Origin of the sequence: Streptomyces sp. AA1529 (assembly GCF_000280905.1) — a bacterium.
Lineage (GTDB): Bacteria > Actinomycetota > Actinomycetes > Streptomycetales > Streptomycetaceae > Streptomyces.
Window position 1 is genome coordinate 1 of the sequence record NZ_ALAP01000052.1, and the last position, 57,671, is coordinate 57,671.

Annotated in this window: 47 protein-coding genes (1 of these 47 running past the window's edge); 19 read left to right on the forward strand and 28 right to left on the reverse strand. The window is 72.8% G+C overall.

Features of this window, described 5'->3' with window-relative positions:
• Positions 1 to 202: 202 nt before the first annotated feature.
• Entirely contained in the window at positions 203 to 1,210 is a 1,008-nt protein-coding gene (locus A949_RS0115195) for a stage II sporulation protein M (protein ID WP_019356872.1), read from the reverse strand.
• A 155-nt stretch (positions 1,211 to 1,365) separates the two neighbouring features.
• On the opposite strand from A949_RS0115195, the gene A949_RS33535 reads away from it, so the two are divergent.
• A complete protein-coding gene (locus A949_RS33535; RefSeq protein ID WP_019356873.1) occupies positions 1,366 to 2,313 on the forward strand; it encodes an RDD family protein in 948 nt (315 codons plus the stop codon).
• Positions 2,314 to 2,397: 84 nt separating this feature from the next.
• Here the strand turns inward: A949_RS33535 and A949_RS0115205 are convergent, their stop codons facing one another.
• A complete protein-coding gene (locus A949_RS0115205) occupies positions 2,398 to 3,018 on the reverse strand; it encodes a hypothetical protein (RefSeq protein WP_019356874.1) in 621 nt (206 codons plus the stop codon).
• A 137-nt stretch (positions 3,019 to 3,155) separates the two neighbouring features.
• Positions 3,156 to 4,616: an adenosylhomocysteinase gene (gene ahcY / locus A949_RS0115210; protein ID WP_019356875.1), complete on the reverse strand. Its 1,461-nt coding sequence runs from the start codon at positions 4,614 to 4,616 to the stop codon at positions 3,156 to 3,158.
• 393 nt (positions 4,617 to 5,009) lie between these two features.
• Between ahcY and A949_RS0115215 the strand changes: the two genes are divergently transcribed.
• Positions 5,010 to 7,220 (forward strand): fructose-specific PTS transporter subunit EIIC, encoded by a 2,211-nt coding sequence (locus A949_RS0115215; protein WP_026004666.1) that lies wholly within the window; start codon positions 5,010 to 5,012, stop codon positions 7,218 to 7,220.
• 155 nt (positions 7,221 to 7,375) lie between these two features.
• On the opposite strand, the gene A949_RS0115220 is transcribed toward A949_RS0115215, so the two are convergent.
• The 6 genes from A949_RS0115220 to A949_RS0115245 all read right to left on the reverse strand — a co-directional run bounded on the left by A949_RS0115220 (position 7,376) and on the right by A949_RS0115245 (position 13,223).
• Entirely contained in the window at positions 7,376 to 8,353 is a 978-nt protein-coding gene (locus A949_RS0115220) for a cation diffusion facilitator family transporter (RefSeq protein WP_019356877.1), read from the reverse strand.
• Positions 8,354 to 8,392: 39 nt separating this feature from the next.
• Positions 8,393 to 9,577, reverse strand: a complete 1,185-nt coding sequence (gene manA, locus A949_RS0115225) for a mannose-6-phosphate isomerase, class I (RefSeq protein ID WP_019356878.1) — start codon at positions 9,575 to 9,577, stop codon at positions 8,393 to 8,395.
• A gap of 77 nt (positions 9,578 to 9,654) precedes the next feature.
• Complete coding sequence (locus A949_RS0115230) at positions 9,655 to 10,860, reverse strand: SIS domain-containing protein (RefSeq protein WP_019356879.1); 1,206 nt, start codon at positions 10,858 to 10,860, stop codon at positions 9,655 to 9,657.
• A gap of 145 nt (positions 10,861 to 11,005) precedes the next feature.
• Complete coding sequence (locus A949_RS36550; protein ID WP_019356880.1) at positions 11,006 to 11,179, reverse strand: Trm112 family protein; 174 nt, start codon at positions 11,177 to 11,179, stop codon at positions 11,006 to 11,008.
• A 127-nt stretch (positions 11,180 to 11,306) separates the two neighbouring features.
• Positions 11,307 to 12,692: a phosphomannomutase/phosphoglucomutase gene (locus A949_RS0115240; protein ID WP_026004667.1), complete on the reverse strand. Its 1,386-nt coding sequence runs from the start codon at positions 12,690 to 12,692 to the stop codon at positions 11,307 to 11,309.
• A gap of 84 nt (positions 12,693 to 12,776) precedes the next feature.
• Positions 12,777 to 13,223 (reverse strand): DUF3499 domain-containing protein, encoded by a 447-nt coding sequence (locus A949_RS0115245; protein WP_078534367.1) that lies wholly within the window; start codon positions 13,221 to 13,223, stop codon positions 12,777 to 12,779.
• Between the two features lie 295 nt (positions 13,224 to 13,518).
• Between A949_RS0115245 and A949_RS0115250 the strand changes: the two genes are divergently transcribed.
• Entirely contained in the window at positions 13,519 to 13,968 is a 450-nt protein-coding gene (locus A949_RS0115250; RefSeq protein WP_037706488.1) for a metallopeptidase family protein, read from the forward strand.
• Between the two features lie 72 nt (positions 13,969 to 14,040).
• Here the strand turns inward: A949_RS0115250 and A949_RS0115255 are convergent, their stop codons facing one another.
• The 3 genes from A949_RS0115255 to A949_RS0115265 all read right to left on the reverse strand — a co-directional run bounded on the left by A949_RS0115255 (position 14,041) and on the right by A949_RS0115265 (position 20,071).
• Positions 14,041 to 15,690: a DUF5719 family protein gene (locus A949_RS0115255; protein ID WP_019356884.1), complete on the reverse strand. Its 1,650-nt coding sequence runs from the start codon at positions 15,688 to 15,690 to the stop codon at positions 14,041 to 14,043.
• A complete protein-coding gene (locus tag A949_RS0115260; protein WP_019356885.1) occupies positions 15,687 to 19,523 on the reverse strand; it encodes a glycosyltransferase in 3,837 nt (1,278 codons plus the stop codon). The genes A949_RS0115255 and A949_RS0115260 overlap by 4 nt, the downstream gene beginning before the upstream one ends.
• 284 nt (positions 19,524 to 19,807) lie before the next feature.
• The gene (locus tag A949_RS0115265; protein WP_004952403.1) at positions 19,808 to 20,071 is read right to left on the reverse strand and encodes a WhiB family transcriptional regulator; all 264 of its coding nucleotides are present in this window, start codon (positions 20,069 to 20,071) and stop codon (positions 19,808 to 19,810) included.
• 813 nt (positions 20,072 to 20,884) lie between these two features.
• Between A949_RS0115265 and A949_RS0115270 the strand changes: the two genes are divergently transcribed.
• The 3 genes from A949_RS0115270 (at position 20,885) to A949_RS0115280 (ending at position 23,970) form a co-directional block, all read left to right on the forward strand.
• Entirely contained in the window at positions 20,885 to 21,430 is a 546-nt protein-coding gene (locus A949_RS0115270; RefSeq protein WP_019356886.1) for a cysteine dioxygenase, read from the forward strand.
• Between the two features lie 78 nt (positions 21,431 to 21,508).
• A complete protein-coding gene (gene cofD / locus A949_RS0115275) occupies positions 21,509 to 22,513 on the forward strand; it encodes a 2-phospho-L-lactate transferase (protein ID WP_019356887.1) in 1,005 nt (334 codons plus the stop codon).
• Positions 22,510 to 23,970, forward strand: a complete 1,461-nt coding sequence (locus tag A949_RS0115280) for a coenzyme F420-0:L-glutamate ligase (protein ID WP_019356888.1) — start codon at positions 22,510 to 22,512, stop codon at positions 23,968 to 23,970. The genes cofD and A949_RS0115280 overlap by 4 nt, the downstream gene beginning before the upstream one ends.
• A 120-nt stretch (positions 23,971 to 24,090) precedes the next feature.
• On the opposite strand, the gene A949_RS0115285 is transcribed toward A949_RS0115280, so the two are convergent.
• The 3 genes from A949_RS0115285 to A949_RS0115295 all read right to left on the reverse strand — a co-directional run bounded on the left by A949_RS0115285 (position 24,091) and on the right by A949_RS0115295 (position 27,919).
• On the reverse strand, positions 24,091 to 25,005 hold the full coding sequence (locus A949_RS0115285; protein ID WP_019356889.1) for a DNA-3-methyladenine glycosylase family protein: 915 nt from the start codon (positions 25,003 to 25,005) through the stop codon (positions 24,091 to 24,093).
• Between the two features lie 146 nt (positions 25,006 to 25,151).
• Positions 25,152 to 26,234 carry a sugar phosphate nucleotidyltransferase gene (locus tag A949_RS0115290; protein ID WP_019356890.1) on the reverse strand — a complete coding sequence of 361 codons (1,083 nt, stop codon included), beginning with the start codon at positions 26,232 to 26,234 and terminating at the stop codon, positions 25,152 to 25,154.
• A 194-nt stretch (positions 26,235 to 26,428) separates the two neighbouring features.
• Positions 26,429 to 27,919, reverse strand: coding sequence for a peptidoglycan recognition protein family protein (locus tag A949_RS0115295; RefSeq protein WP_026004670.1), 1,491 nt, complete (start codon positions 27,917 to 27,919; stop codon positions 26,429 to 26,431).
• A gap of 78 nt (positions 27,920 to 27,997) precedes the next feature.
• On the opposite strand from A949_RS0115295, the gene A949_RS0115300 reads away from it, so the two are divergent.
• The 4 genes from A949_RS0115300 (at position 27,998) to A949_RS0115315 (ending at position 33,844) form a co-directional block, all read left to right on the forward strand.
• Positions 27,998 to 28,753: a TIGR03089 family protein gene (locus A949_RS0115300; RefSeq protein ID WP_019356893.1), complete on the forward strand. Its 756-nt coding sequence runs from the start codon at positions 27,998 to 28,000 to the stop codon at positions 28,751 to 28,753.
• 158 nt (positions 28,754 to 28,911) lie between these two features.
• Positions 28,912 to 30,069 (forward strand): LCP family protein, encoded by a 1,158-nt coding sequence (locus A949_RS0115305; protein WP_019356894.1) that lies wholly within the window; start codon positions 28,912 to 28,914, stop codon positions 30,067 to 30,069.
• 195 nt (positions 30,070 to 30,264) lie between these two features.
• Positions 30,265 to 32,013, forward strand: a complete 1,749-nt coding sequence (locus A949_RS0115310) for an LCP family protein (protein ID WP_019356895.1) — start codon at positions 30,265 to 30,267, stop codon at positions 32,011 to 32,013.
• Between the two features lie 70 nt (positions 32,014 to 32,083).
• Positions 32,084 to 33,844, forward strand: a complete 1,761-nt coding sequence (locus A949_RS0115315; protein WP_019356896.1) for an LCP family protein — start codon at positions 32,084 to 32,086, stop codon at positions 33,842 to 33,844.
• Positions 33,845 to 34,021: 177 nt separating this feature from the next.
• Here the strand turns inward: A949_RS0115315 and A949_RS0115320 are convergent, their stop codons facing one another.
• Positions 34,022 to 35,065, reverse strand: coding sequence for a glycosyltransferase family 2 protein (locus A949_RS0115320; RefSeq protein ID WP_037706504.1), 1,044 nt, complete (start codon positions 35,063 to 35,065; stop codon positions 34,022 to 34,024).
• A gap of 187 nt (positions 35,066 to 35,252) precedes the next feature.
• Here A949_RS0115320 and A949_RS0115325 point away from each other — a divergent pair, with 187 nt between their 5' ends.
• Positions 35,253 to 36,836, forward strand: a complete 1,584-nt coding sequence (locus A949_RS0115325) for an LCP family protein (protein ID WP_106428824.1) — start codon at positions 35,253 to 35,255, stop codon at positions 36,834 to 36,836.
• 40 nt (positions 36,837 to 36,876) lie between these two features.
• Here the strand turns inward: A949_RS0115325 and A949_RS0115330 are convergent, their stop codons facing one another.
• On the reverse strand, positions 36,877 to 37,413 hold the full coding sequence (locus A949_RS0115330; RefSeq protein WP_019356899.1) for an acyl-CoA thioesterase: 537 nt from the start codon (positions 37,411 to 37,413) through the stop codon (positions 36,877 to 36,879).
• Positions 37,414 to 37,542: 129 nt separating this feature from the next.
• Here A949_RS0115330 and A949_RS0115335 point away from each other — a divergent pair, with 129 nt between their 5' ends.
• Positions 37,543 to 38,808 carry an LCP family protein gene (locus tag A949_RS0115335; protein ID WP_037706493.1) on the forward strand — a complete coding sequence of 422 codons (1,266 nt, stop codon included), beginning with the start codon at positions 37,543 to 37,545 and terminating at the stop codon, positions 38,806 to 38,808.
• A gap of 144 nt (positions 38,809 to 38,952) precedes the next feature.
• Here A949_RS0115335 and A949_RS0115340 read toward each other — a convergent pair whose 3' ends face one another.
• Entirely contained in the window at positions 38,953 to 39,336 is a 384-nt protein-coding gene (locus A949_RS0115340; RefSeq protein ID WP_019356901.1) for a VOC family protein, read from the reverse strand.
• 134 nt (positions 39,337 to 39,470) lie between these two features.
• On the opposite strand from A949_RS0115340, the gene A949_RS0115345 reads away from it, so the two are divergent.
• A complete protein-coding gene (locus A949_RS0115345; RefSeq protein ID WP_026004674.1) occupies positions 39,471 to 40,034 on the forward strand; it encodes a CGNR zinc finger domain-containing protein in 564 nt (187 codons plus the stop codon).
• A 232-nt stretch (positions 40,035 to 40,266) separates the two neighbouring features.
• Here A949_RS0115345 and A949_RS0115350 read toward each other — a convergent pair whose 3' ends face one another.
• Entirely contained in the window at positions 40,267 to 41,610 is a 1,344-nt protein-coding gene (locus A949_RS0115350) for a UDP-glucose dehydrogenase family protein (RefSeq protein WP_019356903.1), read from the reverse strand.
• A 216-nt stretch (positions 41,611 to 41,826) separates the two neighbouring features.
• Between A949_RS0115350 and A949_RS0115355 the strand changes: the two genes are divergently transcribed.
• On the forward strand, positions 41,827 to 42,993 hold the full coding sequence (locus tag A949_RS0115355) for an acyl-CoA dehydrogenase family protein (RefSeq protein WP_019356904.1): 1,167 nt from the start codon (positions 41,827 to 41,829) through the stop codon (positions 42,991 to 42,993).
• Between the two features lie 112 nt (positions 42,994 to 43,105).
• Here A949_RS0115355 and A949_RS0115360 read toward each other — a convergent pair whose 3' ends face one another.
• From A949_RS0115360 to A949_RS0115370, 3 genes are all read right to left on the reverse strand, one after another.
• A complete protein-coding gene (locus tag A949_RS0115360) occupies positions 43,106 to 44,320 on the reverse strand; it encodes a dipeptidase (RefSeq protein WP_019356905.1) in 1,215 nt (404 codons plus the stop codon).
• Positions 44,317 to 44,865, reverse strand: coding sequence for a 5-(carboxyamino)imidazole ribonucleotide mutase (purE, locus tag A949_RS0115365; protein ID WP_026004675.1), 549 nt, complete (start codon positions 44,863 to 44,865; stop codon positions 44,317 to 44,319). The genes A949_RS0115360 and purE overlap by 4 nt, the downstream gene beginning before the upstream one ends.
• 72 nt (positions 44,866 to 44,937) lie before the next feature.
• Positions 44,938 to 46,101: a 5-(carboxyamino)imidazole ribonucleotide synthase gene (locus tag A949_RS0115370; protein ID WP_078565446.1), complete on the reverse strand. Its 1,164-nt coding sequence runs from the start codon at positions 46,099 to 46,101 to the stop codon at positions 44,938 to 44,940.
• A gap of 127 nt (positions 46,102 to 46,228) precedes the next feature.
• Here A949_RS0115370 and A949_RS0115375 point away from each other — a divergent pair, with 127 nt between their 5' ends.
• Positions 46,229 to 46,705, forward strand: coding sequence for a protease inhibitor I42 family protein (locus tag A949_RS0115375; protein WP_019356908.1), 477 nt, complete (start codon positions 46,229 to 46,231; stop codon positions 46,703 to 46,705).
• A 155-nt stretch (positions 46,706 to 46,860) separates the two neighbouring features.
• Complete coding sequence (locus A949_RS33540) at positions 46,861 to 47,511, forward strand: GtrA family protein (protein WP_051019503.1); 651 nt, start codon at positions 46,861 to 46,863, stop codon at positions 47,509 to 47,511.
• Here the strand turns inward: A949_RS33540 and A949_RS0115385 are convergent.
• Together A949_RS0115385 and A949_RS0115390 are read right to left on the reverse strand one after the other, a co-directional pair.
• A complete protein-coding gene (locus tag A949_RS0115385) occupies positions 47,431 to 48,717 on the reverse strand; it encodes an ATP-binding protein (RefSeq protein WP_019356910.1) in 1,287 nt (428 codons plus the stop codon). The two genes, A949_RS33540 and A949_RS0115385, sit on opposite strands and share 81 nt — an antisense overlap.
• Before the next feature lie 107 nt (positions 48,718 to 48,824).
• Positions 48,825 to 49,505, reverse strand: coding sequence for a response regulator transcription factor (locus A949_RS0115390; protein ID WP_019356911.1), 681 nt, complete (start codon positions 49,503 to 49,505; stop codon positions 48,825 to 48,827).
• Positions 49,506 to 49,827: 322 nt separating this feature from the next.
• Here A949_RS0115390 and A949_RS0115395 point away from each other — a divergent pair, with 322 nt between their 5' ends.
• Positions 49,828 to 51,354, forward strand: a complete 1,527-nt coding sequence (locus A949_RS0115395) for a peptide MFS transporter (protein ID WP_019356912.1) — start codon at positions 49,828 to 49,830, stop codon at positions 51,352 to 51,354.
• A 206-nt stretch (positions 51,355 to 51,560) separates the two neighbouring features.
• Here A949_RS0115395 and A949_RS33545 read toward each other — a convergent pair whose 3' ends face one another.
• Positions 51,561 to 52,247 carry an ATP-binding protein gene (locus A949_RS33545; protein ID WP_026004677.1) on the reverse strand — a complete coding sequence of 229 codons (687 nt, stop codon included), beginning with the start codon at positions 52,245 to 52,247 and terminating at the stop codon, positions 51,561 to 51,563.
• A gap of 179 nt (positions 52,248 to 52,426) precedes the next feature.
• Positions 52,427 to 52,825, reverse strand: coding sequence for an STAS domain-containing protein (locus tag A949_RS0115405; protein ID WP_019356914.1), 399 nt, complete (start codon positions 52,823 to 52,825; stop codon positions 52,427 to 52,429).
• Positions 52,826 to 53,086: 261 nt separating this feature from the next.
• On the opposite strand from A949_RS0115405, the gene A949_RS0115410 reads away from it, so the two are divergent.
• Positions 53,087 to 54,082 (forward strand): RNA polymerase sigma factor SigF, encoded by a 996-nt coding sequence (locus A949_RS0115410; RefSeq protein WP_019356915.1) that lies wholly within the window; start codon positions 53,087 to 53,089, stop codon positions 54,080 to 54,082.
• A 215-nt stretch (positions 54,083 to 54,297) separates the two neighbouring features.
• On the opposite strand, the gene A949_RS33550 is transcribed toward A949_RS0115410, so the two are convergent.
• Together A949_RS33550 and A949_RS0115420 are read right to left on the reverse strand one after the other, a co-directional pair.
• Positions 54,298 to 54,834, reverse strand: a complete 537-nt coding sequence (locus A949_RS33550) for a MarR family transcriptional regulator (protein ID WP_019356916.1) — start codon at positions 54,832 to 54,834, stop codon at positions 54,298 to 54,300.
• On the reverse strand, positions 54,831 to 56,294 hold the full coding sequence (locus A949_RS0115420; protein WP_078565449.1) for a DHA2 family efflux MFS transporter permease subunit: 1,464 nt from the start codon (positions 56,292 to 56,294) through the stop codon (positions 54,831 to 54,833). Before A949_RS0115420 ends, A949_RS33550 begins: the two co-directional genes overlap by 4 nt.
• A 493-nt stretch (positions 56,295 to 56,787) precedes the next feature.
• On the opposite strand from A949_RS0115420, the gene A949_RS0115425 reads away from it, so the two are divergent.
• Positions 56,788 to 57,671, forward strand: partial view of a serine hydrolase domain-containing protein gene (locus A949_RS0115425; protein ID WP_051019508.1) — the 5' portion only. Its footprint extends 325 nt past the window's final position; 884 of the gene's 1,209 nt are visible here — the first part of the coding sequence; it begins with the start codon at positions 56,788 to 56,790; the stop codon falls past the right edge of the window.

A 57,671-nucleotide genomic window follows, 5' to 3' on the forward strand; every position in this document is an offset into this window, starting at 1 on the left:
GAATCTGCTAGGAGTTCGGAGTGCTTCTCGCACGAGAATTCCGTTGCCGGATTTCGTGAGTCGAAGCGGAGAAGAATCTAACTGCTGCTGCCGAGCTTGTCCAACTCTAGGCAACTGTTCGAATCTACTGCCCGCAGGCCACCGCGTCAACGGTTTTCCGGGGCGGAGAGGACAGTAGCAGGTTCCCGGCTGTCCACGCACATCATGCGGCGGTGGGTGCCTCGGCCGAGCGGTCCGACACGGCGATGTCACCGGTTTCGCCCATCCCGGCCGCACGGCGTCCCAGCACGTACACGTAGCCGAGGAAGGCCAGTTCCACCAGGACTCCGATCAGGATGCGCGCCCAGGTGGGCAGGCCGGAAGGGGTCACGAAGGCTTCCACGGCTCCGGAGACCAGGAGGACGGCCGCCAGTCCGAGGGCCATGCCGAGTGCCGAACGTCCTTCCTCTGCCAGTGCTGTCCGCCGGCTCCGTGGTCCCGGATCGATGACGGTCCAGCCCAGCCGCAGCCCCGTGCCCGCCGCGACGAAGACGGCTGTCAGTTCGAGGAGGCCGTGCGGCAGCAGCAGGCCGAGAAAGGTGTCGAGGCGGCCGGCGGAGCCCATGAGTCCGATGCCGACACCGAGGTTGAGGACGTTCTGGAAGAGCACCCAGAGCACGGGGACGCCGAGGAGGGCGCCGAAGGCCAGGCAGAGGGCTGCGGCCTGGGCGTTGTTCGTCCATACCTGGGCCGCGAAGGAGGTGGCGGGGTGGCTGGAGTAGTACGCCTCGTACCGGCCGCCGGAGCGCGTCATCTCGCGGAGTTCCTCCGGTGCTCCGATGGTGGCGCGGACCTCGGGGTGGGTGCCCACCCACCCCGCGATGAGCGCCGTCAGCACGATGGACAGCAGGGCGGTCGGGACCCACCAGGTGCGCGAGCGGTAGACGGCTGCGGGGAAGCCGGCGGTGAAGAAGCGCACCGCATCCCGCCAGGAGGCGGTGTGCGCTCCGGTGACCGCGCTGCGCGCGCGGGCGACGAGCTGGGTGAGGCGTTCGGTGAGGTCCGGATCCGGCGCACTCGACCGCACCTGGGAGAGGTGGGTGGCGGCGCGCTGGTAGAGCCGGACGAGTTCGTCGGCCTCCGCGCCGGAGAGCCGGCGGTGGCGGCGCAGCAGTGCGTCCAGGCGGTCCCACTCCGCGCGGTGCGCCGAGACGAAGACGTCCAGGTCCATGGAGCGAGTTTCCCAGATCGTCCTACTGGAAGACTGGGGCTGCGGCGCCGGATGGTTGCCGCAGGTGCCGAGTGGTGCCGCGGCGGGAGCGTCCCATCAGGTGCGCGGGCGGCTGTGCTGCCCTCGTGCCGCGGCCGACGAACCGGGGGTGTGCGATGAGTGAGCTGGTGACCGGGGAGGCCGTCGTGCTCGGGCTGCGTCCGGCGCGGCTGCCGAGCAGGGCGCTGGCCGTCTGCGTGGACCTGGTCATCGTCTGGGTCATGTACCTCGCGCTGACGCTCGCCCTGCTGGTGTCGGTGGACTCCCTGGACCCAGCGGCGCTGGCGGCCGTGCAGGTGGGGCTGTTCGTGGTGGTGCTCGTCGGGCTGCCGATCGCGGTCGAGACGCTCACCGGGGGACGTTCGGTCGGCAAGATCGCAGCGGGGCTGCGGGTCGTGCGGGACGACGGCGGTCCGATCCGGTTCCGGCACGCGCTGGTGCGCGGGGCGGTCGGTGTCGTCGAGATGCAGCTGCTGTTCGGTGTGGTGGCCTGCACGGCCTCGCTGGTGTCCGAGCGGGGCCGCCGGCTGGGGGACGTGTTCGCCGGGACTCTGGTGGTACGGGAACGCGGTCCCCGGCCGGGGCGCACGGCGCTGCCGCCTCCGCCCCGGTGGTGCGCCGCGGAGTTCGCCGAGCTCGATCTCTCGCGCGTCCCGGACGCGCTCTGGCTCGCGATCCGGCAGTTCCTGCTGCGTGCCGGGCAACTGGATCCCGCTGTGCGGCACTCGATGGCGGAACGGCTGGCGGACGATGTCATCGAGCGGACCGGAGTGCCGGTACCGCACGGGATGCCCGCGATCAGCTATCTGGCCGGAGTGGCTGCGGAGCGGCGGGAGCGGGAGGCGCGGCGGTCTTCCGGCTCCCCCGGGATCCCGTCTCCCCCGTCGTCCGGGATGCCGCCCTCCCGGTCATCGGAGTCCCAGCCGTCGCCACAGCCGCAGCCGTCGTCGTCCACGGCGGCTCCGCCTACTTCCCGGCCCGCCTCGGAGCGGGAGAGCTCGGCCCGGGGCAGCGGCGAGGACGGGCCGCCCACTCCGCGCACGGGCTTCGTGCCGCCCTCCTAGTCCGTTCCCGGTCCGGCAGGTGCCGGGAGCACGGGCGTCGGGATCCCGGAGCGCGGGAGGGCTCGGGACCGGACTCCGACGCTGCTACCCCTGGCCGAAGACCGACGGGGGTGTCTCCAGGTCCTCCAACTCGATGCCCGGGGCCGCCAGAACGACGTCGCCGGCGAGGTGCACCGCGTTCTGCTCCCCCGTCTGCAGGTCGTTGACCTGGTAGTTGTGCACGACGAGCGGGCCGTTGTCGGTGTCGTGTGCTTCGCTGCCGGACAGCGCCCAGGACTGGTCCAGGGTGCGAGGAGCCAGGACGGGGGGTGTGAACGCGACGAGGCGGACGCGGGTCGCCCGGTCACCGGGAGCCGGGCGCAGCAGCCGCGCGGTCGCGATGAGGAAGGCGGGGGAAGCACCGGTGAAGGAGTGCGCGGCGGCGTTGCCCTCTTGGGCCTGCTCGCCCACGGGGTCGGAACGCACCCAGGTGACGCCGTCGAGTGCCGCTCCGCGGATCCGCCAGTTCGCGGCGCGGAGTTCGAGCCGGATCGGGCGGCCGAGATCGTCGAGCGTGAGGTCGACGGAGCCGGTGTGCTCACCCGCGGGGTCGGTGAGCTGTGAGACGTAGCGCCAGCCGGAGGGGCCGGTGGCGCAGTGGAAGTGCTCTTCTCCGAGGAAGGTGTGGTCGTGCGGATCGTGCAGCGAATAGCGGCCGCGGGGCATGGGCGGTGTCCGGGGTCGGTGCGGTGACGGGCAGGCCCCCCGCGGGGCGGGGGGCCTGGTTCCGGTCCCGATCCGGGCCGGATGCGGGAGCGCACGGTCGCGTACGCCTCCCGCACCGGCCCGACCGGTTGCGGTGCTCAGTAGCGGTAGTGGTCCGGCTTGTAGGGGCCCTCGACCGGAACGCCGATGTAGGACGCCTGCTCCGGGCGGAGCGTGGTCAGCTTGGCACCCAGGGCCTCGAGGTGGAGGCGGGCGACCTTCTCGTCGAGGTGCTTGGGCAGGACGTAGACGTCGGTCGGGTAGGACTCGGGCTTGGTGAAGAGTTCGATCTGGGCGATCGTCTGGTCCGCGAAGCTGTTGGACATCACGAACGAGGGGTGGCCGGTGGCGTTGCCCAGGTTCAGCAGGCGGCCCTCGGAGAGGATGATGAGGGTCTTGCCGTCCTTGAAGGTCCAGGTGTGGACCTGCGGCTTGACCTCGTCCTTGACGACGCCGTCGATGGCGGCGAGGCCCGCCATGTCGATCTCGTTGTCGAAGTGGCCGATGTTGCCGACGATGGCCTGGTGCTTCATCTTGGCCATGTCCGAGGCCATGATGATGTCCTTGTTGCCGGTGGTGGTGATGAAGATGTCGGCGGTCTCGACCACGTCGTCCAGGGTCACCACCTGGTAGCCGTCCATCGCCGCCTGCAGGGCGCAGATCGGGTCGATCTCGGTGATCAGGACCCGGGCGCCCTGGCCGCGCAGGGACTCGGCGCAGCCCTTGCCGACGTCGCCGTAGCCGCACACGACGGTCGTCTTGCCGCCGATGAGGACGTCGGTGGCGCGGTTGATGCCGTCGACCAGCGAGTGGCGGCAGCCGTACTTGTTGTCGAACTTCGACTTGGTGACGGCGTCGTTGACGTTGATCGCCGGGAAGAGCAGCGTGCCCGCCTGGTGCATCTCGTACAGGCGGTGGACGCCGGTGGTGGTCTCCTCGGTGACGCCGCGGATCTCCGAGGCGAGCTGGGTCCACTTCTGCGGGTTCTCGCCGAGGGTGCGGTTGAGCACCGAGAGGACGACGCGGTGCTCGTCGTTCTCGGCGGTGTCGACCGAGGGTGCGGAGCCGGCCTTCTCGTACTCGACGCCCTGGTGCACCAGGAGGGTGGCGTCACCACCGTCGTCGAGGATCATGTTCGGGCCGCCGGTGCTGGCGTTCGGCCAGGTGAGGGCCTGCTCAGTGCACCACCAGTACTCCTCCAGGGTCTCGCCCTTCCAGGCGAAGACCGGGATGCCCTTCGGGTTCTCCGGGGTGCCGTCGGGGCCGACGGCGACCGCCGCGGCGGCGTGGTCCTGGGTGGAGAAGATGTTGCAGGAGGCCCAGCGGACCTCGGCCCCCAGGGCGACCAGCGTTTCGATGAGCACCGCCGTCTGAACGGTCATGTGCAGGGAGCCGGTGACACGGGCGCCCGCGAGCGGCTGGTCGGCGGCGTACTCCTTGCGGATCGCCATCAGGCCGGGCATCTCGTGCTCGGCGAGCTTGATCTCCTTGCGGCCGAAGGCCGCCAGCGAGAGGTCCGCGACCTTGAAGTCCTGGCCGGTCGTGGAGGTCGTCGTCATTGCGAGCTGCTCCTCGGTGTCGAGAAATAAGGCTGGTCCGTGCTGCGGCGCCGGGGCGGTGCGGTACCGGTCGCGCGGAGGCGCGCATCGTGACCGGGCACACTCGTCCCCTGCTCGCAGCTCAGTCCGTCGAAGGCCCTCTCTCCCTCGGTGGCCCGGGGTCCGGGCCTCCCGACCGCCATCAGCAGCGACGTCTGGCTCTACGAATCTACACCGCCCGTCCAGGGGACAAGACGGGCGCCGCTGACAGCAAGGGCGCCTCGGGGTTTGTTTTCGGCCGCTTGCTTTTTTGCCCGTGCGGCTGGTTCGGTGCACCCTGCGGCCGCTGTGGCTGCGCTTGCGATGGCGCGAGAACGCATCCCTCCACCCCCTGGCCGAGCTAGGAGTTCCCACGTGACCAGTCCTGCCGACCCCCGAGACGGAGCGGCTCCCCCGGCCGGCCCGGGGCTGAAACTGCTCGCTGTGACGGCGTGTCCGACCGGTATCGCCCATACGTACATGGCGGCGGAAAAACTGACCCAGGCCGCGCAAGCCCGTGGTATCGCCATGAAGGTGGAGACCCAGGGGTCCATCGGTGCTGAGAACGTGCTGTCTGACAACGATGTCAGCGCTGCGGACGGCGTAATCGTCGCCGCCGACAAGGACGTGGACCTCAGCCGGTTCGGCGGCAAGCGGGTGCTCTGCGTCGGAGTGGCCGAGGGCATCAGCGACCCCGACGGGCTCATCGACCGGGTGCGGGCGGCCCCGGTGCACCCGGGCGGCGCGGACTCCGCTGCGGCCGGCGACGCCCGCGGCGGCGGCCGCACCGGCGACGGGAGCGGCGGCTCCGCGACGGCCACCGGACCCGCCGGGGCCAAGGGCCGGGAGCGCAGCGCCGGCTACAAGGCGCTGATGAACGGCGTCTCGTACATGATCCCGTTCGTGGTCGTCGGCGGACTGCTGATCGCGGTCTCGCTCGCGCTGGGCGGGCATCCGCAGGCCGACGGCGGTCTGGTGATCCCCGACGGCAGCTTCTGGAAGCACGTGAACGACATCGGCGTGATCGGATTCACGCTGATGGTGCCGATCCTCTCCGGCTACATCGCCTATGCGATCGGCGACCGTCCCGCGCTGGTTCCGGGCATGATCGGCGGCTGGATCGCCAACACCGGCGAGCTGTACGACTCCGAGTCCGGTGCGGGCTTCATCGGCGCGATCGTCACCGGGTTCCTGGCCGGGTATCTGGTGCGCTGGATCAAGCGGATACCGGTCTCGCGGTTCGTACGGCCCATCATGCCGATCATCGTGATCCCGATCGTGGCGACCTCCGCGCTCGGCCTGTTCTTCATCTATGTCATCGGCAGGCCGATCTCCTGGGTCTTCGAGAACCTCACCGACTTCCTGGGCGGTATGACGGGGACCAGCGCCGCGCTGCTGGGCGTGGTGCTCGGGCTGATGATCGCCTTCGACATGGGCGGCCCGGTCAACAAGACCGCCTTCCTGTTCGGGGCCGGACTGGTCTCCAAGAGCCCCGAGGTGATGGGGATGTGCGCGGCGGCCATTCCGGTGCCGCCGCTGGGGCAGGGCCTCGCGACGCTGCTGCGCCGCAGGTTCTACTCCGACCAGGAGCGGGAGACCGGCCTGGCCGCACTGTTCATGGGTTTCTTCGGCATCACGGAAGGCGCCATCCCGTTCGCCGCCGCACGGCCCGCCACGGTGATCCCGGCGAACATGCTCGGCGGCGCCGTCGCGGGCGGCATCGCCGGGCTGGCCTCGATCGGGGACAACGTGCCGCACGGCGGGCCGATCGTGGCGGTGCTGGGCGCGGTCGACGGTGTGGCGATGTTCTTCGTGGCGCTCCTGACCGGTGCCGCGGTCACGGCGGCGGCCACGGTCGGCCTGGTGACGCTCGGAGCACGGCGTTCCGGGCAGGACGCTCCCGGCACGGACTCCGCGGAGCAGGCGGTGCCCGCGCCGCCCGCGGTGGCCGCGGTGGCCGCGGTGGCCGCGGACGGCCGCACCGGGGACGGCCCGGAGGACACCGCCCGGCGCATGCCGGCCGCCGGCCCCACGCCGGCCGCCCCGGGCACGGCGGCGGACCCCGCACCGGACTCGGCCGCGCACTCGGCCCGGGCGGCGCAGCAGCCCCCGGCCGCCGCGGAGTCGTCCGGGGCGCTGTCCGGATATCTGTCCGCGGAGACCGTGAGCGAGCGGCTCGCGGCCGACGGCAAGGAAGCCGGTATCCGGGAGATGGCCGAGCTGTTGGGACGCAGCGGCAAGGTCACCGACAGCGAGGCGCTCGTACGGGCCGCGCTCGCCCGCGAGGAGCAGGGCACGACGGGGCTCGGCGAGGAGATCGCCGTCCCGCACGCCAAGACGGACGCGGTCAGCGCTCCGGTCGTGGGGTTCGCACGATCCGCCGAGGGCATCGAGTGGGGCTCGCTGGACGGGACCAGGGCGCGGCTGGTGTTCATGATCGCGGTACCGGAGGCGGCGGCGGGGGACGAGCATCTGCGCATCCTGGCGCTGCTGTCGCGGAAGTTGATGGATCCCGCGTTCCGCACCAGGTTGCTGGAGGCTCCGGACAAGGGAGCGGTGCTGGCCGCGCTCGCCGAGATCGGCTGAGGCCGGCGCACCGTCCGGCGCCGGGACAGCACACCGCCGCGGCAGTGCCGACGCCGCGAAGAAGAGGGCCCGCCCGCGCTTCCACGGGGCGGGCCCTCGCACCGCACGCGGCGGCCGGGCGGGCCCGGCACAGCCCAGCCCGGCGGACGGCCCGGTCAGGCGCCGGGGCCGCGGCCGGACGTGTCGGCCGGTTCCGCCGCCGGCTCCGGCCCGGGGTCCTGCTCCGCACGGTGGACGTCCGGCTCCAGGTAGATGACCCGGGCGATCGGGACGGCTTCGCGGACGCGGTGCTCGGCGGCGTCGATGGCACGGGCGACCTGTGCGGCCGTGTCGTCGTGCCGGACGGCGACCTTGGCCGCCACCAGCAGTTCCTCCGGGCCCAGGTGCAGGGTGCGCATGTGGATGACGTGGGTGACCGTCTCGTCGTCGACGAGCGCGGCGCGGATCCGGTCCCGTTCGGCCGGGGCGGCGGACTCGCCCAGCAGCAGCGACTTGGTCTCCGCCGCGAGCACCAGCGCGATGACGACGAGCAGCGCACCGATGCACATGGTGCCCACGCCGTCCCAGACACCGTCGCCGGTGAGCAGGGCGAGGCCGACGCCGCCGAGGGCGAGGACGAGGCCGACGAGCGCGCCGAAGTCCTCCAGCAGCACGACCGGCAGTTCGGGTGCCTTGGCGCGGCGTACGAACTGGGTCCAGCTCTGCTTGCCGCGGATCTGGTTGGACTCCCGGATGGCGGTCCGGAAGGAGAAGCCCTCGGCCACCACGGCGAAGACGAGCACGCCGACCGGCCAGTACCAGTGCTCGATCCCGTGCGGGTGGACGATCTTCTCGTAGCCCTCGTAGAGCGCGAAGACGCCGCCGACGGTGAACAGGACGATGGAGACCAGGAAGCCGTAGATGTAGCGCTCGCGGCCGTAGCCGAAGGGGTGCTCCTCGTTGGCTTCCTTCTTGGCCTTCTTCCCGCCCAGCAGCAGGAGGGCCTGGTTCCCGGAGTCGGCCACCGAGTGGACGCCCTCGGCCAGCATGGAGGCCGAGCCGCTGAAGGCGGCCGCGACGAACTTGGCGACGGCGATGGCCAGGTTGGCGCCCAGCGCGGCGACGATCGCCTTTGTTCCGCCTGATGCACTCACGAGTGAGAGGTCCCTTCCTGCTGCTGTGCGACCGTCCGATCAGACGGCAGCGGTGGCGCGGAAGAGCGTACCGTCACCCGAGATCCGTACCGGCTCGTCGGCCGGAACGTAGGCGGACTGCCCGGGCGCCAGGACGAGTTCCGCACTGCCGTCGGCCCCGCCGTGCAGGACGACGGCGCCCGCGGTGCACAGCAGGATCTGCGCGGCGGACGGGTCCAGCGGGTGCGCCGGGGCGCCGGGGAGGAGGACGAAGCGGGAGAGCCGGAACTCCCCGACGGGCGTCTCGTAGACCTCCTCGCCGCTCACCTCGTCGGCCTCGGGCCGCAGCACGCCCGGCTCGGTGTGCTCGAAGCGCACGATGCGCAGCAGTTCGGGTACGTCCACGTGCTTGGGCGTCAGCCCGCAGCGCAGCACGTTGTCGGAGCTGGCCATGATCTCGACGCCGAGGCCGCCGAGGTAGGCGTGCGGCACTCCGGCGGCGAGGTACAGCGCCTCACCGGGGCGCAGCACGACGTGGTTGAGGAGCATCGCGGCGAGCACTCCGGGGTCGCCCGGGTAGTGGTGCGCGATGTCCGCGTAGACCGCGTACCCGGGGCGCGCGGCGGCTGCTTCGGCGGCAGCGGCGACGGTGGCGGCCATCGCGTCGCGGTCCGCCGTCAGCAGGGCGGAGAGCACTTCGCGCAGCGCCTCGCCGCCGGGGCGGGCGTGCAGGATGTCGACGTAGGGCTTCAGTCCGGGCACGCCGAGTCCGTCCAGCAGCGCGGCGGCCTCCTCGGGGTGCCGGAATCCGCACAGTCCCTCGAACGGGGTGAGGGCGCAGAGGAGTTCGGGCTTGTGGCTGTCGTCCTTGTAGTTGCGCTCCGGCGCGTCCAGCGGGATGCCGCGCGCCTCCTCGTCGGCGTGGCCCCGGGCAGCCTGCGTGCTGTCGGGGTGCACCTGGAGGGAGAGCGGGGCCGCGGCGGCCAGCAGCTTCAGCAGGAAGGGCAGCCGGGGGCCGTAGGCGCGCACCGCCGGGGTGCCCAGTTCGCGCTCCGGGGCGGCGTCGATCACCTCGGTCAGCGGGAGCGGTCCGGCGCCCCGGTCGATGCGCGAGGGTGCGCCGGGGTGCGCCCCCATCCACAGTTCGGCCTGCGGGCGGCCGGTGGGCTCCTGGCCGAGCAGTTCCGGGATGGCGGTGGTGGAGCCCCAGGCGTACGGCCTGACGGAGTTCTCCAGACGGTCCATGAGAGGTGCTGTTCCTGTCCTGCGGGGAGGTGTTCCGTGCGGGGTGCGGTGGGCGCGGGGTCACACCGCGAGCCGTGTCACGCCCGGGTGCCGCGTCCTGCCCAAGGGGAGTCGCTGTCGGCGAGCGTGAGGTGAACGGCGGCGAAATCGGCGGTGGCGATCAGTTCGGCGGCCGCCTCCAGCGGTCCGCTGCCCTCGGCCGGTTCCAGCTCGCTGAGTGCCGCTCCGTGCGCGTAGGCCAGGTCGCGGGCCGGCACGGTCGCGGAGTCGCCGCCGGGCGGTGCCTCACGGAGCAGGACGACGCGGACGCGGGTCGTCTGCTCGTCCTCGACCCGGTCGCGGAAGAAGTCGTCCTGGCCGGAGGCCGGGGCGAAGGGCCCGGTCAGCAGGGCTCCGTGCGCCGTCAGGGCCTCGGGCAGGCCCGCCGTGAGCGCGGGGCGCCCGCAGAGCGCGGCCAGGACCGCGGACCAGTGCCGCGCCGCGGCGCCCGCGACGCCGCCCTCGCTCCACAGCAGCGGTATCGAGCCCGCCAGTTCGACGGCGAGGGTCTTGCCGGGGTTGCTGTAGGTCGGCACGGCGGGACCGCAGCGTTCGGCGACCTCGTCCAGCCGGTCGGCGAGCCCGGCGAGCTCCGCGGGGCCGCTGCGGGTCAGTCCGAGGCGGTCGCACAGCAGCAGCAGCGGGGTGGTCAGGCTCCAGAAGGTGCCGGGTCCGCCGCCGGGCGGAGCGGCGGGGGCTGCGGGGTCCAGCGGGTGCCCGGGGTGGTCCGGCGGGGAGTGGCTCGCGTGCGGGGCCGGGGCCGGGGGCAGGGTGAGGCCGCGGGTCTCGCCGAGCGCGTCGGCCAGCGGGGTGCCGCGCGGGGTGACGGCGACGACGGAGCAGCCGCGCCGGTACGCCTGGTCGAGCAGCGCCGGGAGACCGGGTTCGGTGCCGTCCGGGGTGACGAGCAGCAGCAGGTCCAGCGGCCCGGCCCAGCCGGGCAGCGTCCAGCGCAGTGCGTCGCCGGTGGCCCGGGCGCCGGTGGGGCGCAGACCGGTGACGGGCAGGGAGCCGTTGGTGAGGGCGCCCAGCAGGTCCGTGACGCAGGCGACGGCGGTCCCCGGACCGGCGACCAGGAGCGCGCGGGGGCGGCCCTCGGGGCGGAGCGTGTCCACCCCCGCCTCGGCTGCCTGCCGGATGCCGGTGCGCACGTGCGCACCGGCCTGTGCGGCGCCGCGCAGCAGACCGCGGGCGTCGGCGCGGGCCAGGTCCTCGGGGGCGTCGAGGAGCGTCTCGTCGAGCATCTTCCGTGCCTCCGATCGCTTCCGGTGCTGCGCGTGGCGGCAGCCACCGCGGGTGCGGCGCTCCGTCGGCACGTCGCCGGCTCTGCGCGGCGGCGCGTCCCGGTGGCGGCGCCGCCGTGTCGCCGGGTGCCGCGGCGGGCCCGGGTCAGGCGGGCCGGCGGGCCTCGTCCACCAGGAGCACCGGGATGCCGTCGCGTACGGGGTAGGCCAGGCCGCACTCCGCGTCCCCGGTGCACTGCAGTTCATCGCCCTCCTCACGCAGCGGCGCGTGGCACGCCGGACAGGCGAGGATCTCCAGGAGTCCGGCTTCGAGCGGCATGTCTTCCTCCAGGTGCGGTGTGCGGCTGCGGCTGCGGCTGCGGCTGCGGCTGCGGCTGCGGCTGCGGCTGCGGTGACTGTGCCGTCAGGGTACCGCCGGGTGCGGTCGGCGGTACCGGGGGCGGCCGTCAGACCGTGAGGGTCCGCTCGCCCTCCGCCCGCACGATGGCCAGCACCTCGTCGCGGACCCGCTCGACGGTGGCGGCGTCGCGGGCCTCCACGTTCAGCCGCAGCAGCGGTTCGGTGTTGGAGGGGCGCAGGTTGAACCACCAGTTGACGCCGGTGACGGTGAGGCCGTCCAGCTCGTCCATGGTGACGCTCTCCCGGCCCGCGAAGGCGGCCTTGACGGCTGCCGTGCGGTTGAACTGGTCCTCGACGGTGCTGTTGATCTCGCCGGAGGAGGCGTAGCGGTCGTAGTGGGCGACGAGGCGGGAGAGGGTGCCGTCCTGTCCGCCGAGCGCGGCCAGCACGTGGAGGGCGGCGAGCATGCCGGTGTCGGCGTTCCAGAAGTCGCGGAAGTAGTAGTGGGCCGAGTGCTCGCCGCCGAAGATGGCACCCGTCCTGGCCATCTCCTGCTTGATGAAGGAGTGGCCGACGCGGGTGCGGACCGGCTGCCCGCCGCTCTCTCTGATCACCTCGGGGACCGACCAGGAGGTGATCAGGTTGTGGATGACGGTGGAGCCGGGCGCCTTGGCCAGCTCGCGCGAGGCGACCAGCGCGGTGATCGCGGACGGCGGGACCGGGTCGCCGTTCTCGTCCACCACGAAGCAGCGGTCGGCGTCGCCGTCGAAGGCCAGGCCGAGGTCGGCGCCGACCTCGCGGACCCGGCGCTGCAGGTCGACGATGTTCTTCGGATCGAGCGGGTTGGCCTCGTGGTTGGGGAAGGTGCCGTCCAGCTCGAAGTACAGATCGTGGAGTTCGAGCGGCAGCCCGGACAGCACGAAGGGAACGGTCAGCCCGCCCATCCCGTTGCCCGCGTCGACCACGACCGTGAGCCGGCGGATGTGCGACAGGTCGACCAGGGAGTGCAGGTGCTCGGCGTACTCCGCGAGCATGTCCCGCCGGGTGACGGTGCCTTGGGGCTTGTCGGAGACGGGTGCGCCGCCGCCGTCCGACCACCGCTCCACCAGGGCGCGGATCTCGGCCAGCCCGGTCTCCTCGCCCACCGGTGCCGCGCCCGCCCGGCACATCTTGATGCCGTTGTAGCGGGCGGGGTTGTGGCTGGCGGTGAACATCGCGCCGGGCAGGTCGAGTTTGCCGCTGGCGAAGTACAGCTCGTCGGTCGAACACAGGCCGATCTCGGTGACGTCGGCGCCCTGTCCGGCCGCGCCCCGGCCGAACGCCCGGACGAGGCCGGGTGAGGAGGGCCGCATGTCGTGTCCGACGACGAGCGCCGAAGCGCCGGTGACATGGACGAAGGCGGCGCCGAACAGTTCGGCTGTCGCCTCGTCCCACTGGTCCGGCACCACACCGCGCACGTCGTACGCCTTCACGATCTGAGACAGATCAGCCACGGCCAGCCTCTCCTGGGTCGTCGGTCGTAAACGGTCCCAAATCTACCCGCGGCACGGAAGGGCGCCGTGCGGCAGCGCGGTGCGCTACGGCTCCGGGGGCCGCAGGACCCTCAGATGGCCGCGCCGGGCGACCTCCGTCGCGTCGGCCTCGCCCGCCTCGGGCCCGCCCCGCCGGTCGCGCGGGGCCGGGCCCCGCGGGTCGGGGCGCGGTGTCCGGGCCGCCTCGCGCACGGCGTCGGCCAGGGCTTCCAGATCGTCGCCGCTGGGGCGGGCGGCGGCCGTGTCGACGGCGAGCCGGACCACCTCCCAGCCGCGTGGTGCGGTGAGCCGCTCGGAGTGCTCGGCGCACAGGTCGTAGCAGTGCGGCTCGGCGTAGGTGGCGAGGGGGCCCAGGACGGCGGTTGAGTCCGCGTAGACGTACGTCAGCGTCGCGACGGCGGGACGACCGCAAGCGGTGCGCGAACAGCGACGTACAGGGCTCACAGCGTTGGACCGTACCGCACTCTTGAGCGGGCTGCGACGACTCGCCAGGACGTCACCCTGCCGTGTCGTCCGGGTCATCCGGGTTCTTCGGAAACGTCCGATCCGCTGAACGGCAGACCGAGAGGTCCGTCGCCCCCGCCCCCGGCCGGCCCGCGCAGCCGGCGGGCGCACACACCCCGGGCTGCGCGCCTGGTCATGGTCGGTCCCGGTGCCCGTTCCGCCGGAACGGACGGCCGTCCCGGCGGCGTGGGCGCGATGCCGCCGTCCGCCGAAGCGGGCGCGGCGGCCCGCACCCGCCCGTCGCGCCCCGCACGGGCCCCGCGGCGGGCTACGCTCGGGGGCGATGGACAGCCCCGTACCGCCGCGCCGGGCCGACTCCCGGCCGCGCCGCCGAGACCGCCACGGCCGCGGCATGCGCGGCCCCGTCGCCCCACCCCAAGTGCCGCTCGCCATCAGCCGGGCAGAGGCGTTCGACGATCTGGTGCGCGACTCGGTGACCCGCCTGGAGCGGCACTGGCCGCAACTGGCCGGTGTCGAGTTCGCCGTCCAGGAGGTGCCGCGGTCGGACAACGGGGAGGTGCGCGAGGGCGACGACGCCGTACCGCTCGGCCGGGTCACCGAGGGCGGCGGCGAGCACCCGGACCGTGTGATCGTCTTCCGGCGCCCGGTGGAGATCCGCAGCCGCAGCAGGGACGAGCGGGCCCTTCTGGTGCACGAGGTGGTGGTCGAGCAGGTGGCCGAACTGCTGGGCCTGGAGCCCGAGTCGGTGGACCCCCGCTACGGCCAGGACTAGGCACACCGCCACGGCCGGGACCGGGCACCCCGCCGGGAGCGGACGGTCCGGCCTCCCGTCCGCTCCGTGCGCTCACTCGTCGTCGTTGAGCACCGACAGGTCCTGGGCCGACTCCGGTACGGCGACCGTGCTCCGGTCGTCGGGGAGCGTCTGCACGGTGAACCCGGGGACGCCGGACTGCTCGTGCTCCAACGTGCGGGAGGCGTAGACCGGGCCGCCCGAGAGGCGCTCCACCGTCACCGCGTAGCCGCCCTTGCCGTCCGCGGGACGGGGCGGGGTGAACGCCTTGGTGGTGTGCCCCTTGAGCGTGACGGTGGTGCTCTTGGGGCTGCCGCCGCCGCTGCCCGGCGACGCGGTCACCCGCACCTTCGCGCCGCCCTCCGGGGCGGCCAGCGCCAGGGTGGTTCCGCTCGCGGTGTTGCCCGCGGCGGTGGCCCGCTTCTGCACGGGTGCCGTCGCCGGGATGAACGCCGTCTCCTGCTTGCTCCCCTTGCCGCGCAGCACCCGCGCCGCCGCCACCACGTCCGGGGCGTCGTCGCCGTCCTCGGCCGGGGAGAGCACCAGCGAGCCGGCCTCGCCCTTGATCAAGCCCTTGAGGTCGACGGTGGTGACCATGCCCGCCTTCACGTGCAGGGACTCGTGCCCGGCCGGGCTGATCCGCCCGGACTTGCCCGCGAGCTGCACCTTCAGGTCCGCGTCCGCGCCACCGGGGGCGAGCACCGAGAGCCGGACCGCCGTCGCGTCCTCGGGAATGCCCGGCAGCACCTGGCCGGGCCCCGGGTCGGCGGAGGGCGCCAGCCAGTCACCGCCCAGCTTGCGGTCCGAGGACTGGATCAGGGCCCCCACCCGGCCGGAGCGCGCGATCACATGCAGCGTCACGTTGGTGACCGGTTCGGGGGTCAGGGTGGACAGCAGCACGGGAACGGTGGCGTGCGGCGGGACGGTGATCCCCTTGCCGCTGCCCTGCCCGGCCTTCTCCTTGCCCTCCTTGCCGTACAGCTCCAGGTCGACGACCGCGGGGGTGCTGTCCGGGTTGGTGAGGTGGACGTAGTCCTGCCGGCCCTCGGCCGTGCCCGCGCCCGGGAACCAGAACGAGGTGTCCGGCACCGAGCAGGACGTGCCCTGCAGGCCGCGCCCCGCTCCGGCGGCGACGGTCGTCGTCTGCTGCACCGTCCAGCCCGGCGCGAAGGGGCCGTCGGCGGTGCCGGTCAGCGCGGGGGCCTCGGAGTCGTCCGTCTCCGCCGCGACGGGGGTGCCGGGGCTGCTGAGGGAGAGGAACGGCTTGCCGTTCCCCTTCCCGGCGGCGTCCTCGCCTGACGCACCGCCCTCGGAGCCCCCGCCGTCCTCGGAGTCGCCGTCCTTGGCGTCGTCCTTGTTCTTGTCCTGGTTCTTGTCCTTGCCGGACTCCTCGGAGTCGGACTCGCCGTTCTCCTCGCCGTCCGCGGGGTCCTGGGGGTCGGCGCGCTCGGCCGCGTACAGGGCCGCGCTGCCCTTCTTGCCGGGACCGCCCTTGGGCGTGAACGCCTCGTAGGCGGTCTCCGCGACATCGGACGTGCTCGGGGACGGGCAGACCAGCGTCGAGCGCTCGACCGGCTTGCGGGCCGCCGTCCCGACGCTCTCGGCGCTGCTCGCCGCCTCCTCGGGAGCGGTGAGCGCGGCGACGCCGGTCACCGCGGCGAGCGCGACGGCGACCGCTCCGACGCTGAGGACTGTGCGGTTCACTGCTGCTCGCTCCCGTCGCCGTTGCCGTACCTGTTGTCGTAGCCGTGCGTGCCCGCCCCGTCGTGGCCCTGCGGCTGGTCGTACGGCGCGGCGTACTGCTGGGCCGCGTACTGCTGGGCCTGCCATTCCTCGTAGGACTGCTGCTGGTAGGCGTCGTAGCCGGGCTGGGCGCCGTAGTACTGCTGCTCCTGGTGCCCCTGGCCGTAGGGCTGCTGCGGGACCTGGCCGTAGGGGGCCGCACCGTAGGCGTCGTAGGCGCCGTAGGCGTCATAGGGGGACTGCTCGTAGGGAGCGGCCTGACCGTAGCCCGGGTCCGCGTACGGGGACTGCTGCGGCACATAGGGCTGCTGCTGTCCGTAGGGGTCGTACTCCGGCTGCGCGGGCACCGGTTGCTGACCGTAGGGGTCGTACTCCGGCTGCTCCGGCATCGGCTGCTGCTGCAGATCCTGCGGCGGCGCCGGTTCGGGCGGCACCGGGGGCTGCTCCTGCGCGGACTGCGCGGGGGGCGCCTGCGCGGCCTCCGCCGCGGCGCGGAGCCGACGGGCCCTGCGGCCCTCTCCCGCCGCCGACGGATCGGGCGCCGCCGGCTCGGTCTCGGGCAGGTCGTCGTCCACGTCCCGGCGTCGACCCGGCAGCGCCAGGACGACGACGACCAGCAGGAGGAAGCCCTGTGTCCACACCCACGCGGTGTGCGGGAGGGGCGTCCGGTAGTCCAGCTCCAGCTTGCCGCCCTCGGTCGGCAGTTCGAAGCCCTGCGCCCAGCCGTCCACCGTGACGCTCCTGAGCGGGCTGCCGTCGAGGGTGGCCTCCCAGCCGTCGGCGGCGCGGTCCGCGAGCCGCAGCACCCGCCCGGAGGGGCCGGACGGCAGCGTCGCGTGCGAGGCCACCGGACCGGCCGGAACGGCCACCGGTGCCGTCACCGCGCCGCTCGCGCCCTTCTCCGGGTCGCCCGGGACGATCGAGACACGCGACACCTGGCGGTCGACCCGCCACAGCGCGCTGCCGTCCTCCTGGCTGAGCCGGGTCAGTCCGGGCGTGGCGTCCAGGGTGCGGCTCACCCGGCGCGAGGCGCCGTCGCGCAGCAGCACGTACCGGACCGCGTAGCCGCCCAGTTGGCTGGTCTGGTCGGCGCCGGACCCGGCCACGAGGTTGGAGACCACGCCGTCCAGGCGTCCGTCGTCGCCCTCGGCCGCCGCCAGGTCGGCGTCGCCCAGCCGGGCGCCCGCGCCGCGGGTGAGCGTGTAGGTGACACCCGTGGCGCCCTCGGGCTGGTCGAGGACCAGGGTGCGGGCCTGGTCGCTGGTGGTGCTCTCCTCGGCGACGAACGCGGGCACCTGCACCGGGTCGCGCCGGGAGAGCGGGCCGTCGGCGCCGCGCAGCATCCATCCCCCGGCGGCGACCAGCGGGGCGAGCACGCAGGCCGCGGCGACCAGGGCGGCGGCGGGCTGGCGCCAGCCGAAGCTCTGCGCCGCCACCCGCTCCTTGGCACCCTCGGCACCGACCGCGGCGGCGCACAGCAGCGCGAGCCCGTAGACGAGGGTGGCGGGACCGGCCCAGGCGGAGCCGTTGGACACCGCCGCCGCCAGCAGCGCCACCAGCGCGGCGGCCCACGCGGCGGACACGGCGAGCCGCCGCTCGCTGCGCAGCAGGGCCGCGAGCCCGGCCAGCACCAGGCCGACGAGGAACAGCCCGTCCGTGGTCCCCGGGCCGCCCGGGGAGAGGGTCAGCAGGTCGAAGGCGGAGGCGGCGCCGGTGCCGTACTCCAGACCGGCCTCGCCCAGGAACTGCGCGGGGCTGGTGAACAGCGTCGGCGACCACGGCGCGAGCAGCACCAGCGGCGTCACCAGGACGGCGGCCAGCCGGGCCAGGAGCGCGCCGAGCGAGGCACCGTCCGCGCGGCGCACGGCGAGCACCGCGAGCGCCAGCACGGCGGCGATCAGCCACACGACGGGGGTGAACGCGGTCGTGAACGTCAGCAGCAGCGCGTAGGCCCAGGCCGCGCGCCAGCCGCCCTTGCCGCGCAGTCCGCTCGCCGCCACGGCGGCCCGCGCCAGCAGCGGCAGCAGTACGGCGAGCACGGCGGTGCCGATGCGGCCCTGGGCGAGCGCGCCGGTGGCGGCGGGCAGGAAGGCGTAGGCGACGCTTGCCCAGGCGCGCACCAGTCGGGAGTCGACCAGGGGGCGGGAGGCGAAGTAGGCGGTGACACCGGCGAGCGGGACCGAGCAGACCAGCAGCAGGGTCAGCGCGAACCCGGTGCTGCCGAACAGCAGGGTGGCGAAGGTGGCCAGGACGGCGAGGTAGGGGGGAGCCGAGACGGTGCCGCCGGTTCCCACCGGATGCCATCCCTCGGCGTAGCGCGCCCACAGCTCCGCGACCCCGTCGGGCGCGGGCAGCAGCGCACCGCCCGCCAGCGCGCCGCCGCCCAGCAGCGCCCGGCAGGCCACCAGGGAGACGACCAGCAGGACGGCGAACAGGACGGGCCCGGGCTGCTGTCCGAGCCGCTTGAGCCGCGCGAACTGTTCGACCTCCAGGAAGTCCGCGTCCTCGTCCCCGGGGCCCGTCTCGGCGGCGCCGTGCCGGCCCGCGGCGGAGGAGTCCGGTTCGGAGCGGCCGGGAAGGCTGCTGGTGGCCTGTTCGAGGGTGGCCCGCAGGGTGGCGCCGGGGGGCGGGAAGAGCGGCCGCAGCTCCTTGTGCGGGACGGCGGGCCTGCCCCGTCGGCGGCGGGCCGTCAGGATGCGGCCGCCGCGCAGCAGGGTGCCGGAGAGGCCGGTGATCTCGTCCAGGGCCTGTCCGGGCACCTTGCCGATGAGGTAGCCGAGGGTCCGCAGCACGGTGCCGACGACCAGGCGCAGCAGCACCCAGGGCAGCAGGGAGCCGGGCACGTTGGCGAGCAGGGTGTAGACGGCGCCCGCCTTGTCCACCCGGTGCGGGCTGGCGCCGTTGCTGGAGCGCCCCACGCAGTCGACGGGGCGGCGTTCCCGGGAGGCGGCCTCGGCGTGCCGCAGCACGGCGTCCGGGACGGTCAGCACCCGGTGCCCGGCGGACTGGGCGCGCCAGCACAGGTCGACGTCGTCGCGCATCAGGGGCAGCCGGCGGTCGAATCCGCCGAGCTGGTCGTAGACGTCGCGGCGGATGAGCATGCCCGCGGTGGAGACGGCCAGCACGGGGCGCACCTGGTCGTGTTGGCCCTGGTCCTGCTCGCGGCGCTCGATGCCGGTCCAGCGCCGTCCGCTGTGCGCGATGGAGACCCCGGCCTCCAGGAGCTGGCGTTTGTCGTACCAGCTGCGGAGTTTGGGGCCGGCGATGCCGACGGACGGGTCCGCGTCGACGACCCGCAGGAGCTGGGCCAGGGTGTCCGGTTCGGGGGCGCAGTCGTCGTGCAGCAGCCACAGCCACTCCACGGGCTCGCCGTAGGGCAGCTCGGGCAGGTCGTAGGCGTCGTCCCGCCAGGTGCGGTTGACCGGGTCCCAGCCGCTGGGCCGCTTGAGGTACGGCAGGTCCTCGGGGGTGAGCCGGCGCGCGGTGCGGGCGGCCTCCTCGACGGCGGTGCCGAACCCGGTGCGGCGCGCCATGTGCAGGACGCGCTCGGCGCCGAGCGCGTCTGTCAGCAGCCGGGCGGTGTCGTCCGCACTGCCGGTGTCGGCCGCGATGATGTTCTGCACGGGGCGGTTCTGCTCCAGCAGCCCGCTCAGCGCGCGGGGCAGCCAGCGGGCGCCGTCGTGGGCGACGAGGACGGCGGTGACGACGTGCCGGGGGGACTCGGGCGGCTCCAAGGTGGCCAACCCTGCTGCGGCCGCCTCGTAGTGGGCCGCCATGTGGCTGTGCACGGACATCGAGGTAGGGGCCCTCCCCGGGGTGCCGGGGCCTCGCGGCGGTGCCGCGGTGTGGCTGCAAGCCCCCGGAAGACGCGTATCGGAGCGGTGAGCGCACGCCCTTGCCAGGGTGGTGTGCGTCGTGGACGGCCCCACACTAACGGCTCACCCTCACGCGCCCGGCGCCTCCGGGCAACTGCCCGGGGCCGGCTGCTGGTTGCCCGGCGCGAGCGGTGCGCGGGCCCGGCCCGGTCGCCCGGGTCCTTCCTGGGTGCGGCTGTTCGACGGTCCGACGGACGGTCGGGTCAGACAGCGGCTTTCTTCAGTCGGCGCCGTTCACGCTCGGACAGGCCGCCCCAAATACCGAAACGCTCGTCATTGGCGAGGGCGTATTCGAGGCATTCGGAGCGGACTTCACACGCGAGGCAGACCTTTTTCGCCTCGCGGGTGGACCCGCCCTTCTCGGGGAAGAACGACTCCGGGTCGGTCTGCGCGCACAGGGCGCGCTCCTGCCAACCCAGCTCCTCGTCCGCCTCTTCGACCAGCAGTTGTTGGAACAGCTCGGTCATGTGCGCCCCTCGATCCGTCTCTTCGACCCCGTGATGCTGTCGTTATCGAACCCTCATGAACGACACGAGTGAAATTACAAGTGTGCCGATCCGGGGCAGTCAAGCCGAGATCTGCTATTGAGCCCGTTATTCACCCGGCGGAACCAAGCTTTCGCAGTAAGTGTTCAAATCACTACGAAATATGACACTCGTGCCCGGAGTCGGAGCGTTTTCCCGACTCCTCTATTCAGAACGCGATGACCTGCGGTCACGTTCCGCACCAACCCTCGGATGGCCCTGATCACACTCTGATCACGAAGGCGCAACGGCGTGCAGGTGCGGCTACTGCGCCAGGTCTCCCGCCCGGGTGGGCGCAAACCTTTCGCCCACCGAAGGAGCCAGAAGGGGTGAAACATTCGCCACAAACGCGACAACAGGTTGACACCTGGGGCACGGGGGCGCTGTTCTGGAGCGCATGGCAGTGACCTCTGAGACCCGTACGACCCGTGGCGCCCCCGCCATGCGGTCTGCCGGAGGTGCGCCCGCGCCCCTCCGTGCCGCCTCTCACGTCCTGGAGCCGCACCGCTGTCGCTGTCCGCGCGGCTGCCACACGCCCTGTTGCTGAGGTGTCGCTGAGCCGTCGCCGAGGGCGGCTCCACGCTGACCGAGCGCCCGCGACCGACTGCCGGGCAGCCGCTTCGGCGGAGCGCCCTCGCCTCCTCCGCACACCCCGCGCGCCCTGTCGCGCCCCTCCCCCGCCGGCCCGGCTCCCACCGGGTGCGGCTCCGCTCGCCGCCCGGTTCCGGCCGGCCCCGCACAAAGGCACTTCCGCACGTGAACAGCGACCTCGAAATCGCCGGCGATCCGCTCGCCGTCCCCCATCTGCTCCCCGTTCCCCCGGCGCACCCGGCCACCGTCGCGGACTTCGCCGGGCTGATCGGCGCACTGGCCGCCGACCGGGCCGCCTGGGCGCCGCTGGTGCGCTACGACCCGACCCTGCGCTGGTACCACCGGCTGCGCACCGGCCCCGGCTACGAGATGTGGCTGCTGAGCTGGCTGCCCGGGCAGGGCAGCGGCCGGCACGACCACGGGCGCTCGTCCGGCGTGTTCGGCGTGCTCGCGGGCGAGCTGACCGAACACGGCTACGGCACGACCGGAGGCGGACGCGACCCAAGGGGCACGACGGGACACGGCACCCGGGTGCTCGGCACCGGCGCGGTGCGCGTCTTCGCGCCCGGATATGTGCACGAAGTGGTCAACGACGGACTGGAACCCGTCGTGAGTGCGCACATCTACGCTCCCGGACTGACGGAGATGCCCCAGCACTGCTCCGGCGGCCCCGGCGCCGTACGGAACCCGGCGCAGGAGTCGCCGGCCTGACACCGGGTGGACGGCGCTCCGGCACCGGGCGGGGCACCTGATGTCGGGTGCGGGCACCGGGCTGCGAGACTGGTGCCCATGCAGCGCATTGTGGTTCTGGCCGGGGGCATCGGCGGTGCCCGTTTCCTGCGCGGGCTCCGGTCCGCGGTGCCCGACGCGGAGATCACCGTCGTCGGCAACACCGGTGACGACATCCATCTGTTCGGCCTGAAGGTCTGTCCCGACCTCGACACCGTGATGTACACCCTGGGCGGCGGCATCCACGAGAAACAGGGCTGGGGACGGGCCGGCGAGACCTTCGCGGTGAAGGAGGAACTGGCCGCCTACGGCGTGGGCCCCGAGTGGTTCGGGCTGGGCGACCGGGACTTCGCCACCCACATCGTCCGCACCCAGATGATCTCCGCGGGCTATCCGCTCAGTGCCGTCACCGAGGCGCTGTGCGCCCGCTGGCAGCCGGGGGTCAGGCTGCTGCCGATGACGGACGACCGGGTCGAGACCCATGTGCTGATCGACGACCCGGACGCCGGGGACTCCGGCCGGGACGACGACGGCGGGGACGGCACGGCCGGACGCAAGGCGGTGCACTTCCAGGAGTACTGGGTGCGGTTGCGGGCCTCCGTGGACGCACACGCCGTGGTACCCGTCGGCGCCGACGCCGCCGAACCCGCACCGGGCGTCCTGGAGGCCGTCGCCGCGGCGGACACGGTCATCTTCCCGCCGTCCAACCCCGTCGTCAGCGTGGGCACGATCCTGGCCGTCCCCGGCATCCGGGAGGCGATCGCGGACGCCGGGGTACCGGTCGTCGGCCTCTCGCCCATCATCGGGAACGCCCCCGTGCACGGCATGGCGGACAAGGTGCTGGCCGCCGTGGGGGTCGAGACCACGGCGGCGGCCGTCGCCGCGCACTACGGTTCGGGACTGCTGGACGGCTGGCTGGTCGACACCGTGGACGCCGACGCCGTGGCGGCCGTCGAGGACGCGGGCATCCGTTGCCGCGCCGTGCCGCTGCTGATGCGCGACGAGGAGACCACCGCGGAGATGGCCCGGCAGGCGCTGGCGCTGGCGGAGGAGGTACGCGCGTGACGGCGGTGACGACCGGGGCGTCCGGGCAGGAGCAGTACCCGCGGGCCACGGCACCCGCGGAGGCCGCCGAGCCGGCGGGCCGGGAGCGCAGCGGACCCGGCACCTCCTACGAGGTGTGGGCCCTGCCCGGCATCCCGGACGTGCGCCCCGGCGACGACCTGGTCCGGCTGCTGGTCGACGCGGCGGCCGCGCCCGGCGGGCGGGGGCTGGCGGACGGCGACGTGCTCGTCGTCACCTCGAAGATCGTGAGCAAGGCCGAGGGCCGCATCGTCCGGGCCGACGACCGCGAGGCCGCCATCGACGCGGAGACCGTGCGGGTCGTCGCACGGCGCGGCGCGGCCCGGATCGTGGAGTCCCGGCACGGCTTCGTGATGGCCGCGGCCGGGGTCGACGCCTCCAACACCCCCAAAGGCACCGTGCTGCTGCTGCCCGAGGACCCGGACGCGACAGCCCGGCAGCTGCGGGACGGCGTACGGGAGGCGCTGGGGGTCACCGTCGGCGTCGTCGTCACCGACACCTTCGGGCGGCCCTGGCGCGAGGGCCAGACCGACGTGGCGATCGGCGCGGCCGGGGTGCGGGTCCTGGAGGACCTGCGCGGCGGCGTCGACATGTACGGCAACCCGCTGGGCGTGACCGTCACCGCCGTCGGCGACGAACTGGCGGGAGCGGGCGAACTGGTCAAGCGCAAGGCGAGCGGGCTGCCGGTCGCGGTGGTGCGCGGACTGGCCCACCACGTGCGGCCCGCGCCCGGCAGCAGCCCACAGCCCGCCCCCGAGGCACCCGAGGCGCCCGAGGAGGAGGCGACGGCCCGCGCGCTGGTGCGCGACGCGGCCGCCGACATGTTCCGGCTGGGCACCTCGGAGGCGGTGCGCGAGGCGGTGACACTGCGCCGCACCGTACGGGAGTTCACCGCGGAGCCGGTGGACGGGCAGGCCGTACGGCGTGCGGTCGCCGCCGCCGTGACCGCACCGGCTCCGCACCACACCACCCCGTGGCGGTTCGTCCTGCTGGAGAGCGCCGAGTCCCGGACCCGGCTGCTGGATGCCATGCGGGACGCCTGGATCGCCGATCTGCGCGGCGACGAGAAGAGCGAGGAGAGCATCGCCAAGCGCGTCAAGCGCGGCGACGTGCTGCGCAACGCGCCCTGCCTGGCGGTGCCCTGCCTGGTGATGGACGGCTCGCACACCTACCCGGACGCGCGGCGGAATGCCGCCGAGCGGGAGATGTTCGTCGTCGCGACGGGCGCCGGCATCCAGAACTTCCTCGTCGCACTGGCCGGGGAGCAGTTGGGGTCCGCGTGGATCTCCTCCACGATGTTCTGCCGGGACGTGGTGCGCGAGGTGCTGGACCTGCCCGCGGGGTGGGACCCGATGGGCGCGGTCGCCATCGGCCATCCGGCGGCCCCGCCCCGGGAGCGCCCGCCCCGCTCCGCGGCCGACTTCGTCGTCGAGCGGTGAACCGACGCTGAGTCGTCGAGCGGTGAACCGACGCTGAGCACCGCACCGAGCGGCGCCGCCGGTAGCCGAGGCCGCCGGTAGCGGTGCGGGTTAGCGGCGCCGCCGGTGCGCCCGCGCGCCCTACAGCGGCGCTATGTTCCCCACCGGGAACCGGGGAGCGCGGCGCGGCATCCGCGGGCCGCCCAGCAGGATGAGCCGGCTGGCGCGGTGCCGCTGCCCCTCGTAGGGGGCCAGGAGTTCCAGCATGCCGTCGTCGTCGGTGCCGCGGGCGCCGGTGAGGGCATAGCCGATCTGGCCCGGCAGGTGCAGATCCCCCACCGTGACGGCGTCGGGTTCCCCGTTCGAGCGTTGCAGGACCTCGGCGGCCGTCCAGGGGCCGATGCCCGGAATGGCCTGGAGCCGGGCCAGCGCCGCGTCCAGACCCAGGTGGGCCGCTTCCTCCATCCGGCCGGCCCGCTGGAGGGCGCGCAGCACGGCGGCGGAGCGCTTCTGGTCGACCCCGGCGCGGTGCCACTCCCAGGAGGGGATGCGCAGCCAGTCGCGCGGGTGGGGCATCACCCACAGGTGCGGATGCGGCCCCGGGGCGCGCTCGCCGAATCTGCGGACCAGCAGCCGCCAGGCGCGGTACGCCTCCTCGGCGGTGACCTTCTGCTCCAGCACGGAGGGGATCAGCGACTCCAGCACCCGCCCCGTGCGGACGAGCCGCAGCCCGGGGTGGCGCCGGTGCGCCTCCCGCGCGACGTCGTGGTGCGGGACGAAGGCCGCCGGGTCGTCCTCCGCGCCGAGCAGCGCGGGCAGCCCGTCCAGCAGCCACCCGGCCCCCGGCCCCCATGCCTCGGCGCACACGGTGCCTCCGGCGGCTTCCCGCCGACGGGACAGCCGCAGCGCCGCGGGACCGTCGGGGGTGCGGGTGCCACGCCAGACCGCATCGTCCTCGGTGCGGTACGTCGGGTCGTACGGACCTCGGCGCAGCACGCGCAGGCTGCCGTGCAGGTCGTACGGGCCCGGCGGGCTCCAGGAGCGGGTGAGTGACACGGGCAGCAAGACTACGGCCCGGCACCGACAGCCGGACCGGGCGGCGGCCCCACCGGCCGGTGTCCCGACCGGCCCGGCCCGGGAGCGTCGGAAGGAGGCCGGGTCAGCGGAACGGGGACCCTGGAGCGCCGGGAGGCGGGACGCGGCTACTGGTCCGAGGAGAAGCGGACCGCCCCGGCCGGTATCCGGGCGTCGCACCACACCCGGATGCCGCCGCGCAGTTCGTTGCCCTCGCCGACGACGGCTCCGTCACCGATGACCGCGCCGTCCAGCACGGTGTCGGCGCCGATGCGGGCACCCGCGCCGATCAGCGAGTCGCGGATCCGGGCGCCGGGCGCCACCACCGCGCCGTCCAGCAGGGCGCTGCCGTCGATCCGGGCGCCGGAGCCGACCGCGGCCCCCGCACCGGCGACGGTGCCGCCGGTCAGCTTGGCGTCCTGCGCCACCTCGGCGCTCTCCAGGATCAGCCGCTCCCCGCAGCGGCCGGGTACGGCGGGCGAGGGCGCGCGGCCCAGCACGAGGTCGGCGGAGCCGCGGACGAACGACTCGGGGGTGCCCAGGTCGAGCCAGTAGGTCGAGTCGACCATGCCGTGCAGCGTCGCCCCGGCGGACAGCAGCCCGGGGAAGGTCTCGCGCTCCACCGAGACGGGGCGCCCCGCGTGGATGGTGTCGATGACCGAGCGGGTGAACACGTAGGCGCCCGCGTTGATCTGGTCGGTGACGATCTCCTCGGGCGTCTGCGGCTTCTCCAGGAAGGCGGTCACGCGTCCCGAGCCGTCCGTGGGGACGAGACCGAAGGCCCGCGGGTCGGTCACCCGGGTCAGATGCAGTGAGACGTCGGCCGCGGCCCGGGAGTGCTCGTCGACCAGGGCGCGGATGTCGAGGCCGGAGAGGATGTCGCCGTTGAAGACGAGTACCGGCTCGTCGGGGCCCGAGTGCAGCCGGGAGGCGACGTTGCGGATGGCGCCGCCGGTGCCCAGCGGCTCCTCCTCGGTGACGTACTCCAGGTGCAGGCCCAGTTGGGATCCGTCGCCGAAGTACGGCTCGAAGACCTCGGCGAGGTAGGAGGTGGCCATCACCACGTGGTCGACGCCCGCGGCGCGGGCCCGGGCCAGCTGGTGGCTGAGGAAGGGCACGCCTGCGGCGGGGACCATGGGCTTGGGGGTGTTCACCGTGAGCGGACGCAGCCGGGTGCCCTTGCCCCCGACCAGAAGGATCGCTTCTGTCACCTGTTGTCTCTGCTTCCTGCCGGGGTCCGCCGACCGCCCTTCGGGTGGCCGGCGGACAGTCTATGCAGACGCGTGCGGACGCGTGGGCGGCCCGGTACGGCCGTCCCCGGCAGACGCGGCCGGAGGCCCGGCGGTTGCTCCGCTCCGCCGGAACACCGCGGTCCGGCGCCCCGGCTCGGCGGACCGGCGCCGGGTCAGCGGCCCTGCAGCCGGGCCGCCGCGCTGCGGATGTCGCCGAGCTTGGCGTAGAGCCGGTCGCCGGGGCACTCGGTGACGAACCCGTCCCGGTGCCCGGAAACGGTGTGGAAGTGGATCTTCCGCCCCTTCTTGAACTTGCCGCCGCCGGACGTCAGCCAGGTCTTGCCGGCCGGGTCGGCGCCGAAGAGCCCCAGCTTCCACGCGGTGAGCCGGGCGAGCGCGTCCACGGCGCGCTCGGAGGGCTCCTGCTTGCCGTAGGAGCCGAGGACCGCGATGCCCGTGCTGTCGGTGTTGAAACCGTAGGTGTGGGCTCCCATCACCGGCTTGGCCACGCCCCCGGCCCGCCCCTCGTAGATGGTTCCGCACTTGTCCACGAGGAAGTTGTAGCCGATGTCCCGCCATTTGCTGCTCTTGACGTGGTAGCGGTACATCGCGCGGATGATGGAGGGCGCCTGGTCGCACGCGTAGTCGTTGGTCATGGCCGTGTGGTGCACGAAGGCGGCCTTGACCGTGTTGGTGTAGCGGAACTCCGCCTCCCGCAGCTTCTCGTCGGCGCCCCAGCCCGCGCGGGTCACGATGCGCGGACGGGGCCCGGCGAACGACCCGGCTTCCGGGTACTGGGAGCGGGTCGCCTCCCGGGAGAGCGCAGGCAGCACCCCGCCGCCGGCGCCCGCTGCGGAGTCCGCCGCCGCGGGCCCCGCTCCGGCGGCACCGCTCCCGGCCCCCTCCGCCGCCGCACCTGCCGCCGCGCTGTCCCGCTGACCGCCCGCCGGCTCCTCCGCCGGGCCGGGAGCCGCGGGGCGACCGGAGACCGCCGGCCGGCCTGGGGCAGCGGACTGGTCCGGCTTCCCGCCCTGGTCCGGGGCGTCCGGGGCGTCCGGGCTCGTGTCGGGGCCCGGGTCGACCAGTTCCAGGCGGAGCCCGTCGGGCAGCGATCCGCCGTGGTCCCCGCGTTCGGGCAGCACCCGGGCCTCGACGCCGTCCGAGGAGCCGACCCAGAGCGGAGCCGTGGCGCCGCGGGCCGGTCCGCGGGCGCCGCCCCGCCGGGCGTCGACGGGATGGTTCTCCAGGTGCCGCCACGCCGACCAGTTCCCGGAGTCCGCGTCGCGGGTGCGGACCTGCACACGCCCGCGCAGCGGGGTGCCGGCCCCGTCCCAGACCACGCCCAGCAGGGAGTACGGACGGACGGTGCGGGCCGGGACCCGCACCCCGGCTTCGGGTGACTCCGCCGCGCGGGCGCCGGATTCCCCCGCGACAGATCCGTCGAAGGAGAGCGACTGGGTGCGGCCCGGGATCGCGGATCCGGCGGAGGCGGGGGCCGCGGAGGACTCGGAGGCGGCGGAGGACTCGGACGCCTTGGAGGACGGGTACGCCGGGGATGACGGGGATGCCGGGGACGCCGCGGCTGCCGTGGCGAGAGGGGTGAGGGGCAGCAGCAGTGCCGCCGCACTCACGACACCGACCGTTTGAACACGATTCGCACGCATACTTCAGATCATGGGCATATATGATCATTCCCGTCCATTGACGCACCGCCAGTTGGGCGCGCGCGTACGCTTGCAGGAATGAACGCCTCCGACCGCACCCCCGCCGAGCTGCTGCGGACCGCTCTCTCCGCCGACCCGGCACGGCCCCTGCTGACCTACTACGACGACGCCACGGGCGAGCGCGTCGAGCTCTCGGTGGCGACGTTCGCCAACTGGGTGGCCAAGACCGCGAACCTGCTCCAGGACGAGCTCTCGGCCGAACCCGGGGACCGGCTCGCACTGCTGCTCCCGGCGCACTGGCAGACAGCGGTCTGGCTGCTGGCCTGTTCCTCGGTGGGGGTCGTGGCCGACCTCGGCGGCGACGCCGCCCGCGCCGACCTGGTGGTGACAGGACCGGACACCCTGGAGACGGCCCGCGGCTGCTCCGGGGAGCGGGTGGCCCTCAGCCTGCGCCCCATGGGCGGGCGCTTCCCCCAGCCGCCGGAGGGGTTCGCCGACTACGCGGTGGAGGTGCCGGGCCAGGGCGACCACTTCGCCCCGTACGCACCCGTGGACGCGGACGACGCGAGCCTGGCGCTGCCCGACGGCGGCGAGCTGACCGGCGCGCAGGTCGTGGAGCGCGCCCGGGCGGATGCCGCCGCGCGGGGGCTGGAGCCCGGCGCCCGGCTGCTGTCCGCGCTGCCGTGGGACGGCTGGGACGGACTCAGTGCGGGGCTGCTGGCACCGCTGGCCGTGGGCGGATCGGTGGTGCTCGCACCCCGCGCCGGGCAGCTGGACGCCGCAGCCCGCCGACAGCGTGCGGAAGACGAGCGGGTGACGCACACCGCCGACTGAGCACCCGGCCCGGCCCCTCCCGGGACACCTGAGCCGGATGGTCCGTACAACCTTGCGAGTGATTCGAGCGTCTGTCTTCATGACCGGCGCACCCCTGCGGGTGTACGCCTTGTACTCCGCGTGCGCCGGTGTCGCCGCCACCCGAGGGATGAACACTCGTGACCGATCCGGGCACCACCGATGCCGATTCCGGCGCGTCCAGTACGGCTTCCGTCCGGACGCGCCGGCGCCGCTGGCCCCGCTGGGCGGCGCTGGGCGCCGCAGTGCTCGTGCTGGCCTCCGCGGCGACCAGCTGGTCCCTCTACCGGAAGCTGGACGGCAACATCCGCACCGACGCGGGCACCGCGCAGGCACTGGCGCCCTACGAGAAGGAGCGGCCCACTCCGGTGCGCGGCACCCAGGAGGCGCGCAACATCCTCGTCCTCGGCTCGGACAACCGCGGCGACGGCAACGGCGCCTACGGGCACGACGAGGGCAGTCAGCGCTCGGACACCGCGATCCTGCTGCACATAGCCGCCGACGGGCGCGGTGCGACGGGGATGTCGATACCGCGGGACCTGATGGTGGACATCCCGGACTGCCGACAGCCGGACGGCTCCACCGCCGCCCCGCAGTTCGCGCAGTTCAACTGGGCGTTCCAGCGGGGCGGCGCGGCCTGCACCATCCGCACGGTGGAGAAGCTGACCGGCATCCGCGTCGACCACCACCTGGTCGTGGACTTCAACGGGTTCAAGAAGCTGGTGGACGCGGTGGACGGGGTGGAGGTCTGCCTGGCGGAGCCGGTGCACGACCGGGAGGCGAAGCTCGACCTGCCCGCCGGGCGGCAGACCCTCGACGGGGAGGACGCGCTCGGCTATGTCCGCGCCCGGCACGGACTGGGGAACGGCAGCGACACCCAGCGCATCGAGCGCCAGCAACGATTTCTGGGATCTCTGGTGAAGAAGGTGCGCAGCAACGGAGTTCTGCTGAACCCCACGCGCGCCTATCCCGTGCTGGATGCCGCGACCTCGTCACTGACCGCGGATTCCGGTCTTGATTCCCTCTCCGAACTGTACGAACTGGTGCGGAGCGTACGCGATATCCCGGAAGACCACATCCGTTTCCTCACGGTGCCCCGGCAGTCGTACAAACTGGACATCAATCGGGATGAGCTGGTACAGCCCGCCGCCGACGAGCTCTTCACCAAACTGCGCGAGGACAGTCCGGTGACCGTCGGCGGAGACGGACCGAAGAAGAAGGACGGAAAGGAGAAGGCGGACGGGTCGTACCGCGGGACGACGGCGGACCTGGACATCTGCGCGAACACAGCACGCTGAGATTGAGGCGAATTGACCGTTTCCGGCTGCACAGAACTTGTCACCGCCGTCGCTGGCCGCGGAACCTGCCGGATAGTGTGAGCGCTCCGGTCGGCCCCGGGGCGGCATCAGCAGCCGGTTCTATGGAGGACTTACGCAATCGTGGACGCGCAAGGCCGTGGGCACGCGGGGAATGTCGATCCCGCGGATCAGTGGGTGTTCAACCCGGACACCGGCAGCTACGAACTGCGACTGAACCCCGACGCCGACGACTCTCCCCGTCGGCCCGGTTCCCGCCGCACTTCCGCACCCCGCCAGAGAAGCGCCTCCCCGGACGAGAGCACGGACGCACCCGCCGACGGCGGAGGGCGCTCCGAGGGCTCCGGCGGGGACCGTCCGCGCTCCCGTGCGGGTGAGGGCGGCGACGGCGCCGGATCCCGCTCGGCGCGGCGGGCCGAGGCACGGCTGCCCGCCCAGCGCCGGGCCCGCGCCTCCGAGCGGACCGGTTCCGGCGAGGCACCGGGCAAAGGCGGGGGCCGGGGGCGCCGGAAGGCCAAGCCTCAGCTCTCCCGGAAGCAGAAGGTGCTGCGCATCGGCGGCGGCACGGTCGGCCTCCTGATGATCGCGGGCTGCGTCGGCGGTGTCGTCTGGTACCAGCGCCTCAACGGCAACATCAACAAGGTCGATGTCGGCCGGAACAACCCCGCGGTGAAGGACGGCCCGGTCAATATCCTGGTGATCGGCACCGACGCCCGCGAGGGGAAGGGCAACACGGGCTACGGCGACGCCGGAAGCGTCGGTCACGCCGACACCACCTTCCTCTTCCATGTGTCCGAGGACCGCTCCAACGCCACCGCGCTGTCCATCCCGCGCGACATGATCACCGACATCCCGGACTGCGAGACCAAGGAGGAGAACGATTCCACCAAGGTCATCCGGGGGGACCAGAACGTCCGCTTCAACACCAGCCTCGGCCAGAAGGACAGGGACCCGACCTGCACCTGGAACACGGTCGAGGAGCTGGTCGGGGTGAAGGTCGACCACTTCATGATGGCGGACTTCAACGCCGTCAAGGAGCTCTCGACGGCGGTCGGCGGCGTCGAGGTCTGCACCGAGAAGGCGATAAACGACCCCAAGTCCCATCTGAAGCTGAAGGCGGGCAAGCACACCGTCCAGGGCGAGCAGGCGCTCGCGTTCGTCCGGACCCGGCACGCGGTGGGCTTCGGCAGCGACCTGGACCGGATCAAGCTGCAGCAGCAGTTCCTCAGCTCGATGATCCGCAAGATGAAGTCCGGGGACACCCTCAGCAGCCCCTCCAAGCTGTTCAAGCTGAGCGACGCCGCGACCAAGGCCCTGACCGTGGACTACGGCATCGGCAGCGTCAAGAAGCTGATGGACCTGGCGAACGACCTCAAGCGGGTCGACATCAAGAACATCACCTTCGCCACGGTCCCGGTCGTCGACAACCCGAACAACAAGGCCACCGTCCTCCTGAACCAGAGCAAGGCCGGCCCGCTGTTCAGGATGATCCAGGAGGACAAGTCCCTGACCGGGAAGAACAAGAAGAAGAAGTCGGACAAGCCGAAGGTGGACAAAGCCCCGGTGTCCGAGGTCGACGTCTCCGTGCTCAACGGCGGCGGCCCCTCGGGAGCGGCGGCCGGCACGGTGGAGTGGCTGGTGAACAAGGGCGCGGGCAACGCGGTCTCCGGCGGCAACGCACCGCAGCAGCTCACCAAGACGCGGCTGGAATTCGCCCCCTCCCAGGAGGGCGCGGCCGCCAGGCTGGCCGACATGCTGAAGCTGCCGGACTCGGCGCTGAAGAAGACCGAGGGAGCGGGTCCCAGCATGAAGCTGACCCTCGGCAAGGACTTCACCGCCCCGGGCGAGTCGGTCGGGGCTCCCGACAAGGCACCGTCCGGGGTCGACAAGGTCAACGCCAACGACAAGAACGTGTGCGCGAAATGACGCGGACCCCTCCGGCACGTCCCACCGGACATCCGGGGGCAGCACGACATGAACATCCCCGGGAGGTCCCGTGCGGCACGACGACACCGACGGCGGCAGAGAGACGCAGCGCGGCGCCCCCAGCGCCGCCGACCGCGGTTGGGACGAGAGCCTGTACGGGGAGCACCCGGCGGAGCCCGGCCACCGCTCCGGGCCCGCTTCCCCGCCCGCGGCCGCTTCCCCGACCCCGACCGCGGCCGGTGCCGCGCCCGGTGCCGGCGGCGGGCGGAGCGGACCGGACGGCGGCGGCGCCTCCGGTGCCGGCGGCGGGGGCCCGGCGGCGATGAGCGGCGCCCCGCGGCGCAGCCGCGGCCGCCGGGTGCTGCGCTGGTCCGTGGCCGTCCTCTCGGTGCTCATACTCGCGACCGCGGCGGCGGGCTACTTCTACTACCAGCACCTCAACGGCAACCTGCACAAGGACGACCTCAACCTCGGGGACAGCAAGCTCCACCACTCGGACCCGAACGCCGCGGGGCAGACCCCGCTGAACATCCTGCTGCTGGGCTCCGACTCGCGGGCCTCCAAGGAGAACGTCCGGCTCGGCGGCTCCCGCGCCGACCGCGACCGGCCGCCGCTGGCGGACGTGCAGATGCTGCTGCACGTCTCCGCGGACCGCAGCAACATGTCCGTCGTCTCCATACCGCGGGACACCAGGACGACGATTCCCAAGTGCACCGACCCGGACGACGGGAAGGTCTATCCGACGACCACGGACAAGATCAACACCAGCCTCCAGCACGGCGGCCCCGGGTGCACCGTGGCGACCTGGGAAGAGATGACCGGCATTCCGGTCGACCACTTCATGATGATCGACTTCTCGGGTGTGGTCTCCATGGCCGACGCGGTCGGCGGCGTCCCGGTCTGCGTCAAGGAGAACGTGCACGACCCGAAGTCGAAGCTGAAGCTGGAGGAGGGCACCACCGTCATCAAGGGCGAGCAGGCGCTGAGCTGGCTGCGGACCCGGCACGGCTTCGGCGACGGCACGGACATAGGGCGCGCCAAGGCCCAGCACATGTACATGAACGCGATGGTGCGCCAGCTCAAGGCCGGGACGAAGCTGAGCGACCCGGGCAAGCTGCGCGGCCTGGCGGAGTCCGCCACCAAGGCGCTCACCGTCGACAAGGGGATCGGCACGGTCAAGAAGCTCTACGACCTGGGCAACGACCTCAAGCAGGTGCCGACCAAGCGGATCACCATGGCCACCATGCCGTGGGTGTACGGGGGCGGCGGCAGCTACGTCGTCCCGAAGAAGGACGACGCGGACCAGGTCTTCTCCCTCATACGCAACGATGTGGCGCTCGATGGCAAGGACAAGAAGAAGGCGGAGGCGAGCAAGTCCGCGCAGCCCACGGAGCCGTCCCGGCCGAAGGCCGACATCCCGGTCAGCGTGATGAACGGGACCGGCACCTCCCTCCAGCGGCCGGTCACCGGCCGGGCTGGCCAGGTCGCGCAGACCCTGTCCCGCGAGGGCTTCGGCCGGGCCGCGGCCGACCCGACGCCCCAGTCCCGTGCGGACACCACCATTCGCTACCCGCGCGAGGAGCTGCGCGGTGACGCGCTGGCCGTCGCCGAGGCGCTCGGCGTCCCCGAGCGGCTGGTGAAGCACTCCACGGGCGTGCAGCAGGTCACCCTGGTGATCGGCGCCGACTGGCGGGAGGGCACGAGCTATCCGAAGAGCGACGGCGGCGGGAACGCGGACAAGGGCCACCACAAGGCTCCCGAGAGCGCGGACACGCTGCGGGGCGACAACAAGAAGGCGTGCATGGACGTCAACCCGAACTACACCTGGTGAGGTCCCGAACGTGGCCCTGGCACAGGACCGTGTGAGGAGGGCCTGACACCGCAGGACCTGACACCGGACGCCGGGCACGACACCGGACGCCGGGTACGAGCGAGGGGCGCCCCCCTTGGAGGGCGCCCCTCGCCGTGCGCCGGGCGGCCGGGGCCGCGGCCGCCCGCGGGCCCCGCGCTACCGCGTCGCCGGTACCGGCTCGCGGCGGCTGGCGATGACCTTGCGGGCCAGCTTCTTCGGGCTGGTCAGGAAGCCCCAGCCCCAGGACATGTGCATGGTGGCGAGCGCGACGGGGATCTGGGCGCGCGCCGCGAGCGGGAGGCCCCGGCCCGCGGGCAGCGAACCGGCCGCTATGGCCGCCAGGTAGCCGCCGGGCAGCACCAGCGCCCAGGGCGTGAGGGCGGCACCGGCCACCAGGCCCGCCGCGACCGCGCACAGGGCGACCGGCGGAGCCAGGTAGCGCAGGTTGATGGAGCCCGCGTGGTAGCGGGCGACGACGTGCCGCCAGCGGCCGTAGTTGCGGTACTGCTTGGCCAGGGCGCGCACGCTGGGCCGGGGACGGTAGGAGACCCGCAGCTCGGGCGAGAACCAGATCAGCCCGCCCGCGGAGCGGATGCGGAAGTTCAGCTCCCAGTCCTGGGCGCGGATGAACTCCTCGTTGTACCCGCCCTGCTGCTCCAGCACCTCGCGGCGGAAGACCCCCAGGTAGACCGTCTCCGCCTGGCCGGCGGCGCCGCCGGTGTGGAAGACGGCGTTGCCGACCCCGATCCGCGAGGTCATCGCTGCGGCGACGGCGTGCTCCCAGGCGTTCTCACCCTCGGCGTGCATGATGCCGCCGACGTTGGCCGCCCCGGTCTCCTCCAGCAGCCGCACGGCGGTGGCGATGTAGTCGGCGGAGAGCATGCCGTGCCCGTCGACCCGCACCACCACCGGGTGCCGGGACGCCCCGATGGCGGCGTTCAGCCCCGCGGGGGTGCGGCCCGTGGGGTTGGGCACCGTGCGCACGCGGGGGTCCTCGGCGACCAGCTCGGCGGCGATCTCGTCCGTGCGGTCCGTGGAGGGGCCCAGTGCGATGATCACCTCCAGCTCACCCTCGTAGCGCTGCTCCAGGATGTGCCGCACAGAGCTGCGCAGGTGCCGTTCCTCGTCGAGTACCGGCATGATCACGGAAACGGGGGGCGGGGCTTCGTCCGCGGAAGGACGTCGGTTCTCGCGAGTCACGGCGCTCACGTTACCGCGATCGGGCGAACGGTCCGTACGCACGCGCCCCTCGGCGGGCGGCTCCCGGGGCGGGACGGCGTGTACGCACGATCCGGAGATCGTACCGGCATACAGTGTGGGAACTTCACGTCACCTTATTGTCACTCTAGGTATTGTCCCTGTTCTTCTCTCGCGGAAGGCGGCCACCTTGCCTCGACGCGCCTCCTCCCCTCCTGGCAGTCCGCACGGCAGCGCCAAGGGAACCCGCAAGAGCCCCGGCAGGAACCGCCGCGGGGCCCGCCGCCGTCCGAGCTGGAGCCGCCCGGGCCCGCGCTGGGGCCTGCGGATCGCCACGGGCACCTCCGTGCTGCTGCTGGCCGCCGGCGGGGTCGGCCATGCGATGGTGACCGGGCTGAGCGAGGACGTGCGCAGGGTCGACCCGTTCGACGACCTCGACACCGACAGCCGCCCCAGGGGCGACAACGGCGTCAATTTCCTCGTCGTCGGAACCGACCGGCGGGACGGGATCTCGGCGACCCAGAAGGAGCGGTACAACCTGGGCGGCTCGGCCTGCGACTGCACGGACACGATGCTGCTGGTGCATCTCTCCGGCGACCGGGACCGGGCCACCGTCGTCAGCCTCCCCCGCGACACCTACACCAAGCTCCCGCCGCACGAGGACCGCGCCACCGGCAAGCGGGTGGCCGCGCGGCCGGCCAAGCTGAACGCCGCCTACACCGCCGGCGGCGCCCCGCTGACCGTGCGGGCGGTGGAGAAGCTCACCGACGTGCACGTCGACCACTACCTGGAGGTCGACTTCACCAGCTTCATGAGCACGGTGGACGTCCTGGGCGGCGTTCCGGTCTGCACCACCGAGCCGCTCAAGGACAGCTACTCGGGGCTCGACCTGCCCAAGGGCACCACCAAGCTGAACGGCGGCCAGGCGCTGCAGTACGTGCGGGCCCGGCACCTGGACGGCGGCTCGGACCTGAGCCGGATGAAGCGGCAGCAGCACTTCCTCGCCTCGGTCATCTCCCGGGCCACGGACACCGGGGTCCTGATGAACCCCGTGCGCTTCAACAAGGTGGCCGCCACCCTGCTGGAGTCGGTACGCGCCGACCCCGGATTCGGCACCGAGCAGATGATGGCGCTGGGCCGGGCGATGCGCGGCTTCAGTCTCGCCTCCTCGGAGTTCGCCTCGGTGCCGCTGTCCGACGTCGACCACCGGGTGCCCGGGCTGGGCTCCACCGTCGAGTGGGACCGGCCCAGGGCCGCGAAGCTGTTCGCGGCGCTGCGCGCGGACCGGCCGCTCTCCGCACCGGCCGAATCCGGCCCGGATGCGCCCGGCCCGGGGGCGTCGGACCCGGACGCGTCCGAGCGGGACGGCTCCGAGAGCGGCGGCTCCGACCGGGACGGGGGACCGCGGGTCGAGGTCGCCCCGCGCGACATCCGCGTCGAGGTCGCGAACGCCACGGGCCGCCGGGGACTCGGGGCGCGGATCGACCGGGAGCTGCGCGGCACCGGTTTCGCCACCACCGGCGCGCCCTCCAACGCCCGGCACGCCGAGCAGGCCAGGACGACCATCGCCTACGACCCGCGCTGGGACCGCTCGGCCCGCTCGCTGGCCGCGGCGCTGCCGGGGGCGAAGCTGGTGAAGGACCCGCACCGCGGAGCGCGGATGAAGGTCACGGTCGGCGCCGCGGACCAGCGCGTGCGGCCCGTGCGCGCCCCGGCCGCACACGGCACCCCGGACGAGGCCCCGATGCGCGGGGACGAGGCCGACTGCGGCTGATCCGGATGCCCGGCCCGGAACCGGCGCCCGCGCCCCGGACTCAGTCCGGGGCGCGGCTGGCGCGCAGTTCCTTGATGGCGCGGCGACGGGCCAGCCGGTGGGTCCGGCGGATCTGCGCCTCCTGGTAGCGGCGGCGGTCCTTCTCGGTCTCCGGGATCACCGGCGGCACGGAACGCGGCTTGCCGTTCTCGTCGATCGCCGCGAAGACGAGATAGGCGGAGCCGACCTGGGTGGCGGGCGTCGACTCGTTCCAGCGCTCCGCCAGCACCCGCACCCCGACCTCCATGGAGGTCCGTCCGACCCAGTTGACCTGGGCCTTCACATGGACGAGGTCGCCCACCCTGACCGGTTCGAGGAAGACCATCTCGTCCATGGAGGCGGTGACGGCCGGGCCCTCCGAGTGGCGTCCGGCCACGGCTCCGGCCGCGTCGTCCGCCAGCTTCATGATCACCCCGCCGTGCACGGTCCCGAGCAGGTTGGTGTCACCCGCGGTCATGATGTGGGAGAGGGTGGTGCGGGAGGCGGCCGTCGGCTTGCCCGGGAGCTCGCCGTGCGCCGTGTGCGCCTGGTGGGTCATGTGCACCACCCTATGCGCGCGGAGGAAGCCCCTCAGAACCCGGCATTCTGCATCAGAACTGCTACAGCCTTTCCCCGAAGTGGTACCCGGCCTGTGTTCCTCCCTCGGAGTCCAGGCACACTGCGGGACATGAATGAGTGGCCCGATGGTTGGACCGACAGCTCGCGGGGCCGGGAAGGTCGTGGCCGCGGCGCCCCCCGGCCCGACCCCACACGTGTCATGCCCCATACATCGGCTCCCGGCGTGCCCCCGCAGACCCGGGGCTCCGGGCAGGGCGGCCCCGGGTACGGCCCGGGCGGCCACGACGCGCGCTACGGACCGCCGCAGGACGGCTACGACTCCGGCTACAGCGAGGGCCAGGTCTACGGCGGCGGACGCGGCGGCGGCGACTACGACGGCCGCCCCCGCCCCGACTGGCGCCGCCGCACCAAGTGGACGCTGCTCACCCTGGTCGTCGTCCTGCTGGTGTGGTCGGTCGGCACCTACTTCTGGGCGGACTCCAAGCTGCGCCGCGAGGTGGACCTCAGCATCGTGGACGACCGCCCCGACGCGGGCGACGGGACCAACTATCTGATCGTCGGCTCGGACAGCCGCGAGGGCATGAGCGACGAGGAGCGGCAGAACCTGCACACCGGCGGGCCCACCGACGGCGGCCGCACCGACTCGATCATGATCCTGCACGTCGGCAGCAACGGGAACACCATGGTCTCGCTGCCCCGCGACTCGAACGTCGAGGTGCCCTCCTACACCGGGTCCGAATCCGGCAAGAAGTACCCGGCCAAGAACCGCCACACGAAGATCAACGCGACCTACGCCGAGGACGGCCCCACGCTCCTCGTCCGGACCGTCGAGCACAACACCGGACTGCGGATCGACCACTACGCGGAGATCGGCTTCGGCGGGTTCGCCAAGATCGTGGACGCGGTCGGCGGCGTGGAGATGGACATCCCCCGCGACATCAAGGACAAGAAGTCCGGCGCCGACTTCGAGAAGGGCAAGCAGACCCTCGACGGCCGGGAGGCGCTCGCCTTCGTCCGCACCCGGTACGCACTGCCCGGCAGCGACCTGGACCGCACCAAGAACCAGCAGAAGTTCCTCGCCGCGCTGGCGAACCAGGCCGCGACCCCCGGCACCGTGCTCAACCCGTTCAAGCTCTACCCGACGATGGGCGCGGGTCTGGACACCCTCAAGGTCGACAAGGACATGAGCCTGTGGAACGTCGCCTCGATGTTCTGGGCGATGAAGGGCGTCTCCGGCGGCGAGGGCACCTCCATGAACATGCCGATCTCCGGTTCGACGCCGAACGGCAATCTGCAGTGGGACGAGGCCAAGGTCAAGAAGCTCGTCGACCAGCTCAACAACGACGAGAAGGTGACGGTGACCTCCGACCGCTGAGGCGCACCACCGGGGTGACCGCCGAGGCGGCCACCCCGCCGCACGCAGGACGGCCAGGCTCCCGGCAGGGGGCCTGGCCGCCGTCGTTCCGCAGCGCGGCAGGCTCCCCCCAGACGGCTCGACGACAGGCGGGCGGCCGGCCGCTCAGCCGTCGGACAGACACAGGCAGAAGGGGTGCCCCGCCGGATCGAGGTAGACGCGGAAGTCCCGAGCACCGTCCGCGTCGTCCTGGATGAGCCGGGCGCCCAGTGCCAGCACCTCCCGCTCGGCCTCCTCCAGGCGGGCCCGCGGCACGTCCAGATCGAGGTGGAGCTGCTGGGAGTGCTCCCCGCTCGGCCACTGCGGCGGGACGAACCCGGACGCCTCCTGGAACGCCAGCCGCCTGCGGCCGTCGGTGTCCAGCACCTCGGCCCACGTGCTGTCGCCGCCCGGATCCACCTTCCAGTCCAGCATCCGGGCGTAGAAGTCCGCCAGGCGCAGGGTGTCGGGACAGTCGAGTACGACTACGCCCATCGTGGGGATGGCCATCGTGATTCCTCTCTCCGCTCCTCGGCGGCCACCGCTCGACCGCCCGACCGCCGCGAACCGTTACTGCCAGAAGGCTGCAAGGGGTAACAGCCCGGGTTACTTCATGATGGGTGAAGACCGGTAACGTCACAAGAGTGGGAGACAGAGAAGCGCCGGAGTCCCTCCGTCTGGTGCAGGAATTGGTGAACACCCTCGACATCGAATCCGGCACCGACGGGCTGGCCTCCCCGGCGGACCTGGCCCGGTTCGCCGACCACCACGGACTGGCGCGGTACCGCCTCGGCCCGGCCGACCTGGCGGAGCTGCGCGAGCTCCGGGAGGCGCTGCGCGCGGCCTGCACGGCGCACACGGGCACGGCGGTACCGCCGGAGGCGGCCGCGTCGCTGGAGCGGCTGCTGAGCGCGGCACCGCTCGCGCTGCGCCTCGACTCCCGGGGTGCGGCCGTGCTGCGCCCCGCACCCGGTCTGACGGGCCTGCCCGCGCTCACGGCCCAGTTGGCCGCCCGGATCGCCACCGCGGCGGGCGAGGGCACCTGGCAGCGGCTGAAGGCGTGCGAGGCGCACGACTGCCGCTGGGTCTACTACGACCGCAGCCCCGCGGGCCGCAGCCGCTGGTGCAGCATGGCCGTCTGCGGCAGCCGCGCCAAGATGCGCACCTACCGCGCCCGGCGGGGCCAGGGCCCGCCCGGCGGATCATGACGTCCGGCAGGCGCCGATGCCGGTGGTGCGCCGTCTTTCGGGAAGCGCGGCTTCTTCTCATCCGCTCCGGCCGCGTGCCGGCGGGCCCGGCGCGGCCGGAGCGCCGGGCCCGTGCCCGCGGCTCCGAGCGCGGAGGCGCGGACCACAGGCCTGCGGGGCCCGGCCCGGTTCCGGTCCGTTCAGGGGCGGTCCGGCCCGTCCAGGGGCGGTCAGGCCGCGCGGGCCGCCGGGGTCACGCGGTGGGGCGGCCGAGTGCGCGGAAGAGCCAGCCGGACTTGCGCCAGAGCGCGGAGTCCAGGGTGTTGCGGCCGTCGAGGAGGTGACGGGAGGCGACGACGTCGCCCAGCACGGCGGGATCGAGCTCCTTGAACTCCGGCCACTCCGTCAGATGCAGCACCACGTCGGCGCCGCGTGCGGCGTCCAGCGCGCTGTCCGCGTAGCCCAGCGTGGGGAAGACGGCCCGCGCGTTCTCCATGCCCTTCGGGTCGTAGACCGTCACCTGGGCGCCCTGGAGGTGCAGCTGCCCGGCGACGTTGAGCGCGGGCGAGTCGCGTACGTCGTCGGAGTCGGGTTTGAAGGTGGCGCCCAGCACCGCGATCCGCTTGCCGAGCAGCACCCCGCCCAGCGCGTCCCGGGCCAGCTCGACCATCTGGGCGCGGCGCCGCATGTTGATGGAGTCGACCTCGCGCAGGAAGGTGAGCGCCTCGGAGGCGCCCAGCTCGCCGGCGCGGGCCATGAAGGCGCGGATGTCCTTGGGCAGGCAGCCGCCGCCGAAGCCGATCCCGGCCCGGAGGAACTTGTGGCCGATGCGGTCGTCGTGGCCGATGGCCTCGGCGAGCTTGACCACGTCGCCGCCCGCGGCCTCGCACACCTCGGCCATGGCGTTGATGAAGGAGATCTTCGTGGCCAGGAAGGAGTTGGCGGCGGTCTTGACCAGCTCGGCGGTCGGGAAGTCGGTCACCAGGAAGGGGGTGCCCTCGGCGACCGGCTGCGCGTACACCTCGCGCAGCAGCTCCTCGCCGCGCGGCCCGCCGACCCCGACGACGATGCGGTCGGGGTGGAGGGTGTCCTTGACGGCGAAGCTCTCCCGCAGGAACTCGGGGTTCCAGGCCAGCTCGGCCTCCTGCCCGGCGGGCGCCAGCTCGGCGATCCGGGTCGCGAGCCGCTCGGCGCTGCCGACCGGGACGGTGGACTTGCCGACGACGAGCGCGGGCCCGTGCAGCTGGAGCGCGAGGGAGTCGACGGCGCGCTCGACGTAGCTCATGTCGCAGGCGAACTCGCCGTGCTTCTGCGGCGTGTTGACGCACAGGAAGTGCACGTCGCCGAAGGCGCCCAGCTCCTCCCAGGAGTCGGTGAAGCGCAGTCGGCCGGTGGAGCCCTCGACCCCGGCGACGTGTGCGCGCAGCAGCTCCTCCAGGCCCGGCTCGAACATGGGCGCCTGCCCCTGCTCCAGCTTGCGCATCTTCTCCGGGACGACGTCCAGTCCCAGCACCTCGAACCCCAGTTCGGCCATGGCGGCCGCGTGGGTGGCGCCGAGATAGCCGAGGCCGATCACGGTGATCTTGGGCGAGGCCATGCGATGAGCTCCTTGTGACGGCAGAACGCTGTCCGCGAGCATAACGGGACCCCTCCTGTCGTGAACCTCACGTACCCCCGAGGAGCCGGTGGCCACTAAAATTGGGGTTACTTAACGGTAATTAGCAATCCCGGGGCACCCGGCACGACAACCGAGGCAATCCAGCAGCCCGTGGCACCCCAGGCATTCCGCATCCTCTCGAAGGAGTGAGACACCTTGGCGTCTGATTTCGACCTCTACCGGCCGTCCGAGGAGCACGAGATGCTCCGTGACTCGGTGCGCGCGCTCGCCGAGGCGAAGATCGCGCCGCACGCCGCCGAAGTGGACGAGGAGGCGCGGTTCCCGCAGGAGGCCCGGGACGCCCTGGTCGCCAACGACCTGCACGCGGTACATGTGCCCGAGGCCTTCGGCGGCGCCGGGGCCGACGCGCTGGCCACCGTCATCGTCATCGAGGAGGTCGCCCGGGTCTGCGGCTCCTCCTCCCTCATCCCGGCCGTCAACAAGCTCGGCTCGCTGCCGGTGATCCTCTCCGCCTCGGAAGAGCTCAAGAAGCGCTACCTGACGCCGCTGGCCAAGGGCGACGCGATGTTCTCCTACTGCCTGAGCGAGCCGGACGCCGGCTCCGACGCGGGCGGCATGAAGACCAAGGCCGTGCGGGACGGCGACCACTGGGTCCTCGACGGCGTCAAGCGCTGGATCACCAACGCCGGGGTCTCCGACTACTACACGGTGATGGCCGTCACCGACGCCGAGAAGCGCACCAAGGGCATCTCCGCGTTCGTGGTGGAGAAGGACGACCCGGGCGTCTCCTTCGGCGCCCCGGAGAAGAAGCTGGGCATCAAGGGCTCCCCCACCCGGGAGGTCTACCTGGACAACGTGCGCATCCCGGCCGACCGGATGATCGGCGCCGAGGGCACGGGCTTCGCCACCGCCATGAAGACCCTCGACCACACCCGCATCACCATCGCCGCACAGGCCCTGGGCATCGCCCAGGGGGCGCTGGACTACGCGAAGGGGTACGTCCAGGAGCGCAAGCAGTTCGGCAAGCCGATCGGCGACTTCCAGGGCGTGCAGTTCATGCTGGCCGACATGGCCATGAAGATCGAGGCCGCCCGGCAGCTCACCTACGCGGCCGCCGCGCGCTCCGAGCGGGTCGCGGAAGGCAGCGAGAAGGAGGATCTGACCTTCTTCGGCGCCGCCGCCAAGTGCTACGCCTCGGACGCGGCCATGGAGGTCACCACCGACGCCGTCCAGCTCCTGGGCGGCTACGGCTACACCCGCGACTACCCTGTCGAGCGGATGATGCGGGACGCGAAGATCACCCAGATCTACGAGGGCACCAATCAGGTGCAGCGGATCGTGATGGCGCGGAACCTGCCGTAGCGGATTCCGCGGTTCGCCGGCGTCCGGCGTCCGGGAGACCGGTTCCCGCCCGGGGCCCGGGGGCAGCACGAGGTGCTTCCCCCGGGCCCCGGCCGGTTCCGGTGCCGCCCGGTCAGCCCGCGCGCCGGGCGCCGTCCAGTTGGTCGATCGTGGCGATGGAGGGCCCGCGCTGCGTCTGCAGCGTCCGGGCCGCCTCCTCCGCCTCGCGCAGCACGCGCAGGGCGTTGGACCAGGTCAGCTTCGCCAGGTCGGCCTCGGACCAGTTGCGGTCCAGCAGCTCGGCCACCAGGTGCGGGTAGCCGGCCACGTCCGAGAGCTGGGCCGGGGTGAAGGCGGTGCCGTCGAAGTCGCCGCCGATGCCGATGTGGTCGATGCCCGCGACCTCGCGCATGTGGTCGAGGTGGTCGGCGACGGTGCTCGCGTCCGGGACCGGCCGCGGGTTGGCGCGCTCGAACTCGCGCTGCACCGCACGGCCCTCGTCGGACAGGTCGAGGTGGTCGAGGCCGTGCGCCCGCATGTTCTCGTCGGCCGCCCGGGTCCAGGCCACCGCCTCGGGGAGGATGAACTTGGGCACGAAGGTGGCCATCGCCACGCCCCCGTTGGCGGGGAGCTGGGCGAGCACGTCGTCGGGGATGTTGCGCGGGTGGTCGCAGACGGCGCGCGCCGAGGAGTGCGAGAAGATGACGGGCGCCTCGGTGACGCGCAGCGCGGCGCGCATCGTCCCGGCCGCCACGTGCGAGAGGTCCACCAGCATGCCGAGCCGGTTCATCTCCCGCACGACCTCTTCGCCGAAGGGGCTCAGGCCGCCCGCACGCGGCTCGTCGGTGGCCGAGTCGGCCCAGTCCAGCGAGTTGTTGTGGGTGAGCGTCAGATAGCGCACCCCGAGCTGGTAGAGGGCGCGCAGCGCGGCCAGCGAGTTGTTGATGGAGTGCCCGCCCTCGGCGCCCATCAGCGAGGCGATGCGCCGCTGCGCGTGCGCCGCCTCCACGTCCTCGGCGGTGAAGGCCAGTTGGAGATCCTGCGGATAGCGCGCCGCCAGCAGCCGTACGGCGTCGATCTGCTCCAGGGTGGCGCTCACCGCGTCGTCCCCGGTCAGCTCGCCGGGTACATAGACGGACCAGAACTGCGCCCCGACGCCGCCCGCGCGCAGCCGCGCCAGGTCGGTGTGCAGCTTCTCGCGCTGGTCGAGTGCGATGTCGAGCTTGTCCAGGTCGTAGTGCGCCTGCTCGCGCAGCGCCCAGGGCAGGTCGTTGTGCCCGTCCACGACGGGGTGCGCGCTCAGCAGCGCGCGGGCGTGCTCCAGGCGGGGGCTGTCGGGCCGCGTCACCGGTTGCCTCCCGCCTGGCCGAAGCCGAACCCGGTCTCCCCGGCGGCCTTGGCCCGCAGCCGCTTGCCCTTCTCGGTGGCCTGCTCGTTGAGCTCCTGCTGGAAGTCGCGCATCTTCTCGCGCAGTTCACCGTCGTGCGCGGCGAGCATCCGGACGGCGAGCAGCCCGGCGTTGCGCGCTCCGCCGACGGAGACGGTCGCGACGGGGACCCCCGCGGGCATCTGCACGATGGACAGCAGCGAGTCCATGCCGTCCAGGTGCTTCAGCGGTACGGGCACGCCGACGACCGGCAGCGGGGTGACCGACGCGAGCATGCCCGGCAGGTGCGCCGCGCCGCCCGCGCCCGCGATGACCGCCTTCAGGCCGCGGTCGGCGGCGTCCTCGCCGTAGGCGAGCATCTCGCGCGGCATCCGGTGCGCGGAGACGACGTCCACCTCGTAGGGCACCGAGAACTCCTCCAGCGCCTTGGCGGCCCCCTCCATGACGGGCCAGTCCGAGTCGGACCCCATGACGATCCCCACGAGGGGGCTGGCAGCGGTACTCATACGGCTCCTAGGTAGCTGGTCCGGACCGGCTCGCCGGGGCGCGCCGCCCTGCGGTGCGCGTCGCCCGCGGGCTCACTCCACGACGGTGCCGCGCAGATACCCGGCGGCGTGCGCGGCGCGCTCCCGCACCTCGGCGAGATCGTCACCGTAGACGTTGACATGCCCCACCTTGCGGCCGGGCTTCACGTCCTTGCCGTACATGTGGATCTTGAGCTGCGGGTCGCGGGCCATGCAGTGCAGGTACGCGGCGTACATGTCCGGGTAGTCGCCGCCCAGCACGTTGGCCATCACCGTCCAGCGCTCCCGGCAGCGCGGGTCGCCCAGCGGCAGGTCGAGCACGGCGCGCACATGGTTGGCGAACTGCGAGGTGACCGCGCCGTCCTGGGTCCAGTGGCCGGAGTTGTGCGGCCGCATGGCCAGCTCGTTGACGAGCAGCCGTCCGTCGGCGGTCTCGAACAGCTCGACGGCCAGGTGCCCGACGACTCCCAGTTCGTGCGCCACCTGCAGGGCGATCTGCTGGGCGCCCAGCGCGAGGTCCTCGGCCAAGTCGGGCGCGGGGGCGATCACGGTGTCGCAGACCCCGTCGACCTGCACGGACTCCACGACCGGGTAGGCGACGGCCTGCCCGTGCGGGGAGCGCACGACGTTCGCCGCCAGCTCCCGCGCGAAGTCGACCTTCTCCTCGGCGAGCACCGGGACGCCCGCCTTGAAGGGCTCGGCGGCGTTCGGGTCGTCGGCGCCGCGCACGACCCACACGCCCTTGCCGTCGTAGCCGCCGCGCACCGTCTTGAGGACGACGGGGAAGCCGTCGCCGCTGCCGGGGGCCGCGCCCTCCGCGGCGAAGGCCGCGACGTCCCGGGGATCGTTCACCAGGCGGTTGCGCGGGGCGGGCACACCGAGTTCGGCGAGCCGGGCGCGCATCACGCCCTTGTCCTGCGCGTGCACGAGCGCGTCCGGCCCGGGGCGGACGGGGATGCCGTCCGCCTCCAGGGCGCGGAGGTGCTCGGTGGGCACGTGCTCGTGATCGAAAGTGATCACGTCGCAGCCTTCGGCGAAGCGCCGCAGCGTGTCCAGATCTCGGTAGTCGCCAACGACAACATCGTTGACGACTTGTGCCGCCGAGTCCTGCGCCGTATCGGAGAGGAGCTTGAACCTGATGCCGAGCGGGATGCCTGCCTCGTGGGTCATACGAGCGAGCTGGCCACCGCCGACCATGCCGACCACCGGGAATGTCACGGCTCCAGGGTACGGCGCGTGAGAGGGCGCCCGGTCCGCCCGGGTCCCGGCACCCCCGCTGCCCTATGCTCGGCGCCGGTCGGTCCTGACAGGGACCTGCGGAAAACGGGGGCCGGGATTGCGGCGTATGAAACCAGCCACACTGGCGCTGACCGTCCTGCTGGCCGCCACGGCGTGCGGCGCAGGCGGGGGCGGGGACGACGGCTCGCACGGGGGAACCGGCAGCGGCGGGGACGACGGCGGCACCGGTGTCCCGCGGCCCCGCGAGTTCGGCACCGACCGGACCCGGGTGCGGGTCGGCCCGCACGAGATGTTCGTGCTGAAGGTCCCCTACCGGCCCTCCGAGGGGTACCGCTGGATCGTCCGCGGGAAGCAGCCCGACCGGCGGATCCTCACCCGGCTGAGCATCACCGGCCACGGCTTCGCCCCGGACCGTCCGGGCGACCGCGGCGAGCGCTGGTACACCTTCCGGGCCGAGCGGACCGGAAGCACGGAGCTCGCGCTGCGGGAGTGCTTCGGGTGCGGGGCCGGCCACCCGGAGCCGGACGGGGATCACCCCGTCCGCGACGTCACCTTCCGGATCACGGTCGCGGACCGAGAGTGACACGGTCGTGCACGACCGGTCCCCTGTCCGGCGCCCGGGCCGCCGCGGCGCAACCTTCGGCGCCCCTGTGTGCGTCAATCGCCCTACAGGCCGAATGCGCGCCTGGTTAGCATGGGGCAGCTTCGACACCGACCGAAACGGGGCTCAGTATCGCTATGGGTGAATGGCGCACGATGCGCCCGGGGCTGGAACGGCTTGTGCGCGAACTGGGCAAGTTCGGCGCCGTCGGTGCGCTGGGCTTCCTGGTGAACGTCGCGATCTTCAACCTGTGCATCCACACGTTCCAGCTCGCACCCATCCGCTCCGGCGTCATCGCGCAGGTCGTCGCGATCGGCACCAACTACCTGGGCAACCGCTACTGGACCTACCGGCACACCGACAAGAACCGGATCCACCGCGAGACGGTCCTCTTCTTCCTCTTCAGCGGGGCCGGGCTGGTGCTGGAGAACGGCATCCTCGCCCTCTCGCACTACGGCCTCGGCTACACCTCGACGCTCGCGGACAACGTCGCCAAGAACGTCATCGGGCTCGCCGTCGGCACCGCCTTCCGCTTCTGGGCATACCGCACCTGGGTCTTCCGGGCGCGCGGCAAGGCGCCCGCGCGGACCCGCGGGGCCGACGGGGCTGCGCTGCGGGACGAGGCGTCGAGCCCGCGCCACGAGGAAGCGGCCGTGCTGCGGGACGGGGACCCGGCCGGAGTCCGGCTGCCCGTCGGATCGGCTGCCTCAGCCGGCGCCGGACGCATCGAGGTCGGCGGCCTCGCGGCTGAGGAACAGCGCGAAGACCGGCGGCAGCTGCTGAAGTAGCTCCAGCCGCCCGCCGTCCGCCTCCGCGAGGTCCCGCGCCACCGCGAGCCCCAGACCGGTGGAGTTGTGGCCGCTCACCGTCCGCTCGAAGACGCGCGAGCCCAGCGCCTCGTCCACCCCGGGTCCCTCGTCCGTGACCTCCACGACGACCTGGTTCCCGATCACCCGGGTGCGCAGCGCGACCGTCCCGGCGCCGTGCATCAGCGAGTTCTCGATCAGCGTCGCCAGCACCTGCGCCACCGCACCCGGCGTGCCCACGGCCCGCAGGCCCGTCTTGCCCGAGCGCACGATGGCCCGGCCCGCGCTGCGGTAGGCGGGCTTCCACTCCTCTATCTGCTGCTTGACCACCTCGTCCAGGTCGAAGCTGACCGCCGAGCCGGTACGCGGGTCGCGGGAGTTGGTCAGCAGCCGCTGCACGACGTCGGTGAGCCGCTCGACCTGGGCGAGCGCGATGGTCGCCTCCTCCTTGACCACGGCGCGGTCCTCGGGCTCGTCGCCCTCCGCCATCGTGATGATCTCCTCCAGCCGCATGGACAGCGCGGTCAGCGGCGTCCGCAGCTGGTGCGAGGCGTCCGCCGCCAGTCGGCGCTCGGCGGTCAGCATCCGGCCGATCCGGTCCGCGCTGCCGTCCAGCACGTCCGCGACCCGGTCCAGCTCCGGTACCCCGTAGCGCCGGTGCCGGGGGCGCGGGTCACCGGAGCCGAGGCGCTCGGCGGTCTCGGCCAGGTCGGTGAGCGGGGCCGCCACGCGGTGCGCCTGGCGGACCGCGAGCACGGCGGCGGCGATCACCGCCAGCAGTGCGACGGCGAGGATGATCAGCAGCGTACGGCCGACCTCGGCGCGCACCGCCGACCGGGAGGCCTGGACCGTGATGCGTTCGCCGTGCGCACCGGTCTGCCGGGACTCGACGACCTCGCCGGAGGGCTTGTCGCCGACCTCGATGGGACGCCGGCCGGGCAGTTCGACGCGGATGTAGCGGACGTAGCGGTCCTTGGAGGTGGTGACGCCGATGGACTCCTCGGTCACCCGCTCCCCGGCCACCAGCCGGCTCTCCACGGTGGAGACCAGCCGGACCGCCTCGGAGCGGACGTTCTCCTTGGTGCTGTTCTCGATCGTGCGGGACTCCACGATGACGAGCGAGATCCCGAAGACCGCGACGACGACCAGGACGACGGCGAGGATGGACAGGATGAGCCGACGGCGCACGTGCTGGCTTCTTTCCTAGCTGTTTCCGGGGACCTGACTGTTTCCGGGGACCCGGCTGTCGCCGGAGGCCTCCGGCGGCCCCGGCTCCCTGCGCGGTCCGAGGGGCGTCAGCTCTTCTCGAAGCGGAAGCCGACGCCGCGCACGGTGGCGATGTAGCGCGGGTTGGCCGCGTCGTCGCCGAGTTTCTTGCGCAGCCAGGAGATGTGCATGTCGAGCGTCTTGGTCGAGGACCACCAGGTGGTGTCCCACACCTCGCGCATGAGCTGGTCCCGGGTGACGACCCGGCCCGCGTCCCGCACCAGCACCCGCAGCAGGTCGAACTCCTTCGCGCTGAGCTGGAGTTCCTCCTCGCCCATCCAGGCGCGGTGGGACTCGACGTCGATCCGTACGCCGTGGGTGGCGGGGGGCTGGGCGGGCTCGGCGGGCGTGCCGCGGCGCAGCAGGGCGCGGACGCGCGCGAGCAGCTCGGCGAGCCGGAAGGGCTTGGTGACGTAGTCGTCGGCACCCGCGTCGAGGCCGACGACGGTGTCCACCTCGTCGGCGCGCGCGGTCAGCACGAGGACGGGGAAGGCGTGGCCCTCGTTGCGCAGCCTGCGGCACACCTCCAGGCCGTCCATGCCGGGCAGCCCCAGGTCGAGCACGACGAGGTCGATTCCTTCGCTCAGCCCCGCGTCGAGCGCGGCGGGACCGTCCTCGCGGACCTCGACCTCGTATCCCTCCCGGCGCAGGGCGCGGGCCAGGGGCTCCGAGATCGATGCGTCATCCTCGGCGAGCAGTACACGGGTCATGCACCGATGGTAATCCGCGTGGCAGAGCGCCAGTGGGGACATGGTGCGGTCCCGTCACCGGGACTGTCGATATCCAGGTGATATGAACACGACACCGTCGAAACAGCGGGAGGGTTGCACGGTTCACCTGTGATCTGTCTCGCAAGCCCTTCCCTCGTGCCGCGAACGGTGACCTATGGTGAATGCACTTATGTAGTGAACGTCGAGGACTCCTGGCGCCACAGCACCACGGCCAGGGGTCCTTCTCCGTGTACGGGCCCCGCTTGCGAGCAACGCCGCTGGTCAGCGCGGCCCCGCAGCGCAACGGCAAGGAACACCGATTATGGCGCCCAGCCTGACGAAGGACGCCCCCGGCAACACCGGCGGCAGGACCTTCTTCGGCCACCCACGAGGTCTGGCCACGCTCTTCATGACGGAGATGTGGGAGCGCTTCAGCTTCTACGGCCTCCGCGCCCTGCTCGTCGTCTACCTCGTGGCCGGCGGGCCCGACGCGGGCGAGGGCGGCGCGGGCCATCAGGGCGGCGGCCTCGCCATGGACCTGGCGACCGCTACCGCGATCTACTCCGTCTACAACGCCATGGTCTACCTGCTGACCATGCCGGGCGGCTGGTTCGGCGACCGGCTCTGGGGCCCCCGCAAGACGGTCACCGTCGGCGCCGGGATCATCATGCTCGGCCACCTCACCCTGGCGGTGCCGGGCGAAGGAGCCTTCTTCGTCGGCCTGGCCTGCGTGGCCACCGGCTCCGGGCTGCTGAAGGCCAACATCTCCAAGATGGTCGGCGACCTGTACAACGGCCCCGACGACCCGCGGCGGGACGGCGGCTTCACGGTCTTCTACATGGGCATCAACGCGGGCTCCTTCCTCGCCCCGTTCGCCATCGGCACCGTCGGCCAGACCGTCAACTGGCACCTGGGCTTCGGCATGGCCGCCGTCGGCATGGGCCTGGGCCTGATCCAGTTCCTCGTCGGCTCGCGCCACCTGGACCCGCGCAGCAGCCAGATCCCCTCGCCGCTCTCGGCGCAGGAGAAGTCCGCCGTGCTGCGCAAGGCGCTGCTGTGGCTGATCGTCGCCGTCCTCTTCTACGGCGTCGTGGTGGCCACCGGCACCTTCACCCTCAACTGGGCGATGGTCCCGCTCACCGTCCTGGGCCTGCTGATCCCGCTCGGCATGCTGGTGCGGATCAAGCGCGACAAGGACCTCACCCGGACCGAGCAGGGCCGGATGACCGGCTACATCTGGTTCTTCGCCGCCGCGGCGATCTTCTGGATGATCTACGACCAGGGCGCCTCGACCGTGCAGGCCTTCGGCGACGCCAAGACCACCACGCAGGTGCTGGGCTGGCACTTCCCCTCGACCTGGTTCCAGTCGATCAACCCGCTCTTCATCATCCTGCTCGCGCCGCTCTTCGCCGCGCTGTGGCTGTCGCTGAACCGGCGCGGCAAGGAGCCGTCGACCACCTCGAAGTTCGCGTTCTCGCTGGTCGTGATGGGCCTGTCGTTCTTCGTCTTCGTCATCCCGATGGGCATGGCCTCCGGCGGGACGAAGGTGAGCCCGATGTGGCTGGTCCTCATCTTCCTGCTGCACACGATCGCCGAGCTGTGCCTCTCGCCGGTGGGCCTGTCGGTGACCACCAAGCTGGCCCCCGCCAAGTACGCCAGCCAGCTCATGGGGGTCTGGTTCCTCGCCGTGACGGCGGGCGACAGCATCACCGGCCTGCTGTCCATCGGCGGCGCCGACCTCAGCACCACCGGCGTCGTCGCCGTCGAGGCCACCCTCTCCGCCCTGGCGGGCTTCGCCATCTACATGTACCGGCGGCAGATCGCGGCCACCATGGACGAAGCCCAGTAGGCCCTCGCGTCCGGACCCCGGCGGACCGCACACCGCGTCCGTCGGGCACATCGGCCCCTGCTGACACCTCGGACCCCGCCGCAGCCGCGCGGCGGGGTCCGAGGACGTCCGGACGGTCGCAAGCGGCATCGTGGCCGGAGGGTGACCGGGGGACGGGGGAGAAAGGGAGCGGCGGCGGGGTGGCAGGGCGGCGGGCCGCCTCAGCCTCAGTGCGGAGCGGCGAGCTCCGCCCACACGGTCTTGCCGGAGCCCTCGGGGTTGCGGACGACACCCCAGTCCAGGCACAGCCGCTGGACGATGAACATCCCGTGCCCGCCTGGCCGTCCGGCGCGGTGCGGGGTGCGCGGGGACGGGGAACCGCTCCCCGGATCGACGATCTCCAGGCGCAGCACCTTCGCATTGGCGCCCACCCGCAGCTCTTCGGGGCCGTCGGCGTGCAGGCACGCGTTGGTGACCAGCTCCGAGACGACGAGCAGGACGTCCTCGGCGGCTGCGCGCTGGTCCGCGGTGGCGGCGGGCAGCCAGCCCCAGTCCTGGAGGGCTCGGCGGGTGAAGTCCCGGGCCCGCGGCACGGCTCCGCTGGCGCCGACCAGCCGCAGCCTGCGGACCTGCCGCATCGGCTGCCCTGCCCGGCGTGCGGCCCCTGTCGCGGCCGAGGCCGTGCTCTCCGCAGCGGTCCCCATGGCGCCACTCCCCCCTTCGGGTTCGGGTGCGGACGTGCCGGCGACCCCGGAGCCCGAGGCTCCCGGGAGCTGCTCACGCCCCGTGTCCGTACCGGTACGCACCCGTGCGTCAGCACTCCCGGCGGCACCGCAACCGGGGCCCGCGGTCGCCGGAGTGCCCTCGGGCTCCGGACCGCGGTCGCCCGCCGGTTGCGGCCGGGTGGTGCTCATCAGTGGTTCACCTCACCGATCACCGGTTGCGTTTCGCCGTCCCGCGCCGCTCCGCAGCAGTGCGGGGCCGTGACGCGCTGTACACGAATGTCTGACAGATTCGATGGACTCCTGCCCGGACGCACCGTGAGAACACTTACGGATTCGGCCGGACCTGTGTGATGCGCGTAACGCCCTGATTACGACTCGGGCTGCTGTTCCGTTCCCGAGGGGTTCCGGAGCGCGGACTCGAGGGTGTCGTGCACGGTGAAGACGGCGCTGGCGCCGGTGATCTCGAAGACGCGCGCCACTACGGGGAGCATCCCCGCCAGATGGACACCGCCGCCGGCCTCCTCCGCCTTCAGGCGGGCGCCGAGCAGCACGTTCAGTCCCGTCGAATCGCAGAATTCGAGCCGCGAGCAGTCCACGACGAGGCGGGTGTACCCCTCTTCGACGCTCCGCTCCAGCGGCTCGCGCAACAGCTCGGCGGTGTGGTGGTCGAGCTCACCTTCAGGGGTCACCACGGCACTGATCCCCTCGTGCCGCACCTCGACCGTCAGCCGACCCTGGCTCGTGCTGCCGGGCATCCCGCGGTCCATGCACACCCCTTCTGATCCATGTGAGGGCCTTCACTGCTTCCCCCGTCGAGCGGTTCGCAACCCTACGCCTTCGACAGCCTTACCGGTAGCCGAACATCGGACAGATTGGTCACAGATGGACATAAGGAGCTTGCCCTAGCTGTGCAGGAACAGGTAGGTCTAGTAGGGATACCGAAACAACGTCGGCCCTGGAGGCGCCGCACCCCGTAGTGCACGTCACGGCTTCGGCAGCCATATGCCGAGAAACCATGGAGGACAGCCATGTCACCCCGGCTCGACAATGGGATATCCGACTCCGCGCACGCGCAGGTCGAGGCCCTTCCCGGCGTTCCGGAGCAGCGCAGCACGGACCGGCTGCCGGATTCCCGGTCCCTGGCCCCCGAAACCGAAACCCTCGGCGATCCGGCGAGCGCCGAGCAGATCGCGGAGGCGGTGGAAGCCGACCTCTTCGACCAGCTCCAGCTCCCCGAGATCCCACCCTATGACGAGGTCGGTCCGCTGGACGCGCGGGCCCTGTCCAAGACGCTGTTCGAGCGGCTGGAGAACCTCGACGAGGGCACCCACGAGTACGCCTACGTCCGCAACACCCTGGTCGAGCTCAACCTCGCCCTGGTGAAGTTCGCCGCCTCCCGGTTCCGCTCCCGCAGCGAGCCGATGGAGGACATCGTCCAGGTCGGCACCATCGGCCTCATCAAGGCGATCGACCGCTTCGAGCTGAACCGCGGCGTCGAGTTCCCCACCTTCGCGATGCCGACCATCGTCGGCGAGATCAAGCGCTTCTTCCGCGACACGTCCTGGTCGGTGCGGGTACCCCGGCGCCTCCAGGAGCTGCGGCTCGACCTGGCCAAGGCAGGCGACGAACTCGCCCAGAAGCTGGACCGGGCGCCGACCGCGGAGGAGTTGGCCAAGCGGCTGAACATCTCCAGCGAGGAAGTCATCGAGGGCATGGCGGCGAGCAACGCCTACACCGCCAGCTCGCTGGACGCGCAGCCCGAGGAGGACGACACCGAGGGCGCGCTGGCCGACCGGATCGGCTACGAGGACCACGGACTCGAGGGCATCGAGTACGTGGAGTCCCTGAAGCCGCTGATCGCCGAACTCCCCCCGCGGGACCGCAGAATCCTCTCGCTGCGCTTCGTGGCGAACATGACCCAGTCGGAGATCGGTGAGGAGCTCGGCATCTCGCAGATGCACGTCTCCCGGCTGCTCTCCCGCACCCTGGGCAAGCTCCGCAAGGGGCTGATGGTCGAAGAGTGACGCGGGGTGCCGCCCCACGAGGTGCGGCCCGCTCCGTGTGCCGAGGGCCCGGCCGGACGACGCAGTCCGGCCGGGCCCTCGGCCTGTCCGGAGCCGCGGAACCGGTTTCCGGAGCCGCGGACCCGGGTCCGGAACGGGCCGGGCCCTGGCCGGAACGCGATGAACGCGAGCCGCCGGCCCGGTCCGGCCCCCGGTTCGGGCTCGGGAACGCCGGTTCAGTCCGCGGGGCCGGTGTGCAGCGCCCGGTCCAGGATGCGGGCGAGTGCCGCCAGGTCCGCCGCCGCCAGGCCGCGGAGGGCCGGGGGCGGGGTGTCGGTGATCCGCGCCATCTCGGCCGCCGCCGCGGCTCCCGCCCCGGTGACCTCGACCAGTTTGGAGCGGCGGTCGGCCGGATTCGGCTCCCGCGTGACCAGCCCGCGCTGCACCAGGTAGTCGACGGAGAGCGTGGTGTACGGCGCGTCGGCGAACAGGGCGGCGGCCAGCGCGCTGAGCGTGAGCGGGCCCTCGTCCGCGACGTACCGGAGCACCTTGGCACGGAAGTAGCTCATCCCCAGCGCCTCGACGACCCGGGGCCGCACGTCCGCGGTCTCCAGGACGAGGGTGCGCATGCCGCGCCAGACCCGGACGGCCTCCTGTCCGACGGCGTCGGTCCGCGGAGCGCCAGCGGTCTCGGTCCCGGACGACCCGGCCCCGGTCCCGGCCCCGGACTCGGTGCCCTCCGGTCCGCCGTGCGCGGACTCCGTGCTGTTCATCCCGCTGCCTCGCTGCTCGTACGACCCGCGGCCGGACGCCGCGCCGCCTCGGTACCCTCGTCGCTGCCGTCGCCCCCGTCGCTCCCGTCCAGCAGATGGGCCGCGCGGCGTGCCGTCTCCCGGGCCCGGTGGCCGGTGGAGAGGATACCGAGCGCGAGCACGGCCAGTCCGCAGGCGGAGACGATCCACCAGGCGGTCCGCTCGGTCTCCAGGAACCCGGCGGCCTGCCGGAGGCCGCCCGCGCCGAAGCCGCCCGCGGCCATCACCGCGCCGATGACGGCCACGCCCAGGGACGAGCCGACCTGCCGGCTGGTCGAGGCGACCGCGGCGGCGACGCCCGCCTGCGCGCGGGGCATGCCCGAGACGGCGGTGTTGGTGATCGGCGCGTTGACCAGGCCGAAGCCGATGCCGAAGAGCACGTATCCGGTGAAGAGCACGCCCAGCGGCAGGTCGGCCGAGACGGTGCAGGCCAGCAGAATCCCCGCGGCGGTCATCCCGACGCCCGCGGCCACCAGCGGCAGCCGCGGGCCGCGGGAGCCCACCAGGCGGCCGGAGAGCGGCGCGCAGACCAGCGTCATCAGCGCCATCGGCAGCATGCACAGCCCGGCACGCAGCGCGCTCAGCTGGCGGATCTCCTGGAGGTAGAGCGACGTGACGAAGAGGAAGCCGCCCAGTGCCGCGAACGCGCACACCGCGACCGCGACCGCGCCCGTGAACGGCAGGCTGCGGAAGAAGCGCGGGTCGACGAGGGGTTCGGCGCGGCGCGATTCGTAGGCCACCAGCCCGGCCAGGGCACCGAGCGCGGCGGCCAGGCAGCCGAGCACCAGCGGCGAGCCGAATCCGTGCTGCGGGCTCTCGATGATGCCGTAGGTGAGGGTGCCGAGCAGGACGATCACCAGGAGCTGGCCCACGGGGTCGGCCCTGCGGGCCCGGGGCGCGCGGGACTCGGGGATGTACAGGGTCGTCAGCAGCCACGCGGCGAGGCCGACCGGCACGTTCACCCAGAAGATCGCCTGCCAGCCGCTGACGTCGACCAGCAGCCCGCCGAGCAGGGGGCCGGCCGCCATGCTGACGCCGACGACCCCGCCCCACACGCCGATCGCGCGGGCCCGTTCCCGGGGTTCGGTGAAGGTGTTGGTGATGATCGACATCGCGACGGGGTTGAGCATCGAGCCGCCCACCGCCTGCAGGGCCCGGGCCGCCACCAGCCAGCCGAGCCCCGGGGCCAGGCTGCACAGCAGCGAGCCGAGGACGAACAGCAGCAGCCCCCAGCGGAAGACCCGGCGGCGGCCCAGCCGGTCCGCCGTGGAGCCGGACAGCATCAGCAGCGCGGCCAGTACCAGGGTGTAGGCGTCGACCACCCATTGCAGGCCCGACACCGAGGCGCCCAGGTCGGCGCGGATGTCGGGCAGCGCCACGTTGAGCGCCGTCGTGTCGAGGCTGACGATCAGCAGCGACATGCAGCAGATCGCCAGCACGAGCTGTCGGCGGCGCGGCGGGAGTTCGGCGTCGGACACAGCAGCCCCCCATCGCTTATATGAATACAACAGTTGTGACTGTACAACGAACTCCGGCAGGCCGGTCCATGCGCCTGCCCCCGAGTGCAGCTGCCCCAGCCCGGCCACTCCCGGCACCGCCCTCCGCCCGGCTCACCGACGGCACGCGGCTGTCCCGTCGGCGGGGAGCCGACGGCGGCACCGGCTCCCGTCAGGCCGCACCGCCGAGCCCTCGCCACGCGACCGGCGCGCGGCACCCCACCCTCCGGTGCGCCGGGGGCGGCACCCCGCGGACGGCGCGACCCTAGGGACGATCCCCTCCACGTACCCCGACCCGGGCCCGGCGCGAGGTGGGGCGGTATCAGGGGAGCAGGTCGTCCGCGGCGGTGATCCGGGGCCCGCCGTCCGGCGGAAGGATCTTCTCCGTACCGGACCCCTACCCCTCGTGGAGTGCATCGTGCCCATACGTCTGCGGAACACCCTCCTCGCGGCGCTCGTGGTCGCCGGACTCACCGGCCCGGCAGCGGCGCCCGCCCTCGCCCAACCGCGCAGCGCACCGGCGGAGGTGACGCGGCAGCAGGACGGCGGCCCCGACACCGCCGCGCTGGACAGGGCACTGGGCGGGCTGCCGGACGAGACGACCACCGCGGCGCTCGCGCGGGTCGGCGGGAAGGGGAGCTGGCACGGCAGTTCCGGCGTACGGGATCTGCGCACCGGCCGGAAGGCGCTGGAGCACGGGCGGTTCCGGGCCGGGTCCACCACCAAGGTGGTGACCGCGGCGCTGGTGCTGAAGCTGGCCTCGCAGGGCCGCATCGACCTGGACGGCACCGTGCAGCACTACCTGCCCGGGCTGCTGAGCGACGCGTTCGAGCCCGTCACCGTACGGCAGTTGCTCACCTTCACCAGCGGGCTCAAGCCCGGCGACGGCCTCGGCCCGGTCTCGGGAGCGGGATACGAGAACCGCTTCAAGACCCTCACCCCCGAGCAGGTCGTCGCCTCGTCGGTCGCCAAGGGGCCCTACCGGGGCGCGGACGAGGGGCCCGGAAAGAAGCAGCGGTACGCCAACATCGACTACACCGTGCTGGGCCTGCTCGTCGAGAAGGTCACCCGCGACTCCTACGCGCACCAGGCGTGGCTGCACGTGCTGCGTCCGGCCGGGATGCGGCACACGTCCTTCCCCCGCGGCGCCGACCCGCGGATCCACGGTCCGCACAACCGCGGCTACCAGCGGCTGGACGACGGCCGCCTGGTGGACGCCACCGAGTGGAACATGTCCGACCGCTGGGCGGCCGGCGACATGATCTCCACCACCGCCGATCTGGAGCGCCTGCTGTTCGCCCT

Excerpts from the sequence above, each read along its gene's own strand:
- A949_RS0115295 (WP_026004670.1), bottom strand. The coding sequence starts at position 27,919 with ATGCGTGCGAATCGTGTTCAAACGGTCGGTGTCGTGAGTGCGGCGGCA.
- A949_RS33540 (WP_051019503.1), top strand. The coding sequence starts at position 46,861 with ATGGGTGAATGGCGCACGATGCGCCCGGGGCTGGAACGGCTTGTGCGC.
- A949_RS0115390 (WP_019356911.1), bottom strand. The coding sequence starts at position 49,505 with ATGACCCGTGTACTGCTCGCCGAGGATGACGCATCGATCTCGGAGCCC.
- A949_RS0115375 (WP_019356908.1), top strand. The coding sequence starts at position 46,229 with ATGAAACCAGCCACACTGGCGCTGACCGTCCTGCTGGCCGCCACGGCG.
- A949_RS33535 (WP_019356873.1), top strand. The coding sequence starts at position 1,366 with ATGAGTGAGCTGGTGACCGGGGAGGCCGTCGTGCTCGGGCTGCGTCCG.
- A949_RS0115405 (WP_019356914.1), bottom strand. The coding sequence starts at position 52,825 with ATGGACCGCGGGATGCCCGGCAGCACGAGCCAGGGTCGGCTGACGGTC.
- A949_RS0115205 (WP_019356874.1), bottom strand. The coding sequence starts at position 3,018 with ATGCCCCGCGGCCGCTATTCGCTGCACGATCCGCACGACCACACCTTC.
- A949_RS0115195 (WP_019356872.1), bottom strand. The coding sequence starts at position 1,210 with ATGGACCTGGACGTCTTCGTCTCGGCGCACCGCGCGGAGTGGGACCGC.
- A949_RS0115350 (WP_019356903.1), bottom strand. The coding sequence starts at position 41,610 with ATGGCCTCGCCCAAGATCACCGTGATCGGCCTCGGCTATCTCGGCGCC.
- A949_RS0115250 (WP_037706488.1), top strand. The coding sequence starts at position 13,519 with ATGGACAGCCCCGTACCGCCGCGCCGGGCCGACTCCCGGCCGCGCCGC.
- A949_RS0115230 (WP_019356879.1), bottom strand. The coding sequence starts at position 10,860 with ATGCTCGACGAGACGCTCCTCGACGCCCCCGAGGACCTGGCCCGCGCC.
- A949_RS0115340 (WP_019356901.1), bottom strand. The coding sequence starts at position 39,336 with ATGGCCATCCCCACGATGGGCGTAGTCGTACTCGACTGTCCCGACACC.
- A949_RS0115410 (WP_019356915.1), top strand. The coding sequence starts at position 53,087 with ATGTCACCCCGGCTCGACAATGGGATATCCGACTCCGCGCACGCGCAG.
- A949_RS0115395 (WP_019356912.1), top strand. The coding sequence starts at position 49,828 with ATGGCGCCCAGCCTGACGAAGGACGCCCCCGGCAACACCGGCGGCAGG.
- A949_RS33545 (WP_026004677.1), bottom strand. The coding sequence starts at position 52,247 with ATGAGCACCACCCGGCCGCAACCGGCGGGCGACCGCGGTCCGGAGCCC.
- A949_RS0115330 (WP_019356899.1), bottom strand. The coding sequence starts at position 37,413 with ATGACCCACCAGGCGCACACGGCGCACGGCGAGCTCCCGGGCAAGCCG.
- cofD (WP_019356887.1), top strand. The coding sequence starts at position 21,509 with ATGCAGCGCATTGTGGTTCTGGCCGGGGGCATCGGCGGTGCCCGTTTC.
- A949_RS0115265 (WP_004952403.1), bottom strand. The coding sequence starts at position 20,071 with ATGACCGAGCTGTTCCAACAACTGCTGGTCGAAGAGGCGGACGAGGAG.
- purE (WP_026004675.1), bottom strand. The coding sequence starts at position 44,865 with ATGAGTACCGCTGCCAGCCCCCTCGTGGGGATCGTCATGGGGTCCGAC.
- A949_RS0115420 (WP_078565449.1), bottom strand. The coding sequence starts at position 56,294 with ATGTCGCTGCTGATCGTCAGCCTCGACACGACGGCGCTCAACGTGGCG.
- A949_RS33550 (WP_019356916.1), bottom strand. The coding sequence starts at position 54,834 with ATGAACAGCACGGAGTCCGCGCACGGCGGACCGGAGGGCACCGAGTCC.
- ahcY (WP_019356875.1), bottom strand. The coding sequence starts at position 4,616 with ATGACGACGACCTCCACGACCGGCCAGGACTTCAAGGTCGCGGACCTC.
- A949_RS0115300 (WP_019356893.1), top strand. The coding sequence starts at position 27,998 with ATGAACGCCTCCGACCGCACCCCCGCCGAGCTGCTGCGGACCGCTCTC.
- manA (WP_019356878.1), bottom strand. The coding sequence starts at position 9,577 with ATGGACCGTCTGGAGAACTCCGTCAGGCCGTACGCCTGGGGCTCCACC.
- A949_RS36550 (WP_019356880.1), bottom strand. The coding sequence starts at position 11,179 with ATGCCGCTCGAAGCCGGACTCCTGGAGATCCTCGCCTGTCCGGCGTGC.
- A949_RS0115335 (WP_037706493.1), top strand. The coding sequence starts at position 37,543 with ATGAATGAGTGGCCCGATGGTTGGACCGACAGCTCGCGGGGCCGGGAA.
- A949_RS0115260 (WP_019356885.1), bottom strand. The coding sequence starts at position 19,523 with ATGTCCGTGCACAGCCACATGGCGGCCCACTACGAGGCGGCCGCAGCA.